Genomic DNA, 56,125 nt, shown 5'->3' with positions numbered 1-56,125 from the left:
AACATCCATATATCAATAATCCGAAGCATCCAACGCACCAATAAATTATACCATTGGGTTGGCGCTCCATCAAAACGAACCACTTTTATTTTCATGATCATTTTACCAATGGTTTGCCCACTAAACAGAACATGACAAAGCAAAGAATAAAACAAGGCAGGAAGCGTTAACAATCCAAGAAACCCACGACGGGTCCAGCTATCGGTATCAAATATTTCAGAAACTGCTACCAAGTTTTCCATAATGGTCATGTAAGCAATAAGAATCAAGCCGTCAATTAAAAAAGCGACAAAACGTTCGCCAACACCAATTAGTTTGTAATCTAAATTGACATTTTGGGCTGTGTTAATTGCTATATTGCTCATGGAAATGTATATTCGTTTAAATTTTAAATAGGCTATGCGCGAAGCATCATTCGTGAAGCAAAATAAGGAAAAATGGCTGGTATTTGAAAAAGCATTACACAATAATGTTAAAATAAACCCAGACGATTTAGCTTCATATTATATTCAACTTACTAACGACCTCTCCTATGCACAGACTTACTATGCTGATAGTAAGACGCTTTTGTATTTAAATTCGCTGGCATCTGAGGCGCATCAGAAAATTTATATCACCAAAAGAGAGTCAAAAAATAAGGTTGTTTCCTTTTGGAAATACGAATTTCCACTGTTCTTTATAGCCTATCATAAAACTTTACTGTATTCCTTTCTAATTTTTATGTCGGCTGTTTTAATTGGTGTCGTTTCTACTTTAAATGACGACAGTTTTGTACGTTTAATTTTAGGTGATGCTTATGTAAATATGACCATTGAAAACATTGAAAATGGCGAACCTATGGCGGTTTATAAAAGTGGAAGCCAAATGGGTACTTTTCTGGGAATTACTATAAACAATATCCGTGTGGCTATTTTTGCATTTGCTGCAGGTGTTGTTTTTAGTGTAGGCACCATTTATATTTTGTTTAGTAATGGTATCATGTTAGGCGCTTTTATTACGTTTTTCTATAATTATGGCATTTTAGAAAAAACATCGACCGTTTGGCTTCATGGTACCATTGAAATTTCGGTGATTGTAATTGCTGGTTGCGCGGGTTTGGTAATGGGAAATAGTTTTCTATTCCCCAAAACTTATTCTAGACGCGTTGCTTTTATGAAAGGCGCCAAAGACGGCTTAAAAATAGTAGTCAGCACGATTCCGTTTTTCTTTGTAGCTGGCTTTATTGAAGGGTTTATAACTCGTTTTGGAGAACAAATGCACCCTGCTTTAGCTTATGGGATTATTCTTGCTTCTTTAACCTTAATTATATTTTATTATATAATTTACCCGATTAAATTGAATAAAAAAATGGCCTTAAATCTATAAAACCTACCGTATGGAAAAACCGTATTTAGAACTTCGTACGCGAAATACCTTTGGCGATATTGTCAATAACTATTTTCAGTTTTTAAAACTCAACTTTAAACATTATACCAACCTATACTTGCGTTACAATGCCATTAGTATCATATTAACACTAATTGGATCTTATCTATTAGTAACTGGATTCATGGGTTTGGCGAGTCGTGATTTCAGGTTTGGTATGGAAACTAGCATGGATAACGATTGGTATTTAATAGTTGGCGGATTGCTTCTCGTTGTTATTCTATTTGTTACGGCCGTTTTAAATTACAGTTTTTCTAGCGCTTACATGACAGAATATGTAAAGCAGGAAGGCAACGTGCAATCGGCAAACATTTGGTCTGCCATTAAAAAGAATTTAGGAACCATCATCCTATTTATCCTTATTGGCATTGCCATGTACATCGGTTACTTTGTGGTTTCTCTGGTTTTAGCGTTTATTCCGTTATTAGGTATGTTAGCACAATATGCCATCAATTTTACGCTAAGCGCCCTTTTTGGTTTATCATTTATGTCTATTTTCAGTACTAATAAATCGGTTGGCGAAGCCTTATCAGAAGGTTGGTCTTTCACGTTTTCTAATTTTATTCGTGTGGTTTTCTTCGGATTGGTAATTGGAATTCTAAATCTAATGCTAACGTTTTTAATCCTATCCATCCCTGGATTCATTATTGGTTTTTACACCTATTTTTCTATTGAAAGTGAAGTGGATTTTTTAACAAGTAACTTTGCAACTATTGTTTTTACACTAGGTTTTACCATGTTTGTATTAGCATTTATTTTCTCGCAAGCTCTTTCGCAAGTAGCTTATGGTGTACTATTCTTTAATTTACATGAAGAACGATATAACACATATTTGCGCGAACGTATAGAACAAATAGGTGTTAATGAGTAAACCAAACAGACATATCACTTTAACGGTTTCAGGCTTGTTTTTTATAAAGCATGCGGTTGCCGTTGGACAAAATAAAATCCAAGAAGACTCGACAGATATCACGGTTACCTATTTTAAAGAAGGCATCCTGGATCGCTATTCCGGAAATGATTTCAATTACAATATCAACGATACAGGTGGTGTTAATTTATTACAACAATTGCTTCGGAAATTTTTTAACTGGTTAGGTAATCTTTTCGGGATTGACATAGATTTTGTGGATTATGAAACTTTGGAATACATTGTTTACGGCCTTTTAGCTGCTGGAGCTCTGTATTTATTTATTAAGTTTTTATTACAATCACCAATGAGCTCGGTATTTAAAACGGAAGAAAAAACCATTGATAATTTTGGTTATATTGAAGAAGACATCCAACAAGTTGATTTTGAAAACCTAATAAAAACAGCCTTAAAAGAAAGCAATTATCGTTTGGCAACGCGTTATTTATATCTAAAATCACTTAAAAATTTAACGAACAAAAACATCATCGATTGGCATTATGACAAAACCAATTCAGACTATCTCAATGAAATTTCAGATGATGGTATCAAACAATTATTCAAACGCATTTCTTACATCTATGATTACGTTTGGTATGGCGAATTTGCCATAGACGAACAAGCTTTCAATAGAAATCAAGACGATTTTTCAACCTTAAATAAACGCATTAATGGATAAACGCTCAAAAATAGCTTTATATAGCATTGGCGCCATTATCGTGTTGTTAATGATAGCTGAAGTCACCAAACCAAAACCATTGAATTGGCGAAACTCCTACTCCGCTGCCGATAAAATTCCTTTGGGTTGCTACGTGCTTTACAATGAATTGGAGCCATTTACGTCCAGTACAATAGAAACCTCTAATGAAAGTTTGTACGAACGTTTAAAAGATTTTCCTAACGCAACAAACACTACGCTCCTTCTTATTAACGATTATATTTCTGTAGAGGAAGAAGGCTCCAATGCGCTTTTGGAATTTGTTGAAAACGGGAACACCGTTTTTATAAGTACCAATTATGTTTACGGCGCATTTGCCGATTCGCTAAATATAGAAATAGATCGGGATTATGATGGATTTTTCAAGGATCCTTCCAAATCCATATTCACTAATAAAAACTTAAAAGCTAACGAACGCCTGTTTAGGGATGTTATTGAAAACAGCTTCTTCACCTCTATAGATACATCTAATACAACGGTTTTAGGTTATATGATTGATGAAAATAAAATAAGGAAGGAAGTTAATTTTACTAAAACGCCTTTTGGCGATAATGGTGGAGCCTTTTATGTTCATAGCAATCCGTTTGCCTTTACAAACTATCATTTATTAAATGACAAAGCAGATTATGCCGCAACCGTTTTATCATTTTTGCCAAAAAATAATAGCATCCTTTGGGATAACTATTATAAAAGCGGACGCAAAGTTATAAAAAGTCCATTGCGCTTCATATTAAGTAGTCCTGCACTAAAATGGACATTCTACATTAGTTTAATAGGTTTAATCATCTTTGTTATTTTTAAAGGAAAACGAACCCAGCGTATTATTCCAGTTGTAGAACCCTTAAAAAATTCAACCGTAGCGTTTACCCAAACTATTGGCGATTTATACTACCAACATGGTGATTATTCCAATATTATTCATAAAAAAATAACCTATTTTTTAGAATTCATACGAACCACATACTATTTAGAAACCAATGAATTTAGTGAACGTTTTATTCAGAAACTCGCTGTTAAATCATCAAATACGGTTCAAGACACCAAAGCATTAATCGATTTAATTACCTTTTTAAAATCGAAAAACAACCACACAGAAAAAGAGCTCATTGCCCTTAACAAACAAATAGAACATTTTACAAAAAACACTATATAATGGAAGATACGAACCAGCACGAAAGCGAAGATTTAAGCTTTACGAATAGAATTGACCTCAAACCTTTACAAGCGCATGTAGAAAGTATTAAAACGGAGATTGGTAAAATTATCGTTGGTCAAAATGAAATGATAGAATTGCTTATCATTTCCATTTTATCTAATGGCCACACACTTATTGAAGGTGTTCCAGGTGTTGCAAAAACAGTTACAGCCAAACTTTTAGCACGCACGTTAGATGTGGATTTTAGTCGCATTCAATTTACACCAGATTTAATGCCGAGTGATATTTTAGGAACCTCCATTTTTAATGTAAAAACGAGCGAGTTTGAATATAAAAAAGGCCCTATTTTTTCCAATATTATTTTAATTGATGAAATTAACAGAGCACCCGCAAAAACGCAAGCCGCTTTATTTGAGGTTATGGCAGAACGCCAAATAACTATTGATAATAATCAGTTTATTATGGAGCCACCTTTCTTGGTTTTTGCCACACAAAACCCAATTGAACAAGAAGGAACCTACCGTTTGCCAGAAGCACAATTAGACCGTTTTTTATTTAAAATTAATGTGGATTATCCATCATTGGAAGAAGAAATTCAGATTCTAGTGGACAACCACAAACGGGAAGATCAATTAGACTATAGTACAATAAACCCGGTTTTAAAAGCTGCTGATATTGTAAAATACCAAGGGTTAATTAAACAAATTTTAGTGGAAGACCACTTACTCCATTACATTGCTTCCATAGTTAACAGCACGCGTAATAACGCTAATTTGTATTTAGGAGCATCACCAAGAGCATCCATTGCCATTTTAAATGCAGCCAAAGCAAACGCAGCTATTCAAGGTCGCGATTTTGTAACACCAGATGACATAAAACGCTGTACCAAAGCCGTTTTAAAACACCGCTTAGTACTAACACCAGAACGTGAAATGGAAGCCTTTACAGTTGATAAAGTAGTGGACCAGATTCTTGAAACGATTGAAATACCAAGATAATTGAAACGTATTTTTAAACATATCTATTTAGAATTTCGGTTTTTTGCAGCCTTAATGGGATTCGCATTTCTATTTCTGATGGCGTATCAATTTCCGGGATTATTACCAATAAGTATCATGCTTTTTGGAGCTTTTTTACTACTTATTCTTATAGATAGCATATTGTTATTCAAACAAAATGGATTAGAAGCCAAACGATTACTTCCAGAAAAATTGAGTAATGGTGATGATAATCCGATTGAAATCACCTTGAAAAACACGTATAATTATAAAATTAAACTAAAACTCATAGACGAGATGCCGTTTCAATATCAGAAGCGCGATTTTGAAATTGATACCCAACTTGATAAACTTGCGGATAAAAAAATCACGTACATCTTGCGTCCTTTGGAACGTGGCGAATATCATTTTGGAAACTTGAACGTTTATGTAACGTCTCCAGTTGGATTATTAACCCGTCGTTTTCAATTTGGAAATAATGCTATGGTACCCAATTACCCATCATTTCTGCAGTTAAAGAAATATATGTTGTTGGCATTTTCGAATAAAATTTTCGAATTTGGATTAAAGAAAATCCGAAGAATTGGTCACACCATGGAATTTGAGCAAATTAAAGATTATGTTCAAGGTGATGATATTCGGAATATAAATTGGAAAGCAACAGCCAAACGGAGTCAATTGATGGTAAATCAATTCCAAGACGAACGCTCCCAACCTATTTATAGTGTTATTGATAAAGGTCGCGCTATGAAAATGCCGTTTAACGGATTAAGCCTTTTGGATTATGCTATTAATGCAACGTTGGTTATTAGTAATGTGGCTTTAAAAAAACAAGATAAAGCTGGTATGTTTGCCTTTTCTAGGAAAGTGGATAATAAAGTAGTTGCTGAACGCAGACCATCACAGATGAATCAGATTATGGAAACGCTTTATAATTTAGATACCGATTTCGCAGAATCCGATTTCTCTAGATTATATATTGATGTGAAGCGAAGTTTAAACCAACGAAGCTTATTACTACTCTATACCAATTTTGAAACCTTAGATGCTTTACATAGACAATTACCGTATTTACAAGCCATAGCCAAGCATCATGTATTGGTTGTTATCTTTTTTGAAAATACCGAATTGGATAAACTCACGCAGAAAGAATCACGTAATACCTTTGAAATATTCGAAAAAACCATTGCCGAAAAATTTGTTTATGAGAAGAAACTCATCATTAACGAATTGCAGAAACATGGCATTCAAAGTATTTTAACAGCTCCAGAAGAGTTAACCTTGAATACCATTAATAAGTATTTAGAAATTAAAGCTCGTGGGTTAATTTAATCTGTTTTAAAAAACCCATTTTACAATCCATCCTAAAAAAACAACAGTTCAGTGAGCTTACTTTTCAGAACATAGCGGTTTGATATATATTTACAATGTATTAATCTAAAAACCAACACTTATGAAAACGCTAGCAATTATTATCGCTTTTACCTTAACATCTTTTATTTCTCACGCACAAGATAGTTTGCAGACCCACACTGTTTCCGTTACAGTAGAAAATCCACTAAATGCCAAAGGGCATGTTTTAATAGGACTACATACTGCTGATACATTTATGAAAGCAGAAGCACTTCAAAACCGTAAAGTAAAAGTAACAGATGGTAAAGCTATTGCCACTTTTAATAATTTAAAACCAGGCAACTATGCTGTTATGGTTGTTCATGACGAAAATGATAATTCGCGAATGGATTTTGAAGCTAATGGCATGCCTAAAGAATCTTACGGTATGTCCAACAATCTGATACTCATGGGACCACCAAACTTTAATGACGCTAAATTTGAATTGAAAGCAGACACTGAAATCAGTATTCGTTTTTAAAAAAATATTCATAAAAAAAGCGACCTACACTACTAGTACAGGTCGCTTTAATTAATAATCAAAAATTAATTATTATACAGTTTCGTTTAACCAAGCTTTAAACATCCAAACTGTTTTTTCTTGTTCCGTAATAAAATCACTCATCATAGCGTTTGTCCCTTCATCACCAACTTCATCTGTTTTATTTAAAATCTGACGTTCAATTTTAAGTAATTCTGCAAGTGAATCAACAATTAAACGTACGGTTTTTTCATCTTCAGAAACATTTTTTCCTACCGGTACTTTTGCTGCTTTCGTATAATCATCAAAGGTGTGTAATGGTGTTTCGCCTAAAGTTAAAATACGCTCTGCTATTTCATCTACCTTTATATTGGCATCGGTATACAGCTCTTCAAATTTTACATGTAAATCAAAGAAACGCTTTCCTCTAATATTCCAGTGCACACCTCTTAAGTTCTGGTAATACACTTGAAAGTTTGCTAATAAAACGTTTAAATCTTTAGCTATATCTTTAGTTTTTGTTTCGCTTAATCCAATTGTGTTTAATTTCATAATCATCTCGTTTTTTAGGTTCAATTCAAATTTAAGACATAATTAGCATCTTTTAGCATAAGTTTTATTGATAGTTTTTATATTTTTATAGTCTAAATTGATACCTATGACTATTACGCAACTTTATTACGTATTGGCAGTTGCCGAGCAGCAAAATTTTACCAAAGCTGCTGAAACATGTTTTGTTACCCAACCTACATTGAGTATGCAAATTCAGAAGTTAGAAGAAGAGCTAGACGTTCTTATTTTTGATCGGAGTAAAAAACCGATTGAGTTAACAGAAGTTGGAAAAAAAATTGTGAGTCAAGCCAAAAATATTGTGAATGAATCCTACAGAATTCAGGATATTGTAGATCAGGAAAAAGGATTTATTGGTGGTGAATTTAGGTTGGGAATTATTCCCACCATCATGCCAACCTTATTGCCTATGTTTTTAAAAACGTTCATTAAAAAGTACCCCAAAATAAAGTTGAAAATTGAGGAGCTTACTACAGACGAAATCATATCGCGTATTAAGGAAGGTCATTTAGATGCTGCCATTGCCGCTACGCCTTTGGAAAACGAGTATATAAAAGAACGCGTATTATATTTTGAACCATTTGTAGGTTATATTCCAGAACACCATAGGTTACACAATAAACAAAAATTAAATACCACGGATTTAGAAATTGATGATATGCTTCTTCTTGAAGATGGCCATTGTTTTAGAGATGGTGTTATAAATTTATGTAAAGCATTCAAAACGCATAATGAGGACCAATTTCAATTAGAAAGTGGTAGTATTGAAACCTTAATTAAACTATCAAATGAAGGATTGGGCATGACGCTCCTTCCCTATTTACATACCTTGGATTTGAGTGATACCGCCAAACACAACTTACATTATTTTAATGAGCCCTCACCTGCTAGAGAAGTCAGTTTACTCTACCATAAAAGTGAATTAAAAATGCAAATTATTGATGCCATGCATAATGTTATTTCAGGAATCATTAAAGGCGCCATTGCATTCCAAAATGTGAACATAGTTAGTCCACTTCCTAAATAAAAAAAAGCGACCAATAACGGTCGCTTTTCTATTTTATGTTTTTAAGTATACTAAACACTGATCTAAATCTGGATTCTGCCTTACTAAAGATTCAATATAAATCTTAAGTTCTTCAATTTCATAAGGTAATAATCTTTGAAGGGCTTTTTGAACTTCTCTGCAAAATAATGTCGCATCAAAACTCACCTTATTGAGTACAGTTTTCGTGTACTCGAACATTGCTCTGGCCATTTCTTAAAAATTTTAGGTTAAAAAGTAGATTTTTTAATAGGCAATAATATCTTATTTGATTTCTATAAATATAGTAAAAAAAGACATCCCTTCTGAAACGTAAACAAAACTTTAACATCAAAGAAAACTGTAAATGCGTTAAAAAAATAGGTTAACTCTTATTATACATCACTTTACGACTTATTGGTAATTGTTTATAGCTTGTTGAAAAGATTAAAACCGGTTATCACCATCTAACAAATCACCTAAACCACCTAAAATACTACCTTCACCTTTATCTTTTCCGCCGCCTTGTGGAGCTGATGCCAAGACGCGGCCCGCTAACCTGCTAAACGGTAAAGACTGAATATAAACGGTTCCAGGACCTTGTAATTTAGCAAAGAATAAACCTTCGCCTCCAAAAATGGTGTTTTTAATGCCTCCAACAAATTCCACATCATAATCAACACCTTGCGTAAAACCAACAATACACCCTGTATCCACGCGCAAAATTTCCCCAGGCTGTAAAACACGCTTCGCCATAGTTCCTCCAGCATGCACAAATGCCATACCATCACCTTCTAACTTTTGCATAATGAAACCTTCGCCACCAAAAAGTCCACGACCTAAACGCTTGCTAAATTCAATACCAATAGTAACGCCTTTAGCTGCACATAAAAAGGCATCCTTCTGGCAAATAAATTTACCGCCAAACGCTGTTAAGTCAATGGGTAAAATTTTACCAGGATAAGGCGAGGCAAAACTGATACGCTTTTTACCCACCAAATCATTATAGAACGCGGTCATAAATAAACTTTCACCAGTAAGAATTCGCTTGCCAGCTCCTAAAATAGAACCCATAAACCCTTTGTTTTTAGCAGAACCATCTCCAAAAATAGTTTCCATTTTAATGCCATCATCCATCATCATAAAACTCCCAGCTTCGGCAACAACGCCTTCTTGAGGGTCTAGTTCTATTTCAACATATTGCATTTCTTCACCAAATATGGCATAGTCAATTTCGTGTGCATTCATAATTTTAAATTTTTAAGATTGATACAGTATAGGTAGTTGATTTTCAATAATTGTTACAGTTTTATAAAGTAAGTATGTTCCAAAATCCTGACATAACACCAGTTATATTGTTTTAAAATCTAACCTTTCACCTTTAAAGTCCATTCAAAATTAAATTGTGAAACTTCTATGTTATCGGAATTAGTTCCAACCACATGCATCCAAATGGTTTGTCCTTCTCCCGTTTCAATAGTTCGCTTTATGGCTTCATCTATCTTATGCCCTTCTTTGCAAATAAATGTAATGCGTCCTGTTGCTTTTTTTGAAAAACTAGCATTGTTTGATGCTACCAACATAGAAATGTTTTTCCCACTAGCTTTAATCTTTTGCATCACCAAAGCTCCTGTTGTTAATTCGGCAGCCATACCTTGAACCGCCCAAAACATAGATTTAAATGGATTTTGATTTATCCATTTATGCTTAACTGTTACCACGCATTGTTCAGAATCTAACGATTTTGTTCTGACGCCTGTAAAGTAAGCTGCTGGCAACTTGAACATTAGAAACATATTGAGTTTACTAGGAGAAATAGTCATTTAGTATATATTTTTTTATAAATATATCGAAAATAAACGAATCCTTATTTGTTAATTTTATGTTAATTTTTAGTACTTTGCATTGCATAATACCTTCCTTTAGATATATATTCGCATAAGAAACTATTATATACTTTTAAAAATGATCGATAATCACCAAAAAAATCTAGCCACATTTATTCATCTGTCCACTTTTACGAGGTTCTTGATTCCTTTTGGAAATTTTATTGGCCCATTAGTTTTATGGGTCATGAATAAAGACAAATCAGACTTTGTAGATGCGCATGGAAAGCAAGCTATTAATTTTCAGATAAGCATTTTATTGTATGCATTAATTATTGGCATGGTAACTATTCCTTTTTTCATTTTTAATTTGATTAGCGGTTTCGATTTTTTAGATATCAATACGTTTGATAGTATTCATATTAGTATAACCAAACCTTCACCGCTACTTTATATAACGGGTGGATTAGGATTTTTAGCTGTTATTGGGTTTATTTTAGAGCTAGTTTTTATAGTTAAGGCAGCATTATCTGCTAGAGACGGCCAAGCATTTCAATATCCATTAACCATTAAATTTTTAAAATAATCAGTATAATTTCATCAATAAATCAATCCTGCTTTACAGCAGATAAACAATCAAAAAATGGACAGTTTAAAAAAATTATTAGGAGAAACGCGCTTTAAGCGGTTTGCCTTAATTAAAATTAAAAGACACATATGAAAATAGAAAACACAAAAGCTCAAATGCGTAAAGGTGTTTTGGAGTATTGTATTCTTTCGGTATTAAAAGACGATGACGCTTATGTAGCCGAAATTTTAGAGACTTTAAAAGATGCCAAATTACTAGTTGTGGAAGGAACCATATATCCGTTGCTTACCAGACTTAAAAACGCAGGACTTCTTAATTATCGTTGGGAAGAATCTACATCTGGACCACCACGAAAATATTATGGTCTCACCGAAACCGGCAAGTTGTTTTTAAATGAATTAACCACAACTTGGAACGAATTACAACATGCAGTTAATATAGTAACCAGTCAAAAAAACACGAAATAATGAATAAAACAGTCAACATAAATTTAGCAGGTATTTTTTTCCACATTGATGAGGATGCATACCTAAAATTACAACGCTATCTTGAGGCTATAAAACGTTCATTTACCGACTCTCAAGGACGCTCTGAAATTATTTCAGATATTGAAGCGCGTATTGCCGAATTGTTTAGCGAGCGCATTAAACATGATAAGCAGGTTATTGGCAATAAAGAAGTAGAAGATATTATTACCATTATGGGACAACCAGAAGATTATTTGGTTGATGATGAAATCTTTGAAGACGAACCACAAAGCCCATATCAACGTAAATCAACTCCAAATAAAAAACTATTTAGAGATACTGAAAATTCCTATATTGGTGGAGTTTCAGCTGGGTTGGGACATTATTTTGGCATTGATACTATTTGGATTCGCTTATTATGGATTATCTTGATATTTGGTGCTGGAACGGGTGTATTCTTATATATTATATTATGGGTTTTAATTCCTGAAGCCAAAACAACCGCGGACAAGCTCACCATGACTGGTGAGCCTGTTAACATTAGTAATATTGAAAAAAAAATAAAAGATGGCTTTGATAACGTTTCTGATGTTGCTAAAAATGTAGGTGATTCTTTGTCAGGTACTGCTAAATCGGTTTCCGATTCGGTTTCTGGTGCCGCAAAAAACGTCAATTTTCAAAAGCATGGAAATAGTATTAAATCAAGCTCACAAAGTTTTTTTGATGCTATTGGGAATATCTTTATTTTCTTCTTTAAAGTGATAGCCAAGTTTATAGGTATTATTCTCATTATTATTGGAGCTGGTACCTTAATAAGCTTGCTTATTGGGTTACTAACAGTTGGTGTAACCGACATTATTCATATTCCAGGATTTGAATTATTAGATGCCGCCAATGCCGCTAACACTCCTATTTGGCTCGTATCTATGTTGTTCTTTTTTGCTATTGGAATTCCTTTCTTTTTCGTCTTTTATTTGGGACTTAAAATTTTAATTAACAACCTAAAATCTATTGGAAATATTGCAAAATTTTCCCTATTAGGAATTTGGTTGGTAGCCATAATTAGTTTGACTATTATTGGTATTAAGCAAGCCACACAGCACGCTTTTGATGCTAGCGTATCCCAAAAAGACACACTACCAATTACAGCTAATGATACATTGGTAGTGAAAATGGCAGAGAGTATTACCTATAACAAAAACTTTAATAGACATGGTAATTCTACGCGATTGGCTTATGATGACAATAATAAAAAAATTATTTACTCAACAGATATTCGTTTAATTGTAAAATCCACAAGAGATTCATTAGCCTATGTTACCATTGAAAAACAAGCCGATGGAAGCGATTTTCTTTTAGCTAAAAAACGTGCCGAAAATATAAATTATCAGTATGAATTAAAAGGTAACACGTTAATTTTAGATCCGTTTTTAACAACGGCAATTGACAATAAATTTAGCGACCAAGAAGTGGAAATAACCGTGTATTTACCGGAAGGAAGCACCTTATATGCAGATGACAACACGTATAATTTTCATAGAAACTCCAGCTATTACAATGACATTTTAGATAATGGTATGGAAGAGCATTATTTAAAAATAATAAATGACGGTGTTATTTGCGAAGATTGTCCGGAAGACGATTTTGACGTGAACATACATGTTAACGATGATAATTCTAGTGTTAGAATAGACGAAAATGGTGTGCAAATCAAATCAACCGACTCCAGTTTAGAAGTCAATGAGGACGGCATAAAAGCCAATAGTGAGGAGGTTAAAGTAAATATTGATAAAAACGGTATAGAAATAACAACGGATAATAATTAAAAACATGGTATCCTGCCTATCGGCATTCAATCAATCAAAAAATCAACCAATCATGACCACCTTATCAAAAATTATCATTTCTATTATTATAACACTTTATATGTTTCTTTTTTGAAAGAAACAAAGCACAAAAAAACCGAAGCAATTGCTTCGGTTTTTTTTATGTAAATCTTTATGTTATTTAGTTATATGTAGATGTGCTTACTTCAAAATCGGCATCTTGAGCAGCCAACCAACGTTCCGCATCTAAAGCCGCCATACAACCAGTTCCAGCAGCTGTAACCGCTTGTCTGTAAACATGATCTGCTGCATCACCAGATACAAAAACACCTTCAATATTTGTTTTAGATGTTCCAGGTACATTAATAATATAACCCGTTTCATCTAATTCTAGAAAGTCTTTAAAAATATCTGTGTTAGGTTTGTGTCCAATAGCTACAAAAAATCCTGTTGCAGGAATTTCAAATTTCTCATTGGTCTGATTGTTAAAAACGCGAACACCTGTAACCACTTGTCCATCTCCTAATACCTCATCCGTTTCGGTATTGAATAAAATCTCAATATTTTCGGTTTTCTTAACGCGTTCCGCCATGATTTTAGAAGCTCTAAACTCATCACGTCTAACCAACATCGTTACTTTCTTACAAAGTTTAGATAAGTAGTGCGCTTCTTCGCAAGCACTATCTCCTGCACCAACAATAACCACCTCGTGATTTCTGTAGAAAAAGCCATCGCAAACAGCACATGCCGAAACACCTCCACCTAATTTTAAGTATTTTTGTTCAGATTCTAATCCTAAATACTTCGCTGAAGCACCTGTAGAAATGATAACGGTTTCACAGTGAATTTCCTTGGTGTCATTGACCCATACTTTATGTATACCTCCAGAAAAATCAACTTTCGTTACCCAACCATCCCGTACGTCGGTTTCAAAACGTTCAGCTTGTTTCTGTAGCTCCATCATCATAGCTGGACCTGTAATACCTTCTGGATAACCGGGAAAATTCTCAACTTCATTTGTAGTAGTTAACTGACCACCCGGTTGCGTTCCTTGGTATAAAACAGGTTTCATATTTGCTCTGGCTGCATAAATAGCCGCTGTATAACCAGCAGGACCAGAACCTATTATTAAACATTTTACTTTTTCTATCGTTTCAGACATAATGTGCGTGTAAATTTATTAATACAAAAGTAGAATTTTTAGTAGAAACCTTACAGTAAACTTATTAAAAGTTATTATGTAACAATTAATTTTATTGATACAGCTTGCGTATAAACCGTTTAGCTCATTTTTTTAGCTTAACACGTCCTAAAGCCTTCCCTATTCGAGTTAAAATTTAATTTTATTACGTTATATTGCATAACATTTTACAAATAGATTTACACTAAAAATGAAAGAAGAAGATTCTATGGGAACCATTGCAACTAATAACCGAAAAGTGATACTATATTATAATTCAGAAACCTCAATAGGGCAACAAGCTTATGCTTATGTAAACAGCTCTAATCGTGGTATTTTAGTAATTGATATTTCTAAAACAAAAGTAACTGGAACTCAATGGGCTGAAATTGCTACCAATCTTAACACTTCTTTAGGCGGTTTAGTGAATCAAGAACATCCCGATTTTAAAAACAACTACAGTACAGATAAAGCATCTTTATCTGAAGATGATTGGATTAAAGTTCTTCAAAATCATCCAAGCAGTTTACGCTGTCCAATTTTAGTGGATGGTAAAAACTTCCATTTTATTGAAACACCTTCAGAAATTTCCAAGTATTTTGATAAAGAGGAGAAATCTGATGATGGCAGATCACCTATTGAATAACGGTATTTTAAATAACGTCATTAGAATGGTCATTCTCTGCCGGTATTTTTCTAAAAAAGCTATCTAAATCGGTATCGCTATCTATTCCATAGCTAGCAGTAACTAGTCCTTTTTTTCCATCTTCTGTTTCTATCACGTAAAGAATAGACATATCGGATGGGTTACTTACCCCTTCAAAACGTTGCGTTCTTTTTATAAAAATTTGCTCCGGTTGATAGCCCTTTTTACTTGTTAATTCAACTAAAAAACCATTTTCACATCTAAAACTACTTGTATAACCACGTTCCTGATATTTTTGTATATGCTTTAATTCTGTTCGCTCTTGTTTCATAATATATAGTTTAAATTACAATAAAGCAGATATTCACTAAACGCAAACACCTGCTTTAACTACTAACCAAAATACGACTTTTGGTAGTTTTAATAAAATATATGTACTATTATTTTAATCAATAGCATCTTCTACATCGTCTGCTACATCTTGAGCAGCATCTCCTACATCATCCGCAACATCTTCAATGCTATCATTTTTTTGTTCTCTACAACTTGGCAATACTAGCGACATACTGAATGCCACTAAAAAAACATAAAGGAATTTTCTCATAATAATTGGTTTTAATTGTTAATTAGAATATAATTTATACTTTTCTTCCACGAATAAGTGAAATAATAAAAAGTACAATAAAGATAAAGAATAATACTTTAGCAATTCCTGCAGCTCCTGCTGCTATTCCACCAAAACCAAAGATTCCAGCTATAATTGCTAATACTATAAAAATAATTGTCCAACGTAACATAATTTGTGTATTTAATGGTTAATTAGAAAACTGGCTATCAGCGTTCTACAATGTAAATATCGTGATTTAATATACTTAAGCCTTGCTCAATCAGAATAGCTTTTAACTCAAATAGGATTCAAAAAGAAAGGGCTCTTTAAAAAAAGACCCCTTCTTATTGCTAGATTAAAAGAAAATTAATAGAAGATTATTTTAAATCTTCTAATTTTTTAATCGTGTTTAATTCTTGCCAAATCGTATTTTTCTGATTTAAAACTAAATCTCTGGTTGATGTTGGCAAAGCTGTTTCTTTCAGCACATCTTCGTATTCTTCCACGGATGCTTTCTCTCCCCGAATGGCTTCTTCTAACATGGACTCTTCATTATCACTTGAAAAAACTGCTTTTACATCCATCCAGGCTCTATGTGCCGTACCAGTTGCACTTCCCCCTTTATCAGGTTCCTGACCATAATTTTTAATTTCAGCCTTTAATTGATGACCAAAATCATAACGTTCAGCGGCTTTACGGTTGAAAAAGTTTTTTAATGCAATGTGATCGGTGTTTTCAGCTGCTTTTTTGTAGCCTTTTTCAGCATCGTAATTTTTTTCTAATAAGGCGTTTAATTTGCTTCCTACTTCTTTTGTGTATGGGTTCATAATAATATGTTTTTAAATTTTTAGCAATTTATTTACAGATGCTTGCTTTTTCACATCTCACACCTTAAAACTTAAAGTGCTTACAATTATAAAGATACGTGTAGAAATAAGAATGCGTTAATCTAAAAAAAAATTAAATTAACGCAATAAAAGTAATGTGATAATTGGGCCTTATAAATTATTTTTCATGTGACTTTGGTATGAAGTGGCCAAAGATGTTTTTTGAGTATCACTAAAAACTTTTCCTGCTAATTGAAAAAAACTATGTTCCTCATCTTCTAAATGATGCTCCACTTTATGTTTTAAATCTTTTGCAATTTTTAGCCAGGATGACGCATCACGTTCGGTATCTTCCAACTGCTCTATAAGCTCATCTATTTCATGATGTTCTGCAATTCCATGTCTGGCATGTTCTTGCATCATATCGTTACTAATTAACGGCTTATAAAAATGACGTTCTTCAGCGTCTGCATGAACTTCTAATTGTTTTTTCACAGCTTTAAAAATTTCGTCTCTTGTTTTGGTATCGCCAGATGTTTTAACGAGTTTATCTAACAAATCTCGTTGTACATCGTGATCTTGTCTTATAGCTTCAAAAATTGTCATGATTTTTTTCTTTAGTTATTAATAAAAAAAGAAGATTAAAATATTGTAACAACATTTTTATCTTCTTGAAAATAGTTTTCTAAAAAGAACAAATACACCATATTTACTGGCTCCTTTTATTAAAGGCTCAATCCAGTTATACGGTCTGAAGTCGTCTTTGATTTCTGTTTTCAGTAATTTTAATTCTTCCCAAGCAATTTTACGTTCTAAATTTAATTGCTTTAGTTCGATTTCAATGTCTTGGAAGTTCGTGTATGGTGGTTTCATATCTAATTTCTTAATAGTACGTTCAAATTAATAATCTATATCATCTTCATAGAATTTAGCGCCTATTTTCATTATTACATATGCGCTAATAGATTTACGCGTCATATAAATAATGAGTCCGATAATAAAGAATATTGCTGCAACAGAAAGGTACCCTAAGGCCAAGTTTTCAAAAAGTTTGCCTAAATGAATAGCTCCAGCAAATGCACCAAAAATAAGTCCTAGAACCAATAAGGTTCCAACAGCCAAAAGTTTGGCCACCATGCTTACAGCATAGGTTAATTGTTGGAATACTTTTAGCTTGAAATATTGGTGAGATTTTTCTAAAAAGTTCTCACCAATATCTGCAGCTCTTCCTGTTTTTTCTCCTATGGATTCAAAAACGTTCATAATTAATTATGATTTTTGAAGTTTCTTATTCTGAGCTTTTAAATCTTTTAGCTTGGCTTCCAAAGTTGTAATAACATCTTCAGCTTTATAACTAGCATCTGTTACTAAAGACTCTACTCTATCTTCTAAATTATGTCTTTCCGTGCTTACAGTTGAGGCAACACGATCACGTAAATCTGATGCTGATGATGCTAAACGTTGCTTCTGTAATTCTGCTTCATCTGCTATGCGTTGTCTTGTAGCACTTCCTTTATCTGGTGCAAATAAAATTCCTAATACTGCTCCTATAGCTGCTCCAGCTAAAATTCCTAATCCTGTACTTCCGTTATTTGTCATGGTATATATTTTTTAAGTTAAACATGTGTTTCAATAATTCAAAGATCATGATATTAAGACGTTTACATTAACGCTAATCATTTAATTATTGCCGTAAAACAATTTCAGGTATCGCGTTAATTGTTTTATGGAATAGGTTAATTTCAACAACCGTTAAAAATTAACTTGTATATACTTAAAAAAAAACGAAATGTCTAATAAAACAATTAAAACAATAAACCCTTATAATGGGAATGCCTTGGAAAGTTATAAGCAGTTTTCGGACGATAAAGTGGAAAGCTACTTAAGTTTGGCCAACCAAACCTTCAAGGAATGGAGCACTACAGAAATTTCTCATCGTACAACCTTACTAAAACAATTAGCGGATACGCTTATTACTAATAAACAGCATTATAGCCAGCTCATGACACAAGAAATGGGAAAACCTATTTCTCAAAGCATGGCTGAAATAGAAAAATGCGCCTTGTTGGCCGATTTTTACATAACCAATGCTGACGATTTTTTAGCAGATGAACTCATAAATACCGATGCTTCTGAAAGCTTTATAAGTTATGACCCTTTGGGTTGTATTCTAGGCATTATGCCATGGAATTATCCCTTTTGGCAAGTTTTACGCTTTGCCATTCCAACTATTACAGCTGGAAATACCGTATTATTAAAACACGCGGCAAATGTTACAGGTTCGGCATTAGCAATTCAAGACTTATTTGAAGAAAGTGGTTATCCAGAAGGATGCTTTCAAACCTTAATAGTAGATCACGATCAAATAGAAACTATTATTGCGGATAACAGAATTCAAGCCGTGTCTTTAACAGGAAGCGAAAAGGCAGGCAAACATATTGCCCAATTGGCAGGAAAAAACCTTAAAAAAACCGTTTTAGAATTGGGTGGAAATAATGCCTGTATTGTTCTAGCCGATGCCGATTTAGATTCACATCTAGATACTATGGTAAATGCTAGAATGCAAAACACTGGACAAAGCTGTATTGCCGCCAAGCGTTTTATTGTTGAAGCTGCTATTTATGATGAATTTTTAGAAAAATTTAAAAATAAAGTAACCGCCATAAAAATTGGTGACCCTTTAAAAGAAGCAACTGAATTAAGTGTTCTTGCTCGTGAAGATTTAGCGAAAACCCTGAAAGATCAAGTGGATAAATCCGTAAAAAAAGGCGCTAAAATACTTATTGGAAATAAAAGCGACAAGGCCTTTTTTGAGCCCACAATAATTACCAATGTCACGCCAGGTATGCCCGTCTTCGATGAAGAAACCTTTGGTCCTGTTGCTGCCATTATAAAAGTAAAAGATGCAGAAGAAGCCTATAAACTAGCAGCCAATTCCAGACTTGGTTTAGGTAGTATGGTTTTTACACAAGATACTGAAACTGCCAAACACCAAATTAATCAGATTCCGGATGGTGCCTTTTTTATAAATGCCATGGTAAAATCAGATCCTCGATTGCCGTTTGGTGGCACCAAAGCTTCAGGTTTTGGTCGGGAATTATCAGTTGAAGGCATCCACGAATTTGTAAATAAGAAAACAATATATATTAACCTTTAAAAAATAAATATTATGCCAGTAGTTAAAGATAAAGATTCAGATAGAGAAGATTATTTATTACAAGATGATAAAAAAACAGTGTTTACTGCAACTTTTGTAATTGTTGCGTTAATAGTATTAGTTATAGCTGTAATTATTTCAGGATTATATTTTGAATGGTTTTAATCTTCTAAAGGAAAATTAACAAGTACTTAAAAATAAAAAAGCTCAACATTTCGTTGAGCTTTTTGTTTGTTATTAATTTTGTTTAAAACTATAATGCGTAAATCGTTTTAAGGGTTTGTCTTAAAATAGACGGTTTTAAAAATAATTATTACGCTGTCATAGATAAATCGCGCTGTGCAAATTTGTAATCTTTTGGGCTACAGTTATACTTTTCTTTAAAAATTTTAGAGAAGTAACTTCTACTTGTTAACCCAATGGTATAAACCACTTGAGAAATATTCATATCTGTATTTTTCAATAAACCCTCGGCCTTTTTAATACGGACTTCTCTAATATATTCCGTTACAGTATGACCATGCATTAACTTAAAACCTTCTTGTAATTTTGAAGGTGATAAACCAAATTTGCCATATAAATCTGTAATGGTAATTTGTGTTTCTGAATTCTCATTTACATAATCCGAAACCGTTTTAATAGTTTCCATTTCAGTAACGGTAAGCGATCCTGTTTTTTGGTGATTATTATTTAAATCATCTGAATGTTGTTGTATTTCCAATGCTAAAATAACATGAACCAATCCTTGAACTAATAAATTTCTTACCAAACCTACCTGCGAAATAGCCTGTAGCTGGTCTATTTTTTTAGAAATTTTTAGGTTATGAGATCCTATATATACAAAGTTTTCTTCATCGTGATTTTTAAAGAAGGTATCATTTAATTTTTGCTTTAACCCTTCAGAACCAGACTCATTATTTAAGTTCGTCGTTTGGACTGAAATAAGCGTTGATTTTAATTGCTCATCCTTTTTAAAATACAGCAAATTTTCTTCCGCTTTTCTACTGGTTAGAATTCCAGTTTGGAAACTTCCCAGCGTGCGCTTCTCGCCCGTTTCACCAAAACTATGCTCTAGTTGTCCTTTAGAGCAATATGTAAAATAGATTGGATTTTTATCTGGCGTATTAATAGCTAAAACAAAATCATGATTAAAAACCATGTCAAATTCCAAATAGGTAATTCCATCATTTAACGAAATTCCTGTAATAATTCCTTTTCCTAATTCACTATCAACCTTTAAAGAATGCTCTTTATGGTCAGTTGTAAAAGTGCCACCAAATGTTTGTTCTAATTGTTGGAAAGTAGCTTGTATTGTATTGGCTTCTAAATATGCAGTTTTCATAAGGTCGTATTTTTAAGTTAGTAAATTAATCTCTTTATTTTCTGAATCATTAAAATGGCATATCCATAATTAATGATACTGTAAAGATCGATTAAGTAAGACCCTTTGCTGTTACACAATTTCGGCATTGTGTTATACAATCTTTCGATTTAAGCCCAAAAACCCTGATTTTCAAGCAAATAAAAAAAATAAAATTAAAAAAGTGCTTTATTGCGTTAAAACAATGTGCTACTAGTTTATGTGAAGATTTAATGGTTGCGCTATTAAGCTGGTAAAAATATTATGAATTGAGCCCCTGCTCCTAACGTTCCTTTTGCGTAAATATAACCATTATGGTTTTCTACAATTTTTTTACAAATAGCTAAACCAATTCCGGTTCCGGTATATTCTGTTTTTTGATGTAAGCGCTGAAAAACTTCAAATATTTTTTCAGTATGCTTTTCATCAAAACCAATACCATTATCCGAAACTATAATTTTATAATACTCTTGGCTAGTGGTTCTAAAATCTGTTGGTAATTCAGCATTACTTACCTTACTAGATTGTATTTCTATTTTAGGAAGCGACGTTTTACTTCTATATTTTAAAGCGTTGGCCAAAAGGTTGGCAAATAATTGCTCCATTTGAAAGAAAACACCATGGATATCTGGTAACTTATCTAATACAATTTCGGCTTCTGTATCTTTAATGGTATTAGCTAAATCCTCTTGTACTTTAAGTAATACATCATTTAAATCAACGCGCTCTAAATCTGTTTTACTACTATCAATCCTAGAATAAGCCAATAAATTTTGAATAAGATTTTGCATGCGTTCCGCAGCGTTCTTAACTTTCACAAAGTAATTACTTCCCTTTTCTGAGAATGTTTCGCCTTCCATATCTTCAATTCTAGATATAAAGAGCTGTATTTTACGAAGTGGCTCCTGCAAATCATGACTGGCTACGCGGTTAAACGATTCTAATTCGGCATTACTCTGTTGTAGTTCCGCATTACTTTTTCGTAATTCTTCAGCAGCACGGATGGTTTGTGTTACATCCTGCACTACACCAATCATAACCGTTTGCCCATCTTTATCTAAAAATTGTCCATTAGTTTTTAGATATTTAATTTTTCCTTTATTCGTTATTATTCGATAGGTAAACTCATCGGATGTTAAGCCGCTTATTGATTCTTTCAACCTCATATCATAGATCGGTAAATCCTCCGGGTGAATGAAATCTCGATATTTTTTTGATGAGGATACAAATTCATTAGGGCTGAAGCCTAAAATGCGATAAAAATTGTCTGATAGTTCACTGGTATCTGAATCCTTATACCACAAGAAACTACCAATTTTGGATATACTTTCAGCATCGTTTAAAATGGAGTTTCTAATAACCAATTGTTCATTTAGCTGGAGTAGTTGATCAGATTTTTCCTTTTCATCCGTGGTTTCCCTAATGGTTACCGTTACACCATCTCCCAATTTTATAGCGGTGGCAGAAAACCAATGTGTTTTACCTTCCTTCTCATAAGGAACATCATACTTTACTGTTTTGTTATTATCAATAGCATTCACTAAATGCTCGAAAACGCCAGTTTTAAAAATTTCTGGAAAAACGTCTGACACGTTTCTGTTTTTAATTTCTTCGGGAATATCACCCGTTACAGGGTTAATTCGGTCATTTACAAATAACACTTGAAAATCAATTATTTCATTATTCGCATTCCTAATGGATTTAAAGTGCATAACAATGTGTGAAATGCTTTTAAATATATTAGCCAATAATGCCCGATTATCTAATAGTTTTAAATTTTGATTTTCTAATCGTTTTTTGAGTTTAAGTTGTGTGTTTTTGGCCCGCTCTTGAGCGGTAATGTTTCTAGAGGTAACCAAAATACCATTGGACAATGTTGTAACGAGCGATTCAAACCACATGTGTGAACCGTTCATGGTCATTTCAATTTCGAATTTTACTTTTTCCTGGGTATTATAACACTCTAAAAATTTACTAAATGCATCATGTCCTTCTAAAAACGGAAATACCTCTAAAACCGTTTTGCCTAACATATCATCTGGATCTAAACCAAAATAATCCCGATTGCAAGCGTTGGCATATACAATGATGAAATCTACTATATCGTTGTCCTCATTAAATATGGGTTCATAATAATTTACCACATTATCCGTAGTACCCAGAACATTTCTTAAAAAGTTTTCCGATTCTCTAATCCGTAATTTATTTCTATACATTCTTAAAAAAGAAAGGATAAAAACTAATAGTGCCAGAAATGCTAATAATAGTAGTAAAAGCGGTGCTAAAGATTTATCGGATTCATAGGTTTCTTGTCTAAGATGCATGAGCCGTTGCTCTTCACGCAATATGTCCCCTTTTAAACTTCTAATTTGATAGAGCGTAATGCTAATTACAGACTTTTGCGCATCTCTATATTGCAACAAAGTATCATCGGTTTCTAAATCGGTATTATCTAAATCTTGAAGCTGATTATATAAGTCACCTAAAAGACCTTTAACCGATTGTAAACGTTTTATTTGTGATGGGTCATCTTCTAGCAAATGCATTAAGCTATCCATAATAACACGTCCTTCTTCACGATAGGCTTTAAAAACGTTTTCGCTTTTATCAGATTTTAATAGTGCATCTCTAAATTCTTCTGAATCCGCTTCGGTATAATGAGCTGTTAGCAAACTAATACCATTATATACATGTAGCGAATGGGAAACCATTTCAGCAGATTTCTGCATGACCACAATTTGTTTATAAGCCATGGTAGAGGTAAAAACAAGCAATACAAGTGCTAAAAAAGATAGCACAAAGTAGGTTTTAGTAGAAGTATAAACGCGTTTAAAATTCATAGTTATTAGATACGGAAGAGAAAAGTATCTTTATTCAAATTGGAGGTATGATATTGCCAATTGAGTTGTAAGACCTTTTCGACTACTTCTCGCAATTTACTAAAGTTATTGGGCTTATTTACATAAATATTTGCTCCATTTAAAAAAGTATCTTCAATATCTTTTTCTGACGAGGATGTAGAATATATTGCCACACACAAATCTTTTAGTTTGGGATTATTCCGAATTTCAATTAAACATTGCTTACCATTTTTTATGGGCATATTTAAATCTAAAAATATCAGATTTGGCAAAACAACATTAGGTAAAACTAAATAGTCCATGAGCTCTTGTCCATGGTTAAATAATGATAATTTGGTGCGCATATCAATTTCTTCAATGGCTTCACTAAACAACATTCTGTCATCCTCATCATCATCCGCTAAAACAATATTTAATAGCATGTCATTCATTCCGTTCCTTTTATTAAGTAATACTTATTGTTTTCTGTTTTTCATAATCCGCTGAAAACCACTTGGTGTTAAACCCGTTGTTTTTTTAAACTGACCTGATAAATGGGCCACACTACTATAATCTAATTGGTAGGCTATTTCTGTTAAGGTTAAATTGGTATTACAAATACGCTCTTTAACTAAATCTACCTTTTTTAGAATCATATAATTTTCAATGGATGTATAGGTACTCTCGGAGAATACTGTAGACAAATGGGCATACGAATAATTTAAGGTATCTGATAAATAACTAGATACTTTTAAAGTTCGTAAATCATTATTCCTAAGCATGTCATCAATGGTGTGCTTTATACGTTCAACCAAAGTTTCCTTTTGATTTGATAAAATTTGAATACCATATCTTTTCAACGCGTCTTCTAAAGCTGACCGCTTTGCCGCATCCAAATCTTTTTGGATTTTAACTTCACCAATACTAGTGATAGTATGCGCAATATCCAACGCTTCTAATTGCTCTTTTATCACGGTTTTACAAACCAAGTCTAAATCGTATTTTATAAACAGTGTCATGATAAATCCAAGCCTAATCTTTTAATTTTTTCCTTATAAAGGTAGATGTATTTGCTGAAATAAATTCGCACAAAGAACAATTATTTATTAACATACTGATAATCAGTATTCAATTTTTACTGTATTCATCCTATGGACATATATTGAAACAAATTTCTTTAGGATCCAATTATTACAAAAAAAGAAAGAGGCAGTAAATGCCTCTGTCTATAAAATATTTCAATTTGTATTACGCAGAACGCGATGCGTTTACTAAATATTGTAGGTCTTCTCGCGACAAGGATTTACCATAAATAGCTTGATCTGGATCCATAATATTGGTATCGCTTAAACTTCCAACATATAAGGGCTCGAAACCAATATCCTGAATAAGTTGCCTTGCTAACACTTTGCTTTCTTCATCTTGAGCAGCAAAAGGAATGGCTATTTTATCCACATCATTAAAGGCAAAGTTTTGTAGATCTTCCGCTTTAATGGTATTAAATGCTTTAATAGTTTTAGCGGTATTAAACTTCATGGCTGTATATTCTGTAGCATTATAATTTGCATCTCGAACGTCTTGTGCTATTTCGCCATCACGATCAGGATAGGGGTTAGTAGCATCTATAATAACTTTATCTCCATACTCTCCAGCATAAACTTCAGCTAATTCATCTATAGCTTCAAAAGGTGTTGCTAATAAATATACATCAGCATCAGCCTCAAAAGCATCAGCAACGCTAACAGCTTTAGCATGCCCTTCACTTTCCTGAACTAAAGGTTGTAGGCTTTCTGGATGCCTAGAACTAAACAAAACTTCATGTCCTGCTTTAGCCCAATGCTTTCCTAAATTTCCTCCTATGTTTCCACTTCCTATAATTCCTATTTTCATGATATTTTAAATTTTTCTATTACTATTTATTTTCTTTCCACATGCCATTAAAAGCAAAACTTTCTTGCGGCTTTCTTCTACGTTTATCTATCTCTTGTTTTTGTAAATCCTCTGGTAATACATCTAAATCGCCTCCATAATATCCCAAAGCTATTGCCGTTGCAACATGGTACCCATTAGGAACATTAAATTTTTTATGTGCTTCTTGCCAGTTTACACCAGCCATATGATGCATACCAATACCTAAATATTGCGCCTGCATAGTCATATTCCCTAAACTCAATCCCAAATCGTGTAAGGCATGAAAATTTTCCTTTCCTTCTGTATTGGTTTCTTTGTATGCCGCCAACATTAAAAGTGGTGCGTTACTTGCCCAGGTTTTATTAAAATCGCTTAAACAATCAAAAATTTTCTGGTAAACTTCCGTTCCTTGTACGCCATATATAAATCGCCATGGTTGTAAGTTGTTTGAGCTTGCAGACCAACGGACGGCCTCAAATAATTGGCCTAGATGGCGGTTGTTTATTAATTCATTTTTAAAAACACGAGGACTATATCGTTGCTTTAATAAGGCAAATATTTCACAATCCGTTTCGGCTATATTTTCTAATTGTATTTGATTTGGTGACGTCATAGCTTCAAGATTTTTTAGGGTTCTTTTTACCGTTGCAAATTGTTTATTTATGTTCGAAATATTTGCCGTTATCCCCTAAAAAGTTGATGCAATAAAAATAAAAAAATAAATTTTATTGCGTTAACAAAAAACGTAATTGAGAAGAAAACAGGTAAAATTTCAAATATCTTTGCCTTTTTTAAAACTGATAAATGATTAAATATAGCCTCCTTACTTTAGCATTTTTAATACATATTGCAATATTTGCACAAGACACTAAAACGTATAAACATGAAATAGAAATTGTAACAGATAATGACTTTTTTGTTATATACAATACCTCGGATAGAAACTACACATACGGCATCAGTGGTAGGTATAGATGGAAAACCAATACCACTAATTATTTAGGAGCGCTATTTAAGAACAAACAAGGCCATTCCTTAATGGCAGGAATAAATATTGAGGCTTACACACCCAATTATCTTGATGATGGAACGAAAGACGACGAAATTATTGAAAGACCTTACGCGGGTTGGAGTTATGCCGAATTTCAAACCAATTATATTTTTATTAAAGCGTATTTCCGTTTTGGTTTAGAAATAGGAATTTTAGGGCAAACATCGCAAGCTGGTGCCTTACAAAACTATTTTCATGAACATATCTCAAAAGATGAACCCGTGGATTGGAGTGATCAAATTCCTAATCAATTTGGACTAAATTTTACCGGTACCTATGCTCATGACATTTATAGTATTGGCTTTATGGACACCTATGCTTCTATTGATGCGTCTTTAGGAAATATTCATACCTATATTTGGCCAAAATTAAATTTTAGAATAGGAAAACTGAATAGCATAAATGCATCTGTAGGCAGTAAAAACGGTCTATTTTCTGATAATGAACATGCGGAATGGTTTTTTGATTATGGCGTAGGTTATAAAGTATCTTTTTACAATGCCACAATACAAGGAAATATTTTCAATACCAATTTAGCCAAACCAGAAACACAAATAAATCATTATATTTTTACATCACATGCAGGTGTTCAATATTCCTATAAACGTTTTGCGGCAACATTTTCTATGCAATTTAATACAGGAGAATTTGACAGGACCAAAAACCACTCCTTTGGAAGTTTAAAGGTATTATACAGATTTTAGTGTGCATTTTCTTCTTGACTGGCATATTCTTTCTTATAAATGCGGATGATTACTAAAGCCAAACTGATTAATAAAGGACCAAAAATTAACCCTATAAAACCGAACAACGGAATCCCTATAATAACACCGATTAATGTGATTAATGGGTGAACATCGTCCAACTTCCGAAGCACAAACAAGCGAATTAAATTATCGGTAGATCCTACAATTACAATACCATAAATAAGGATTCCCCAAGCCTCAAAGGTGTTTCCACTTGCCATAGTAATGATAAAAACAGGGAGTGTTCCTAACATATTACCCACAAATGGTACCATGGAACCTATGGTTACAATTACGGCCCAGAAAAAAGGCGAATCTATCCCGAAAATTAAAAAACCTATTAGCGCCACAATACCTTGAGCTACTGCTACCAAAGGAATGCCCAACGCATTTGCTCTTACCATAGCATGCATTTCATTACCCACTATCTTTAAATTATCACGGTTTATTGGAATGTAATCCATTAAAGATTCTCGTAATTGCCGTCTATTTGTAAACATGTAATAGAGCATAAAATACATTATAGAAATAGCAATAACCGTATTAAATGTGCCGCCAGCAAAACTTTGTAAATTTTCAGATAACCAACCTGATATAGCAGAAGCATCAATTTGAGACGATAAATCATATCCAAAACGACTTTCAATTTCAGTCATTTGGCTTTTAACAATTTTTGTAACGCGTTCGGAGTCCTCAACGGCTTTGGTAATTTTATTACCTAACATAAACGCCGCACCAGCAATAGGTAATAATATAGTAAAAAATGACATTAACATCAGTGTTATAGCTGCCAGATTAGGATTCCAACCGCGCTTAACCAGTTTACTCATTGTTTTTCTTAATAGAACGTAAATGGTAATGGCTCCTAAAACGCCGGAGAAATAAGGAATAATTTCCCGAAAAATTAAAATACAAACAAGCAATATCAACATTAATAAGAATAGTTGACGGATAACTTTAGGTGGAATAGTATTCATATAGTATTAGTTTGCTTGTTAATAATTGCCAATAATAAATATAGGCTTTAATTGTTTCTTAAAGCATTTATTAATTCAGATTTATTCATTTTAGAACGTCCGTCAATTCCAACATTTTGTGCTTGATTATAGAGCTCTTGTTTTGTCCAATCTTCATAAGGTTTTGCTTGACCTCCCTTTTTCCCCGAATTAGGGGAATTGGCTATTCTTGCCGATTTTTCTTTACTATAACCTTTGTCGCGTAAAGCTTCATATTGTTCTTCGTTTTTTATACTTGGGATATCCATATTTAAAGTTTTATAAAAATTATTTAACATGATTTATAGATACCAAATATGTAGGATTACTTTTTAAATCTTTAACACTATCCAATAAATAATGAATGCCAATACGTGATAAAATAAATATTTATTACTGCCATTTTTTTATTAATTGAGTTCATAGTTGTTTCAAGTGGAAGCTATATTTACAAAACAATTAAAGGAATATTAACTTAAATTTTAAAAATCATGAATAAGGATCAATTAGAAGGAAAATGGAAACAAGTAAAAGGTGAGTTTAAACAAAAGTATGGTAAGCTTACAGATGATGATGTAACGTACTCGGAAGGTAAATTCGACGAAATGGTTGGAAAACTTCAAGAAAAAACGGGTAAAACTAAAGAAGAAATTGAAAAAGAAATTAAAGAGTGGTAATTACGAATTACGTATCTACCATTCATAAAAATATCCCTAAATATAAATTTAGGGATATTTTTTTTGTTTTTTATAGACGTATTATTCAACTTTTGAACTCGCCTTAATACCAAGGCCATAACGTTCCGCATAAACCCATGTAAATTGTGCTCCAAAAAATAAAATTAAACAGGAGTAAGACACCCAGAGTAATATAAGTACGATGGTTCCTGCGGCTCCATAAGTTGACCCAGGATTTGCCTGACCAAAATATAAGCCTAAAAGAAACTTTCCTAAAACAAATAGAACGGACGTTATTAAAGCGCCAATCCATACCGTTTTCCACTTAATTTTTGCATCCGGTAGAAATTTAAATATGAGAGCAAACAATAAGGTAATGACACCTATGGACACTAGAAAATCGAATATAAAAGCAATATAAACTACTAGGTCTGGAAACAACCCTTGGATATAATCATTTAACGCTGATATAATTGCTGTAATTAAAAAACTAATAAGCATTAAAAAACCAATGGCTAGAATAAACGCAAAACTACGGGCACGATCCAAGATCATTTTCCAAATTCCCATATTATTCTCTGAACTTATTTTCCAAATTTGATTAATAGATATTTGCAAATGATAAAATACACCAGTTGCACCAAAAATTAAAGTACCAATCCCTAAAATGGTTGCCAATGTACTTTTTTCATTATTTTGGGTTTCAACCATCATAGCTTGTATAGATTCAGCTGCATCACTACCTAAAGCTCTTGAAATTTCATTAGTTAATTGACCTTGTACAATTTCAACACCCCAAAAATATCCTACCAAATTTATGATAATAACTAAAAGCCCTGGCAAGGATAAAACGGCATAATAGGCTACAACCGCACTTAATCTAAACGGTTCATTAGCATCCCATGCTTTATAAGTATCCACTATAAGCGATGGCAAATGTTTAAATTTAAATTTTTCACTATTTATTTGGTTCATGTTTTTTGCAATTAAAAAGTTCGTACAAGCCCAACACCTAAATTTAGCGCTTTTAATTGATTGAAAAAAGGTTGACTTTAAAGCCAACCCTTTTTTAAAAATATATTTTATTTAATTACATTTTAAATTTGTGATAACTAAATTTCTGACCAACAACAGATATGTCTGCCATTAAACCTGCTTTAGGCATGGTTAACACAATTACTTCATCGCTATAACCGATGTTTTTAGAAACACCTTTATCCACTGCTACTGCAGACGTTTCAGCTCCAAATTCAAAATTTCCTTCTTTAAATTTTGATAAAGCCTCATCGGTTTCAAAGAAAACAACCTCAACAATAGCTTGACCACCAGCTTTTAAGCCAACGCTTAATTCTTTTAAATCAGCCATACCTACAGCCTTACCATTTTCATAAACAACACCATTACCACTAGCTCCACCTAATATTAAGCCACCTTTTCCAACATTTGGAAAAATTACATAACCTGAAGCACTTTTGAAGAATTTTTCAAAACCGGCATCTTTTTCCAAGATCATGGTTTTTGCATTTTCGGCATCTTTCATTATTTTAATGTCTTTGTCATTTTGTGCAGCGGCACCCACGGTTATAAAAAGGAGGCATGCTGCCATAATTGTTTTTAAAGTATTCATAGTTTTAAGTTTTAATTATTAATACCCAAACTTAATTATATACCTGCATTAATAATGACACAATACGTAAAATCCTTATCGTATATAGTTTAGAGTTATAATTTATATCATAAAAAAAATCCATATTGCGAATATGGATTTTTTTTATAGCAAATACGTTATTACTATTTTAGAAAACGTTTCATTATCATATACAAACCGTATTTTCCCGCTAGATTAAGTAGTGTACTCACCCAATTTGACGGTTTTAAATCTTCTTTAAATTCTGTTTTAAGAAGTTTCATTTCCTCTAAAGCTATTTTACGCTCTAAATTTAAGCGCTTCAAGTCAGACTCTATATCTGTAAAAGATTCGTAGTTTTTCATAATTTATGAATCAAAAAATTTAGTAGAAAGGCTTTTAATAATAACTTTATTAATGGCTGCTCTTTTTAAATAAATTATTCCTGATACAAGTAAAAAAACACCAGCAACTATTAAATAACCAAGTGCTAAATCTCCCAACCATTCGCCCATAGCTAAAGCTAATGCAAAAGCAAGAAATAGTAGTCCTATGGCAAGTAATCCTCCAATAACTAATGCTTTAGCAACCAAGCTTATGGATACTGTTAACTGTTGAAATATCTTGAGCTTAAAATACTCTTGCGATTTTTCAACATAAGTTTCTCCAGCATCGGTCATTTTGCCAGTCGTTTCACTTAAAGATTCGAAAATGTTCATTTAAATTATGATTTTTGGAACTTCTTATTTTTAGCTTTCAAGTCACTTAATTTCTTCTCCAAACTTGTGATAACGTCTTCCGTTTTATGACTCACATTACTTACTATAGATTCCAATTGCTGATCAAAATCTTCTTTCCTATGCGTGACTGTATGGGCTACTTTGTCTCGTAAATCATGCGCTGTTTCACTCATTTTATCACGAGCATGTCCTGCTTCATCTGCAATTCGCTGTCTCGTATTTGAACCTTTGTCTGGAGCAAAGAGAATTCCTAATGTTACGCCAATGGCTGTGCCTGCTAAAATCCCTAATAATGTACTACTTTCTTTTCCCATGATATTTGATGTTTATTTTAAATTATAATTCAGTATAAATCTTAATGAAAATATTAAAAATCTTACAACTCTAATTTAGTGAATTTTCAGCATATATGACGACATAGTCTATAAATTTATTATGTGGTAATATAGATTATCACAATAACGAAATTAATATGGAACATTTTACAGTTAAAATGCAAAAAGCTTGAGTGAACCTCAAGCTTTTTTATAATGGAATATTTAAAATATGTTTATTTGATAGCCACTAACTCTAATTCGAAAGTTAAATCTTGACCAGCTAATGGATGGTTTCCATCAACAATAATATGATCATCATTTACAGCAGCAACACGAAATTGGTGCTCTGTTCCATCAGGGTTTTTAGACGCAAGTCCCATTCCCACTTCTGGCTTAATGTCTTGAGGTAACTGATCTTTTTTCACTTCATGAAATAGTTCTTTCTGAACGTCTCCGTATGCTTCAGTTTTTTCAATTACGACTGTTTTTTTATCGTTTACTTTCATATCTAAAACTGCCTTTTCAAAACCAGGAATTAGCATACCTTGACCCAGTGTGAATTCTAACGGCTCTCTATCTGCAGAGCTATCAAAAACTTGACCACTACTTAATTTTCCTGTGTAATGAACTTGTACAGTATCATTTTCTTTTACATGACTCATAAAAATTGTATTTAATTTAAATTTAAATTCGTGCAAAACTAACAATTATTAGTCGGAATACCATAGCTGCTCAATGTCTTATCAAAATATTAACGTTTATTTTAACCGGAAAAAAGGAAAAACCATAATTACCTGATTTACCTATTAAAAAAAAATCTTAAATTGTTTCATTTAATTCAATTATCCATTGGCGTTCATTTTTTTCGCATGAAAAACTCAAAAAACATATTACTCACCTTATTGGCTGTTCTCATGTTTGCTTGTGTGTTTTCACAAACAAAAAAAAAGAGTACGCTTCGAGATTCATTAGACAACAAAATTGATTTCAGCGATTTTCTTTTAATCCGAAAGGTTTTATCCCTTTAATTCAACCCATAACCGAACCAGCTTTAGGCAAAATTGGCGGTGTTATTTCTCCCATTTTTATTAGTCCCAATAAAAATAAAATAGAAGGTGAATACACGCCTCCTAATATTACATCCGTTTTTGGTGGCTATACGGCCAATGATACCTGGATGGTAGGTGCTATCAGAATGGCTTCACTCCCTAAATATGGCTTGAAATATCAGGTCATGATGGCCTTTTCATCTGTAAATATGGATTTCTATAGAACCATTCCTATAATTGGTGAAAAACAATTTGCATTTAATTTTAAGGCACTACCTATATTTTTTTCCCTCTTAAAGGAAATTAATAATACCGGTCTATTTGTTGGAATAGAATACCTATACTTAAAAAATGAAGTAACACCTAAATTTGATTTTATAACCTTACCTGATTTTCTTGATGAAAAATCCCTGAAAACTAATTTGAGCAGTCCAGGGATTGTTTTAGAATTTGATAACCGTGATAATATTTTTACACCAGACAATGGCTTTTTAATTAACGCTACCTATCATTTTAATGCAGATTGGACAGGAAGTGATTATAACTTTGGTAATTTAGAACTGTCTGCGCAGTACTATCACCAATTTATTCCCGAATTGGTTAGTGGACTTCGTTGGGCGTCTGAATTTCAGTTTAACGAGTCGCCGTTTTATGTAGAGCCTTCCATAAATTTACGAGGGGTTCCTAAAATGCGTTATCAAGGTCGATCTACACATCTCATTGAAATCGAACAGCGCTTTGATTTCACCAAACGATGGAGTTTAGTTGGTTTCGGGGGATTAGCAAAAACAGTTAAAGAAAATGAATCCTTTGTGGACTCTGAATTAGTTTATAATTACGGTACTGGATTTCGATATTTAATTGCGCGTAAATTTAAAATTCGGATGGGAATAGATGTTGCATGGTCCAATAACGACTTTGGGTATTATATAATATTTGGAAGTTCTTGGAATAACAGAAAGTAATTATTGGGATGGAGATTCATGCCAGCAGTACTTTTTTTCAAATAAATAAGACTACAGACAGCACTGTCGTTCGTCTAAAAATAAAAATGAAAACATATAGTATCCATTAGCTCCGCTGATCCTGAAGTGGGTTCGTTGCTCAATTAAGCTCAAACTGCTGGCGCAGTTAACGACTTTTTTTATGCCATGACTTTCAATCCTCTAACAACGACGACGTAATGGCATAAAAAAACCTAAAATCCATTCAGATTTTAGGCTTTATTGGTCGGGGTGGCAGGATTCGAACCTGCGACCTCCGCGTCCCAAACGCGGCGCGATAACCGGGCTACGCTACACCCCGAATTGGCTATCTTTTTCAGTTTTAAAATAAACATTCTAAAACCGAGGTGCAAATATATAGCTTTTCTTTAGAATCATGCAACAAAAAAATTTTAAATTTATAGTTAAATTATATATATCATGAAATCACGTTTTTACATATTAGCATTAATTCTTTCTATGAGCATTTTGGCGTGTGCTCAAGATAAAAACCCAACAAATATCCATCATTCGCATGAAGTGGTTGTTCCTGATTTAAAAAACCCTTGGGGCTTTATGTTTCTGCCTGATAACGCCATGCTGATTACAGAAAAATCGGGAGCACTTATTCATTTCAAAAATGGTAAGAAAACGCGCATTACAGGACTTCCTGAAATCCATGTTTATGGACAAGGTGGTTTAATGGATATTGCACTTCATCCTGATTATAAGTCTAACGGATGGATATATTTCTCCTATGCTTCTTCAGATGGTAATGGTCAAGGAGGACATACCGCAATTGCGCGTGCAAAACTGAACAATAACGCATTAGTTAATTTTCAAGTGCTATACAAGGCAACCCCTAATACAAAAGCAGGTCAGCACTTCGGTTCACGAATTGTAATAGATAACAACAACTTTTTATTTTTCTCCATTGGCGATCGTGGGAATCGGGATGTCAATCCACAGGACTTAACTAAAGATGGCGGGAAAATCTATCGCTTACATGACGATGGCTCTACTCCTACAACCAACCCTTTTGTAACCACACCAAATGCCAAAAAAGCTATTTATTCATATGGTCATCGTAATCCGCAAGGCATGGCCATTCATCCTGAAACAAAATCTATTTGGATTCATGAACATGGTCCAAAAGGTGGCGATGAAATTAATATTGTACAAGCTGGCAATAATTATGGTTGGCCAAAAGTTACGTATGGCGTAAATTATTCTGGAACAGAAATTACAAATAAAACAACCTTACCAGGTATGACGGAACCTATCCATTATTGGGATCCTTCCATTGCACCAAGCGGCATGGCATTTATTACTAGTTCTATATATCCAGATTGGAAAGGGAATCTTGTGGTAGGTTCATTAAAGTTTCAATACCTAGATTTGTGCTATCTTGAAGGCAAAAAAGTTGTAAAAGAAGAACGCTTGTTAGATGGTTTAGGCCGGGTTAGATCCGTTGTACAAGGTCCAGATGGCTATATTTATGTTGGAATTGAAAATCTTGGAATTGTAAAAATTCTACCTAAAAAAGCGTAAATCAAACATCAATAGCGAAGTTTAAATAAATGAACCAATAAATTCCATCCTAAATAACTAAATTTGTAACCATAACTAAAAAAATAATTCATGCTTATTATTGGTATTGCTGGTGGTACTGGCTGTGGTAAAACAACCGTTGTAAATCAGATTCTTGATCAACTTCCAGAAGGTGAAGTTGGTGTAATTTCTCAAGATTCTTATTATAAAGACACGACACATTTATCCTATGACGAACGTGTAAAAATAAATTTTGATCATCCGCGCTCCATCGATTTTGAATTATTAGAATCGCATTTAAAAGAATTAAAGAAAGGAAATGATATTCATCAACCTGTTTATTCGTTCATAAAACACAATCGCACAGGTGATATAATTCTTACACACCCAAGAAAAGTTATGATTGTTGAAGGTATTTTAATACTTACAAATCCAGAATTACGAGATATGTTCGATATTAAAATATTTGTTCATGCCGATAGTGACGAACGCCTAATTCGCCGATTAAAACGTGACATTTCAGAACGTGGTCGCGATTTAGATGAAGTTTTAAGCCGTTATCAAAACACGCTTAAACCCATGCATCAACAATTTATTGAACCCATGAAGGAGTATGCTGATATTATTATTCCAAACAATAAATACAACACTGTTGCTGTGGATATTGTTAAAACTATTATCAATCAACGTTTAGTATAATGGCCAAGCTAAATAGCAAATATTTAAAACCTTTTAAAAATATTTTCATCGTAATAGTTGTGGTATTTGCTGTATGGATGATGTTCTTTGATGCCAATTCCTATTTAATTCACAGAGAATTAAATACGGAAATTGAAGAACTTGAAACTGAAAAAGAGTACTACAATAAAGAAATTGAAAAGGATAAAAAAGCCATTAAAGAATTGAGTAGCGAATTAGGTGTTGAAAAATTAGCGCGCGAAAAATACTATATGAAGAAAGCTAATGAAGAAATCTTTATAATTGAATATGAAGATAGTATTCCAAAAGAAAATAAAAATGACTAAACCTTTATTTAGCCTGTTTCCAGAAGTATCTTCCAAAGAGTGGAAACAAAAAATTCAATCGGATTTAAAAGGTGCCGATTATAACGAAACACTTATTTGGCAATCCAATGAAGGTATTAATGTGAAACCATTTTACCATCAAGATATGTTAGAAAATGTTTCAACCAAAGCCATTCCAAATACGCCCTGGAATATTTGTCAGACCATTTTTGTCCAACATATTGACGTAGCCAACGGTATTGCTATTTCTGCTTTAAATAATGGCGCTGAAAGCATTAAATTCATTATTCCCAATGATAGCGTTTCTGTAGATGATCTTCTAAAAGATATTGACTTAAAAAAAACGACAATCTATTTTGAGGTCCAATTTTTATCAAAATCTTTTGCTAAAAAAATCACCAATTTAGGTGGTAATAATCAAATCATCATCCAAACAGATATTATTGGAAATCTAGCACGAACAGGCAATTGGTTTTCTAATTTAAGTGCAGATCATGACGCTTTTACGAACATCGTAAAACTTTCAAACACGGCCACTATTGACACTAGTTTGTATCAAAATGCTGGTGCTAATATGGTCCAACAATTAGCCTATGCTTTGGCACATACCAATGAATATTTTAATTATTTAAATGAGCAGCTTTCAACATCAGAAAAACAAACATTTAAAACAGTTTTTCAAATAGCTATTGGCTCCAATTACTTTTTTGAAATAGCCAAAATTCGTGCCTTACGCGTTTTATATCAAGCATTGGCAGCAGATTATGGATTTAATACAACCTGTCATATTTTTGCGGTTCCAACGAAACGTAACAAAACCATTTACGATTATAATACCAATATGCTTCGTACAACCACGGAATGTATGAGTGCTATTTTAGGAGGTGCCAATACCATTTATAATATGCCTTATGATGCTATTTATCATAAGAGTAATGAATTTGGAGATCGGATTGCACGGAATCAACTTTTAATATTAAAGCATGAAAGTTATTTTGATCAAGTTAAAAATCCTGCCGAAGGTTCCTATTATATGGAGACGTTAACAGATCAGTTAGCTGAAAAAGGATTGGAACTTTTTAAAGATATTGAAACTAACGGTGGTTTTTTAAAACAGTTAAAAGACGGCATTATTCAACGTAAAATAAAAGAAAGTGCCAACAAAGAACAAGCGCAATTTGATGCTGGAAAAATAACCTTACTTGGAACAAATAAACATCCAAATAAAGCTGATAAAATGGCCGATGAATTGGAGTTGTTTCCTTTTGTTAAAACCCAAGCAAGAAAAACCCTTATTGCTCCTATAATTGAACGACGATTAGCCGAAAATATGGAACAAGACCGTTTGCAAACGGAACAATAACCCATTCCTATAAAAGGCAAATTTGTACAGTGATAACGCATCAGTTAAATAACCCATTATTATGAGTCGGAAAAACATTCAACATATTCAATTAAAATCAACAGAATCTCAAGCAAGAAATGAAGCGTTTGACACCTTTAATTCTGCTGAAGATATTGCTATAAAATCTGTTTATTCCAAAGCGGATGTAGCTAATTTAGAGCATCTCAATTTTGCTGCAGGTATTACACCAAATCTTCGAGGTCCTTATAGCACGATGTATGTTAGAAGGCCTTGGACTATAAGGCAATATGCAGGTTTTTCAACAGCGGAAGATAGTAATGCGTTTTACAGACGAAATCTAGCTGCCGGACAGAAAGGTTTATCGGTTGCATTCGATTTAGCAACACATCGTGGTTATGACTCGGATCATAATCGTGTGGTTGGCGATGTTGGTAAAGCTGGTGTAGCCATTGATTCCGTAGAGGATATGAAAATTCTTTTCGATGACATTCCATTAGATAAAATGAGTGTTTCCATGACCATGAATGGCGCTGTTTTACCAATAATGGCTTTTTATATTGTAGCGGCTGAAGAACAAGGTGTAAAACCCGAGCTTTTAGCAGGAACAATTCAAAATGATATTTTAAAGGAATTTATGGTGCGTAACACCTATATTTATCCGCCAACACCTTCCATGAAAATCATTTCAGATATTTTTGAATATACCAGTAAAAACATGCCGAAGTTTAACAGCATCAGTATTTCGGGTTATCATATGCAAGAGGCTGGTGCCACCTGCGATATTGAATTGGCTTACACCCTAGCCGACGGATTGGAATACGTTAAAAAAGGCATAGCCGCAGGGATGGATATTGATACGTTTGCGCCTCGTTTATCATTTTTCTGGGCCATTGGCATGAACCATTTTATGGAAATCGCAAAAATGCGTGCCGCTCGAATGCTTTGGGCGAAACTGATAAAACCATTCAATCCTAAAAATGAAAAATCACTTGCGTTACGAACCCATTGTCAGACTTCCGGTTGGAGTTTAACAGAACAAGATCCGTTTAATAATGTTGCGCGAACGACCATTGAAGCGGCAGCAGCTGCTTTTGGAGGCACACAAAGTTTACATACAAACGCTTTAGATGAAGCTATTGCCTTGCCAACTGATTTTTCCGCACGAATTGCCAGAAACACACAAATTTATTTACAAGAAGAAACACAAATAACGAAAACAGTTGACCCATGGGCTGGGAGTTATTATGTAGAAAAATTAACTCATGATATTGCCGAAAAAGCTTGGAAACTTATTGAAGAAGTTGAAGAATTAGGCGGTATGACCAAGGCCATTGAAGCTGGAATACCAAAACTTCGTATAGAAGAAGCTGCGGCTAGAAAACAGGCACGAATAGATTCCAACCAAGATATTATTGTAGGTGTTAATCAGTATAGGTTAGCTGAAGAGGCACCAATTACCACGCTGGAAGTAGACAATCAAACGGTTAGAACATCACAAATTGAACGTTTAAATAAAATTAAGGCAACCAGAGATGCTAGTAAAGTGAAACAAGCATTAGCCAATTTAACGACCGCGGCAAAATCAAATCAAGATAATTTATTAGCTTTAGCCGTTGAAGCGGCTCGTGAACGTGCTACACTAGGAGAAATTAGTGATGCATTAGAAGTTGCCTTCGGACGATATAAAGCACAAATTAAATCCTTTTCTGGCGTGTATAGTAAAGAAATTAAAGATGACGAATCTTTCAAAAAAGCCAAAGCATTGGCAGATGCCTTTGCTGAACAAGATGGCAGACGTCCGCGAATTATGATTGCCAAAATGGGTCAAGATGGTCATGATCGTGGCGCAAAAGTAGTTGCCACAGGTTATGCGGATGTTGGTTTTGACGTGGATATTGGCCCACTTTTTCAAACACCTCAAGAAGCAGCGAAACAGGCTGTTGAAAATGATGTACACGTATTAGGCGTGTCATCTTTAGCTGCTGGTCATAAAACTTTGGTGCCTCAAGTTATTGATGCACTTAAAGCCTACGGCCGCGAAGACATTATGGTTATTGTTGGTGGTGTCATTCCCAAACAAGATTATCAATATTTATTTGATGCTGGTGCGGTTGCCGTTTTTGGTCCCGGAACAAAAATTAGTGACGCAGCCATACAAATTTTGGACATTTTAATTGATTAATTAATGACTACAAACTTATACTGATATTCAATTTAGAAAATATAAATTTTAATTCGGATAAATTTGTCTGAATTAAAAATATGTTTTATATTTGTCCCATAAAATAAAACTATGTTTTCTAAAGCTTGTGAATACGGCATCAAAGCCTCCATATTTATTGCTTTAAACTCCCACCAAGAACAACGGGTAAGTTTAAAAGCGATTGCTAAAGAAATTGCTTCACCCGAAGCATTTACAGCAAAAATTTTACAAGATTTAGCTAGACATAACATCATTAACTCCGTAAAAGGTGCTCATGGTGGTTTTGAAATTGTAAAATCGCAAATTTCGAGTATTAAATTAGAAGAAATTGTACGTGCCATTGATGGCGATACTATATATAACGGTTGCGGTTTAGGCCTGCACACTTGCGATGAAAATCATCCCTGTCCTGTGCATGATAAATTTAAAGATATCCGAAATGATTTGAAAGTCATGCTAGAAACAACAAATTTGGAAGAATTAGCTTTAGGCGTCAAGTCTGGTGCTTCCTTTTTAAAAATTTAGACACCATAAATAAGTACGAGTAAAAAAAATTTAATTATAAATAGGACATATTTATCCGAAATAAAGTAAAGCATTATGGAAACATTACATAAAAACATGAGCAAACCAATTGGCGAATTTGTAGCCGATGATTTTAGAACAGCTGCCGTATTTAGTAACTACGGGATAGATTTTTGCTGCAAAGGACACAGAACTGTTGAGGAAGTTTGTAATAAAAATGGCGTAAATCCAGATGAACTTTTAAGTAAACTGGATGCTATTTTAGAATCCAAAGGTAATAACGCTATTGATTACAAATCCTGGCCTTTAGATTTACTTGCAGATTATATTGAAAAAACACATCATAGATATGTGGAAGAAAAAATTCCCGTATTGCGCCAGTTTTTAGATAAATTATGTAAAGTGCATGGTGGTAATCATCCGGAATTGTTTAAAATTAATGAACTCTTTACTGGTTGTGCTGGCGAACTAGCTGCACACATGAAAAAAGAAGAGTTAATACTTTTTCCATTCATTAAAAAAATGGTGAAAGCAACTTTAGACGGTCAAGCAATAGAAGCGCCGCACTTTGGAACTGTGGAAAATCCAATTGCTATGATGATGGAAGAACATGAAAACGAAGGTGAACGCTTTAGAAAAATTGCACTTATCACTAACAATTATACACCACCTGCAGATGCTTGTAATACCTATAAAGTTACCTATGCTATGCTGGACGAATTTGAGAAAGACTTACACCTACACATACATTTAGAAAATAACATTTTATTCCCTGAAGCCGCCAAATTAGAGCAGCGCTTTTTCCAAATGTAAATTAATAGTAATTGTTATTTTCAATAACTGGAAGTTAATATCTTTTTAACTTCCAGTTTACTAAAAAGTTTAGTAATTAATAGTTTGTTTACTGATACACTTCTCTTGTCTATTTTATAATTAAGTATTTTTTTAGAGGGAATATTTATTGTAAGTTATGGTTTCAACAAGAGAAGTGTTTTTTTTATTTATTCTAACGTCTTAATGCATGCCAAAAAATCTGGTTATCACCTGTCTATTTAATTTTTTAATAGCAGCACTTATGGGTTTGATGTTGCGTTATTTTTACGTGAATCCCATAGCAATCAATTATAGATTTCTTACGCATGCCCACTCTCATGTTGCCATGTTAGGTTGGGCTTATTTAGTGCTTTATTGCTTTTTCGTGCACTATTTTGTGCCAGAACAAAAATCCGTTTATTCTAAACTTTTTTGGTTAACCCAAATTGCGGTAATTGGTATGATGATCAGTTTTCCCATTCAAGGTTACGCTGCCATTTCTATAAGCTTTTCAACTCTACATATTTTTTGTAGCTATTACTTTGTGTATCGGATTTGGAACGATTTACAAATAAAAAATAGCCTAGTAAAACAATTAGTTAAGGCTTCCTTACTTTTTATGGTTATTTCAACCATTGGCGTTTGGTGTTTAGGTCCAGCTGTGGGTTTATTGGGGCAAGCATCAGCCTTTTATCAAATAGCTATTCAGTTCTTTTTAAACTTTCAATTTAATGGTTGGTTTCTATTAGCTGTTTTGGCTATTGCCTGTCATCAGTTAAAAATTCAACCATCAGAAAGCGCCAAAGTATTTTTTAAATACCTTGTTTTAGCTACCATTTTAACCTTTGCCTTACCTATACAATGGTTTGCCAGTCACCCACTACTCTACTGGGTTAATGGGTTAGGCATCCTTTTACAACTAGTTTCTCTCTACTATTTCATAAAAATTATAAAACATAAATTTCAAACGTTTAAGACCGAAACATCTATGCTAGTCATACGTATGTATCAGTTTTCTTTAGGTTGTTTTATCATTAAAACCAGCTTACAAACCCTGTCTATAATACCGCAGTTTTCTTCTGAATTATTTGAACATCACAATTTTATTATTGGCTTTATTCACCTAACCATGCTTGGTGTTATTAGCGGTTTTTTATTTGCATTTTTATTACAATCTAAAACTATCTTGCCAAGTCGTTTTATTTCCGTTGGCTTATCCTTATTTTTACTGGGCTTTATTTTAACGGAAGCTATTTTATTTATTCAAGGCGCTTTCTACTTTTTAGGAATTGGACTTTTGCCAAACTATTACAGCATTTTATTTGTAGTAAGTATCCTTTTACCTGTTAGTATTACGCTTATTCTAATTAGTTATCTTAAACAAAAATCTTATGGAACCCAAACCACTTAAACGTCATAAAGCATTACAACCATTAAGTCGTGAGCATCATCACGGTTTATTACTATCCTGGAAAATCAGGTCAGGTTTTAGCAAAAACGTGTCTGTAGAACGCATGAAAACATATGCGGATTGGTTTTTTGAAAATCATTTAATACCACATTTTGAATTAGAAGAAGCTGAAATTTTTTCCATTCTAGATTCTCAAAACGAGTTGGTAAAAAAAGCACTGGCAGATCATAGACGAATAAAACGATTATTTGCGGAAGATTCCAGTTTAGACAAATCGTTGAGTAAAATTGAAGAAGAATTAGAGCAACACATTCGTTTTGAAGAGCGTATCTTATTCCCTGAAATACAAAAGGTTGCAACCGAAGAACAACTGCAGCATATAGCAAAAATCCACCAGCCAGAATCTTTTGAAGATAACATATCTGATGAATTTTGGAAATAAACGAATAGGCAACAAAAACTAGTTTCCGAACATAGTGCTGCTATTCGTTACTCTTAAAACTTGTTTTAAATAAGCTAGGTTTTATGGTAATCATAGCCCAAGCCCAATTAGTTGTAGCATTGGCATTTCCGCCTTTTAAAACGGCCATGGTATCTGTTGCAAACATCTGCGAATATCCTGCTTGAAAACTCACATCTTTAGTCCATTTATAGGTTAATGCTAAATCTATTTCTGTTCCTAAATAAGCATCCATATCTTCGTTTAATGAATTGGTTACGGTTGCCGCAGACGAAAACATGTGCGGAATAACAGAAACGGAAAACTTGTTTTTAGTATAGGTTATATTGGCGTAAACATCAACCAATCCCACCGAATTGATGTGATTTCCTACGTAAAAATAATCCATCCATCCATTAAATTTATGATTTGTTCCATACCAGGGATTAAAGGAATTACTATCAGAATTTGTAGCATCCATATCGGTTCCTGAAAGATATTCTACACCTAACCCCGGTTTTAAACCGTTTTTAAAAGTATAAGATCCATTAAGAGATACGTTGTAAGCTTGAACCGGTTGGTCAGCAATTTTTCCCGTCTGAAAATATAGGGATGCCTCCGCGTTAAATGGACTTTTAGCTAGTTTAGCATACGCACCAAATGTTTGGTTATAATCTACTTCTTGCTTCCCATTTTTTATAAAAGCCAATCCATTATTAAGTGCTAAAAAACTTAAATTAACCGGTGATAACTGTGTATGATACCAAATATATTGCAAAGATTTGTAGTTGTTTAAAGCGTAAATGGTTTCAAAAAGACTTTCAGAACTAGCATTTAGTGCTAAACCCAATTCAAAATGATTATTGGTATTAGGTTTATAAATAGCTAATAAAGCATCGTGACTTCTTGCTTGTTGTGCCCAACCTACGGCTCCAAAAATCCGTTGATCGTCATAAGAAATTTCTTGACGCCCAAGTTTTAATGAAAATTCAGGCGTAAACAGTAATTCTGCCCAAGCTTCATGAATGCTTGTTCCATTAGCATCTGCCGTATTCAAGGTAGGAACATCGCCCCAAACACGAACATCTTGAATGCTTAAATACATATTAATTTTTTCACTTCCATATCCCAAATTTAATCGGGTACGTTGGGATACGAATGAAGCAGCATCTAATGAATCTACTGTCAACGTTTTATATCCATTACGATATTCTAAGCGTGGTCTCAATTCTGCCGAAATCTCAAAATTTTGGGCAAAAAGGGGCTGGCTCATAACTCCGAGGAGCATGATAATTAATAGTTTTCTCATAAGATTATTATTTTACTTTGCATGCCAGTTTGCATGCGTGAAGACCTTTATATTAGGATGTTAATTCTAAAATAGTTGCTATAGTTTCTTTATTGTCCACGCCTAAACCTTCTTGCTGATGCATTAATTCGCCTTGCGTATTAAATACCGAAATGATATTGGAGTGGGAAAAATCTATAGGTGAAATTTCTTTATACTTTACAGATAATACATTGGCAAATTCTCTTACACCACTTTCTGAACCTTGTAAAAATGTCCAATGTTCATCATCCATAGCATTTTCTATTGCAAAATCTTTTAAACGCTCTGGTGTATCTACTGTAGGGTCTATACTGACCAATATAAACTGAAGATCGTTTAAACTTTCTTTCGGGATTTGCGCTTCAATATTTCGCATATCTGCTACAAGTCTGGGACAAGCCGCTTTACAGGATGTGTAAATCATGACCATGACCAAGGTTTTTCCTTTTAAATCTTCAAGCTGAATTTCGGTACCTTCTTCCGTGTTCCATTTACTGGTCAGGTTAAAAATTGATTCATCAGAAATCTCTCCAAGAGCTTCCGTTTTTGAAACTTTTTCTTCAACTAATTGTAAGTCCATTTTACAAATAGGACAACCCACGTTTTTTTCATAAGTTTTATCTCCTTCACATTGCATCGGACATTGATAAACCCCAGAAAGTTGATCTGTATTTTTCTTATCAGAATTACAACTTTGAAATGCTACAACCGTTAGCAAAACAACAACTATATATTTTAGTGTTTTCATTTTATTTTAATTTTTCAACATCTTTTACACAACGAAAACCTAGGTTTTTCATGGAATTCTTTGCTTGTAAGCTTCCGCGAATAGCATAACGCATAAAAGCGGCATAATTCATTAAATCCGTTGCATTTATGGAAGCACTACCGCAAAACAAATTGCTATCGGTGTCCGTATCTTTTCTAGATTCTCCGGTAATTAATACCGAATTAAAATCTAGCGTCCACTCCCAAACCAAACCATGTAAATCATAAACGCCCCAAACATTTTTTGGACTTTCTCCAATAATATACTCCTTACGAGGTTCTTCATACCAAGCTAAAATCCGTGCATTATATTCGGGTTTAACTCGGGCGTCTTTGGTGGTTTCGTCTGCCATAGCAGCATATTCCCATTCATCTACAGTTGGTAATCGTTTGTCTTGACATTCGCAATAGGCTTTCGCGGCGAACCAGGATACATTGGTAATTGGGCTGTTGGGATTAACAAAATCATTCATTTTTAAATCAGACTCCCAATTAGACAAGTAGCTTTTATCTGCAAATAAGCCTTTTACTTGCGACTTTCGCCATTTTGGATTCTCTTTTAAAAACGTTTCATAGTCTTTAATACTAACAGGATACATGTCCATTTTAAAATCTTTGACAGCAACAACTGTTGAGTCACGACCATACAACGGTAAATAGCGGCTTCCTTCTATAAGAACCATATCTTTAGCTTGTCCAAACATAATAGATTGAAACACTAAACACATTAAAAACAAGCTAAAGACTCTGGTTTTCATATTTTAAATTATTTATTTTTTACTTTATTTACCATTTCTGTTGTAACAACTTGTTTGTTGTTCCCCCAGCTATTATAAACATAAGTTAAGACATTAGCAACCTCTTCTGAAGAAATCATCTGTCTCGTCATAACACTATTATAAGTGTTTCCGTTAACAATTATCTCTCCACTTAAGCCATTAACTACAGCACTAATTGCACGATTTACATCAGCATTTAAGTAATCTGATTTTGCCAATGGCGGAAAAGCATTAGGAATACCTTGACCTTCGCCTTGGTGACAAGCAAAACATGTTTGCATGTATACTTGTTTACCAAATTCCATTTGCTCCTCAAATGATTTTGCTGGAATTTCAGATTCTACAATTTCATCGGTTGTAGGCATACTTTGAATTCCAGGACCCTCTGGATGGTAAATACCTTCATATGTTTCGCCAGAATAGATTTTCTCATTTTCTTCACCTTCAACATTTAGAATTCCTAAAGCGCCTTTATTAAAAGCTCTAAAAATAGAGTGATCTACTAAAACAAGTGATCCCGGAACATCCACACGGAACTCAACAATAGCAGCTCCACCAGCGGGAATAAGCGTGGTTTGTATGTTTTCATTAATTAAATCGCCTCCTTCTACATATACTTTGTCAAATATCTCGCCAATAACATGGAAGGATGATACTAGGTTTGGTCCACCATTACCAACATAAAGTCTTACAGTTTCCCCTACTTGAGCTGTAATGGCATTATCGCCAGTTAAACCATCAACACTACCGTTAAACACAACATAATCGGCATTTTCATCAACCGCTTTTTGCATATCGAAAGGTTGCAATCCTCGTTCACCATTTTTACCTTTAGTATAGAAATCACCTTGCATGATATAATACTCTTTATCAACTGGTGGCAAACCGCCTTCAGGCTCAACCAAAATTAAACCATACATACCATTTGCAATGTGCATTCCAACGGGTGCTGTTGCACAATGATAAACAAACAGTCCTGGATTTAACGTTTTAAAAGAAAACGTTTTTTCAAATCCTGGTGCCACAAAAGAAGACTCTGCGCCTCCGCCTGGTCCAGTAACGGCATGTAAATCAATATTATGCGGTAATTTGTTGTCTGGGTGATTCGATAAGGTAAATTCCACTTCATCACCTACTCGTGTTCTAATAAAACTACCTGGCACAGAGCCTCCAAAAGTCCAATAGTTATATCTTACACCATCAGTCATTTCACCTTCTTGCTCAAGAATTTCCATATTCACTTTAAGCTTTTTCGCTTTTCTTCTCCCAATAGGTGTTGGAACGTGAGGTGGCGCCGTTAATTCTGCCATCATTTCTTGATTAACTGGAATATCTTCAGCATTTTCATAGCTTGCTTGTTTTTCTTCCATACAACCTGTAAAAAATACAGCCAAAGCAAACAATACCATCATTGGGTAAACGGGTTTCATAAATTTCTTTATTTTCATAATTTTAAATATTGATTAGTGTTTAAAAATTAATTCGGATGCTTTTATCCTAATTAAAGAACAAATGTAATCATCATATCAAGTTTGTTTTATGATATTTGTCAGTTTCCTTAATCTTAAGTTAAAAATATTAAAAAAACAAGCTAAACCAATTAAAACCAGTCCTATTAAAAAAAAGGTCACCTGTTTAAACGTTTGTTAACAACTTCCATTTTCTAAACCCACAAATAATTGTATTTTTACGCGTAATTAAACCAAATCAATTAATGGGTAAAATAATAGCTATAGCTAATCAAAAAGGTGGTGTTGGTAAAACAACAACCTCTATTAATTTAGCTGCTTCCCTAGGCGTACTTGAAAAAAAAGTTCTCCTTATAGATGCTGATCCACAAGCTAACGCAACGTCTGGATTGGGTATTGATGTTGAAACTGTCGAGACTGGAACCTACCAACTTCTTGAGCATTCTAATAGTGCTAGAGAAGCCATTGTCAAAACCGATACGCCAAACCTGGATATTATTCCAGCACATATAGATCTCGTTGCTATTGAAATTGAACTAGTAGATAAGGACGAACGTGAATATATGCTTAAAAAAGCATTAGGCGACATTGTTGATGACTACGACTTTATATTAATAGATTGCGCACCATCTTTAGGCCTTCTAACTTTAAATGCTTTAACAGCGGCGCACGCCGTAATTATTCCTATTCAATGTGAATATTTTGCCTTAGAAGGACTTGGTAAACTATTGAATACGATTAAAAGTGTGCAAAAAATTCATAATCCTGAATTGGATATTGAAGGTTTACTGTTAACAATGTATGACTCACGCCTGCGCTTATCAAACCAAGTGGTTGAAGAAGTTCAAAAACATTTTAATGACATGGTGTTCCAAACCATTATTCAACGAAATGTCCGTTTAAGTGAAGCACCAAGTTATGGTGAAAGCATTATAAACTATGATGCGGCAAGTAAAGGTGCCACAAATTACTTAAGTTTGGCAAAAGAAATTATTAATAAAAACTCCTAAAACATGGCGAAGGCAACGAAAAAACAGGCTTTAGGTAGAGGATTATCGGCATTGCTAAAAGATCCTTCAAACGATATAAAAACAAGTCAGGATAAAAATGCAGACCAAGTTATTGGCAATATTGTAGAATTAGATATTGACGCAATTGATATTAACCCATTTCAACCACGTACTAATTTTAACGAAGAAACCCTGCGTGAATTAGCCTCCTCTATTAAAGAGTTAGGCGTTATTCAACCTATTACGGTTAGAAAATTAGACTTTAATACCTTTCAATTGGTATCAGGTGAGCGTCGTTTTAGAGCTTCTAAATTAATAGGTTTGGAAACCATTCCAGCCTATATTAGAATTGCAAATGATCAAGAATCGCTTGAAATGGCTTTGGTTGAAAACATTCAACGTCAAGATTTAGATCCCATTGAAATTGCTTTATCCTACCAACGATTAATTGACGAAATTAATTTAACACAAGAGCAAATGAGTGATCGTGTTGGTAAAAAACGATCCACTATTGCTAACTATTTACGTCTATTAAAATTAGATCCTATTATCCAGACAGGTATGCGAGATGGTTTTATCTCCATGGGTCATGGTCGTGCCATTATTACCATTGAGGATCAAAGCCTCCAATTGGATATTTATGAGAAGATAATTACCAATAAATTATCTGTTCGAGATACGGAAACATTAGTCCGTGACTTTCAATCAGATAAAACGTTAAAAACACCAAAAGAACCGGAAGAACTTCCTAAATTTGTAAAAAAGGGTATTAAAGATTTTTCTGAATACTTTGGTCATAAAATCAACGTTAAAGTATCAAAAAATGGAAAAGGTAATATTTCAATTCCTTTTCATTCAGAAGAAGACTTTAATCGTATTTTAAAATTGGTAAAACGTGCTGAATAAATATGCCATAGTGCTTATTATTATCTTGGCTTTTTGTAGTAATACGTGGGCTCAAGAAGATAAAAACTCTGAAGACAAGGAAGAAGTCCAAACAGAAACACTAGAAGAACTACAAGTTGAAGCAAATAATATTGTTTCAGATCCTATTGATCCGTTAGCACCTGCGCGTGCCGCTTTTTATTCTGCTGTATTACCAGGATTAGGCCAAGCCTACAATAAAAAATATTGGAAAATCCCTATTGTTTATGCAGGATTAGGAATTGGTATGTATTTTTATTTAGACAATAATAAAGAATACCAACGCTATAGAGATGCCTATAAAAGACGATTGGCAGGTTTTACGGACGATGAATTTTACGGAACCATTAATGATGATGGCTTGCGTGAAGCACAAAAAACACTGAGCAGGAACCGAGAAATTTCGCTTTTGGTTACCATTGCTATTTACGCCTTAAATATTATTGATGCCAATGTGGATGCGCATCTACTGCAGTACAATGTGGATGATAATCTGTCCCTAGCACCTCATTATAAAATTAATGAGTTCGATAATACAGGAGATTTAGGTATTACTGTTAATTTTAAATTTTAAGCATGAAAATTGCACTTTTAGGATATGGTAAAATGGGTAAAACCATTGAAAAAATAGCAATTCAACGTGGCCATACTATTGTTATAAAAACAAACGATGAAGATGGCTACGATATCACCCAAGCAGATGTTGCTATCGATTTTAGTGTTCCCAATGCTGCTTTTTTTAATATCATAAAATGTTTTAAGCATGGTGTCCCAGTTATTTCTGGAACTACCGGTTGGTTGGACAATTTCAAGAAAGCCAAAGCACTTTGCGAAGAAGAAAATGGCGCTTTTATTTATGCATCAAATTTCAGTTTGGGTGTCAATATCTTTTTTGAACTAAATAAACAACTAGCCAAAATGATGTCGAAAATTGAGTCTTACAAAGTTTCTTTAGAAGAAATTCATCATACTCAAAAACTGGATGCGCCAAGTGGAACGGCTATTACATTAGCAGAATCTATTATTTCTGAACACGATTCGTATTCAGATTGGAGCCTGCTTTCAAAAAAAGAAAATACCATACCCATTTCAGCTAAACGCCTTGATGATGTTTCTGGAACCCATGCCGTTTCCTATACCAGCAATACAGATACCATTACTATTGAACATGAAGCGCATAGCCGCGAAGGGTTTGCACTAGGCGCTGTTATTGCCGCTGAATGGCTACAAGATAAAACAGGTGTTTACACCATGAAAGATGTGTTAAACATAGGTTAAAACAAACAATTCAGGTAACGAAATATGAAGGTTGCCTACCAATAACAACAAAAGTAAAAATATATGACACTCATTCAATTGTTCATAGTTATCCTAATTATTCAAATTATTCACGGATTAGGAACTTGGAAATTATATATAAAAGCTGGTAGACAAGCTTGGGAGGCTTTCGTTCCTGTGTACAATGCGGTTATTTTAATGAAGATAATTAACCGTCCATGGTATTGGACAATCCTGCTCTTTTTACCGATTGTAAATCTCATCATGTTTCCAGTTGTATGGGTTGAAACCGCTAGAAGTTTTGGGAAAAATTCCGCGACAGATACCGTTTTGGCGCTATTCACTTTAGGTTTTTATAATTACTATTTAAATTATGCTGTAGATGTGCAACATGTAAAAGATAGAAGTTTACATCCCCGAACGCCTCTTGGTGATTGGGTAAGTTCTATTCTGTTTGCAATTGTAGCTGCAACCGTAGTGCACACCTATATTATTCAACCGTATACCATTCCAACGTCTTCTTTAGAAAAATCATTACTGGTTGGCGATTTCCTTTTTGTTAGTAAATTTCATTACGGCGCGCGCGTTCCCATGTCTACTGTAGCTGCGCCAATGGTTCATGATACCATTCCGTTTATTAATAAAAAATCATATTTATATGATGACAATGTAGAAAACAGAAACACCTCATTCATAAACAAATTATCACTACCCTATTTAAGAATTCCAGGTTTTCAAAATATAAAACATAATGATATTGTTGTTTTCAACTGGCCAGTAGATACGTTGTACAATATGTATAAATCGGCTGATAGAAATTATTACAAACCAATTGATAAGAAAACGAATTACGTAAAACGTGCCGTTGGTATCCCTGGAGATTCTTTAGAAATTCGCAATGGTTATGTATATATTAATGGCAAACAAAATGCTTTGCCAGACAGAGCTAAATTGCAATTTTCTTATAAAGTAGAAACAAAAAATGGGCCTTTCAATAATTATATATTGTCTAGCCGCTATAATATAACCGATTTCCCGCAGTATAACCAAGACTACTCCGTGAGTTACTTCCCTGGAATTTCAGATGAAAATTTAGCGAAATTTAAAAACCATCCAAACGTGAAGAGTGTTGAACCTCTTAAGCGTGAGGAAGGTGAGCGTGAATTAAGTGTTTTCCCGCATGACGCTAATTACAATTGGAATAACGATTGGTTTGGACCGCTTTATATTCCTGAAGCTGGAGCAACAATTGACTTAAATTTAGAAGTTTTACCACTTTACAAACGTGCCATTACAGAATATGAAAATAACACCTTACAAGTAAAAGGCAATCAGATTTTTATTAATGGTGAAGTGGCCAATAGCTATACATTCCAAAAAGATTATTATTGGCTCATGGGAGACAACCGCCATAACTCGTTAGACGCACGTTCTTGGGGATTTGTGCCTTTCGATCATGTGGTTGGAAAACCGGTATTTATATGGATGAGTTATAATAGTAATGGTCAAGGCATTAAAGAAAAAATTCGTTGGGAGCGTTTATTTACAACCGTAAATGGTAGTGGCGAACCAGTTTCATATTTCATTCCGTTTTTAGTCCTATTAGCCGCATGGTTTGGGTTTAGTAAATGGCGTAAACATAAGAATGCTAATAGTTAGTTGTAAAACGTAAAGTTGTGCAACGCATTATGTAATCAACTTTGCAACAAGCATCTAAACCCATGAATATTCTTATACATCCAACGTATTTTCCAAGCATCGCGCATTTTGTCGCTATAAGTCAGGCGGAAACCGTCACCTTTGAAATGGCTGATAATTTCCAAAAACAGACCTATAGAAATAGAGCTTATATTTATGGTGCTAATGGTAAATTATTGTTGAATATTCCAGTAATACACAGTCAAAAAGACCGGCAGCAGTATGTGGATGTCCAGACTTTTAATGACGAAAATTGGCAACGCAACCATTGGAAATCTTTAGAATCTGCTTATAAAACATCGCCTTTTTTCGAATTTTATGAAGATGAATTAAAGCCCTTATTTGAAGAACCCGTTTCTAATTTGCTGGAATTTAACCGACGTTGTTTTCAAACCATTTGCGATTGCTTACAATTAGAAATTGAAACCCTACAAACAACCACATTTGAAAAGGAACCCGCTCAATTTACCGATTTACGGTATCTAGTAAAAGCCAAAGGCGAAAAAGCACCAAATTTTGAATCCTATACCCAAGTTTTTGATGATAAACATGGCTTCATTAACAACTTAAGTATCTTAGATTTAATATGTAATGAAGGACCGAATGCTTTAAATTACCTAGAATCTCAAAAACCATTCTGGTAATGCTACAAAATCTCGTTCACTACAATCTGCACTTTTTACTGCCTTTACTAGTTGCATTCGTCTTTTACAGAACCTATTGGTTAAAGGCATATCTTATTATGGTAACAACTATGATTATTGATTTAGATCACCTATTAGCAACGCCTATTTTTGATCCCAATAGATGTAGTATTAATTTTCATTCATTGCATACCTATTGGGCAATTGGCCTGTATGTGCTTTTGTTAATTCCGAAAAAAACCAGATTAGTTGGTATTGGATTGGTAATTCATATTATAGCAGATTCAGCAGACTGCGCCTTAATGTAATTTCAAGGTGGCCATTATAGAATAATGGTCTGAATATTTGTTATCTATGGTTTTAAAATCCGTGATTTCAAAAGAAGGATCACTGAAAATAAAATCGATGCGGATGGGAAAAAATTTGAAGTCGTATGTTCTACCAAAACCATTTCCTGCTTGCTTAAACGTATCGTTTAAATCGCCTTTCAACTCCTTATAAACGTATGAAAACGCGGTATTATTAAAATCGCCAGAAATAATAACCTTATAAGGACACGACGCTTTATGCTCTAAAAACAATTCGGTTTGGAGTTGTTGCATTTCAAACGTTTGTTCTATTCGTTTTAATAAGCGTTCAGAATCTTCCTGTTTCAGCTTATCCATATTAGCATCAATTTTTAAGGATTGTAAATGGACATTATAAATACGAATGGTATCATCGGCCTTTACTATATCCGCAAAAATGGCGTTGTTTGATGTCTCGGGAAATTCCACAGATCCTGAATTAATAATGGGGTATTGTGATAAAATAACCTGACCATATTTAGTTTTATTCCCTGATAATTTCTCGAATTTATATTTAAAAGTTGATAAATCAATATCAGGATGTGGATGATATTCTTGAATCGTCAGTACATCCGGTGCTTTCTGTTTGATTAAATCGACCATTTTCACAGCTATGCCTTTTTCAGGAATCCAATCGTACAAGTTAAATAAGCGCACGTTATAATTCATGACTTTAAGTTGGTGGTCATGAATTTTATCATCTTCGGAAGAAAACTTATATAAAGACCCAAAACTAAAATAGCCAATCACTAACACAACAGCAGATAATATTAACTGTTTTTTGAGTTTAATTAACCAATATAAAAAGAACACCACGTTTATAAGAATCAAGAAAGGCACGCCTAAACTCAATACAGAAAGTAATGCAAACGTTTTAGGTGGTACAAACGGCAATAAATACGATAACAGCAAAACAAAGGCTAAAAGACCATTTAAGAGGTATATAAATTTATCTATTAACGTTAAGTTTTTCATATAATTTGAATGAAAACGGCAAGCCGAAATCCAATAACAATACTACAAGCTGCTATAACTTATATTTACTACAAATAGTATATTATTTTCCAGCTTTAAACAAAAACTCTTTTTCGGCTTTTGTTAAACTATCATAACCACTTTTACTAATTTTATCTAGAATGACATCTATTTTCTTCTGTTTATTAAACTGATCGAATTCCTCCTTTGAAAAACCCGCAACTTTACCAGACTTCTTTTTATAAACGGTTTTTAAGGGTGATTTTTTCGATTTTGAAAATAGGCTCATAAACTGATCCATATATTTCTCGAACCCCTTCCCAATATCTTGACCTTTAACTAATTGTTTCGCATAAAAATAACCTAAAATAGCGCCACCTAAATGTGCTAAATTACCACCAGCATTGCCAGAAACAGGATCATTTATGCCGGCAATGATGCCCAAAACATCAAAAGCAACAATGGCTGCACCAATATACCACAGCTTTAAATTAAAGGTGAAAAAACGCACCTCCATACTGGGCATATAAGCACATAAAAAAATCAATAATGCACGAACAGCTGCCGATGCGCCCACCAATCTAGTTGGCGATTGAAACAAACTCGGGAACAGGTTATAACCTAATAAAAATAAAAGTCCTCCTGAAATAGCACCTAAAAAATACACATTTAGTCCCATTTTTTTTGAGAACATATTATTAAACATGCCACCAATAAAATAAAGCCAAATCATATTAAAAAAGAAATGCCAAAAATCATAATGCACAAACGCATAAGTAATAACGCTCCAAGGTTGAATTATAAACTCGCTAAATACACTCGGTAATTCAAACCACTGTAAATCGAATTTGAAAAGTAGCGTTACTAATAATCCGATTATAAAAACAGCAAAATTACCAACTATCAGCTTTTCAAAAACATTGAGATGCTGCAATTTTGTGCGGATATCTTGATTTAAGTTTGTCATACTAATCCCAACGGTTTTTGTTGAATTGTGTTTTTTTCCAATACCACATAATTAAAAACCCAGTTAAAGCGCCTCCAAGGTGGGCAACATAGGCCGTATTACTAGGACTAAAAAAGGATTGTCCCGTTATAGCCGAAATTAAATCTAATGCAATAATTCCCGGAATAAAATACTTGGCTTTAATAGGGACTGGCAGGAAAATCAACATTAATTTAGATTCTGGATACAACATCCCAAAGGCCACTAAAACCCCCATGATTGCACCAGAAGCACCTACCATGGTACTATTAAAAACACCTACAAATTGTTGCATATCTGCTGCACCCATTATTTGTTGCCAACCTGTATTATACATACCAGAATTTAATGTTTCAAGTATTTGAGTTTCGCCAACACCGGCTTCGGTTAATGTGCTGAGTCCTGAATAAAAGGTAATATAATAGTAACCAATCATACAGAGGGCCGCGCCTAAACCCGCTGACAAGTAGAAAAATATAAATTTTTTAGC

Annotated in this window: 68 protein-coding genes and 1 tRNA gene (2 of these 69 only partly in view); 33 read left to right on the top strand and 36 right to left on the bottom strand. The window is 33.7% G+C overall.

Annotation, left to right across the window (positions count from 1 at the left end; all coding sequences use genetic code 11):
* Positions 1–365: the 5' portion of an RDD family protein gene (locus ACFPH8_RS09735; protein ID WP_248400553.1), read on the bottom strand. 361 nt of this gene lie to the left of the window's left edge; the window shows 365 of its 726 coding nt (coding positions 1–365); the start codon lies at positions 363–365; the stop codon falls past the left edge of the window.
* A 34-nt stretch (positions 366–399) separates the two neighbouring features.
* On the opposite strand from ACFPH8_RS09735, the gene ACFPH8_RS09730 reads away from it, so the two are divergent.
* The 7 genes from ACFPH8_RS09730 to ACFPH8_RS09700 all read left to right on the top strand — a co-directional run bounded on the left by ACFPH8_RS09730 (position 400) and on the right by ACFPH8_RS09700 (position 7,080).
* Positions 400–1,365, top strand: a complete 966-nt coding sequence (locus ACFPH8_RS09730; RefSeq protein ID WP_376860514.1) for a stage II sporulation protein M — start codon at positions 400–402, stop codon at positions 1,363–1,365.
* Between the two features lie 10 nt (positions 1,366–1,375).
* Positions 1,376–2,296, top strand: a complete 921-nt coding sequence (locus ACFPH8_RS09725; protein WP_376860512.1) for a hypothetical protein — start codon at positions 1,376–1,378, stop codon at positions 2,294–2,296.
* On the top strand, positions 2,289–3,014 hold the full coding sequence (locus ACFPH8_RS09720) for a hypothetical protein (RefSeq protein WP_376860510.1): 726 nt from the start codon (positions 2,289–2,291) through the stop codon (positions 3,012–3,014). Before ACFPH8_RS09725 ends, ACFPH8_RS09720 begins: the two co-directional genes overlap by 8 nt.
* Positions 3,007–4,206: a DUF4350 domain-containing protein gene (locus tag ACFPH8_RS09715; RefSeq protein WP_376860508.1), complete on the top strand. Its 1,200-nt coding sequence runs from the start codon at positions 3,007–3,009 to the stop codon at positions 4,204–4,206. The genes ACFPH8_RS09720 and ACFPH8_RS09715 overlap by 8 nt, the downstream gene beginning before the upstream one ends.
* Positions 4,206–5,207 (top strand): AAA family ATPase, encoded by a 1,002-nt coding sequence (locus tag ACFPH8_RS09710; RefSeq protein ID WP_376860506.1) that lies wholly within the window; start codon positions 4,206–4,208, stop codon positions 5,205–5,207. Before ACFPH8_RS09715 ends, ACFPH8_RS09710 begins: the two co-directional genes overlap by 1 nt.
* Positions 5,208–6,539 (top strand): DUF58 domain-containing protein, encoded by a 1,332-nt coding sequence (locus ACFPH8_RS09705; protein ID WP_376860504.1) that lies wholly within the window; start codon positions 5,208–5,210, stop codon positions 6,537–6,539.
* Positions 6,540–6,660: 121 nt separating this feature from the next.
* Positions 6,661–7,080 carry a DUF2141 domain-containing protein gene (locus ACFPH8_RS09700; RefSeq protein ID WP_376860502.1) on the top strand — a complete coding sequence of 140 codons (420 nt, stop codon included), beginning with the start codon at positions 6,661–6,663 and terminating at the stop codon, positions 7,078–7,080.
* Positions 7,081–7,152: 72 nt separating this feature from the next.
* Here ACFPH8_RS09700 and ACFPH8_RS09695 read toward each other — a convergent pair whose 3' ends face one another.
* Positions 7,153–7,632, bottom strand: a complete 480-nt coding sequence (locus tag ACFPH8_RS09695; protein ID WP_248400561.1) for a Dps family protein — start codon at positions 7,630–7,632, stop codon at positions 7,153–7,155.
* 106 nt (positions 7,633–7,738) lie between these two features.
* Between ACFPH8_RS09695 and ACFPH8_RS09690 the strand changes: the two genes are divergently transcribed.
* Positions 7,739–8,677 carry a hydrogen peroxide-inducible genes activator gene (locus ACFPH8_RS09690; protein ID WP_376860500.1) on the top strand — a complete coding sequence of 313 codons (939 nt, stop codon included), beginning with the start codon at positions 7,739–7,741 and terminating at the stop codon, positions 8,675–8,677.
* 33 nt (positions 8,678–8,710) lie between these two features.
* On the opposite strand, the gene ACFPH8_RS09685 is transcribed toward ACFPH8_RS09690, so the two are convergent.
* From ACFPH8_RS09685 to ACFPH8_RS09675, 3 genes are all read right to left on the bottom strand, one after another.
* Positions 8,711–8,908 (bottom strand): hypothetical protein, encoded by a 198-nt coding sequence (locus ACFPH8_RS09685; RefSeq protein WP_066251981.1) that lies wholly within the window; start codon positions 8,906–8,908, stop codon positions 8,711–8,713.
* A 213-nt stretch (positions 8,909–9,121) separates the two neighbouring features.
* The gene (locus ACFPH8_RS09680) at positions 9,122–9,922 is read right to left on the bottom strand and encodes a TIGR00266 family protein (protein WP_248400563.1); all 801 of its coding nucleotides are present in this window, start codon (positions 9,920–9,922) and stop codon (positions 9,122–9,124) included.
* A 119-nt stretch (positions 9,923–10,041) separates the two neighbouring features.
* Positions 10,042–10,497 (bottom strand): DUF4442 domain-containing protein, encoded by a 456-nt coding sequence (locus ACFPH8_RS09675; protein ID WP_248400564.1) that lies wholly within the window; start codon positions 10,495–10,497, stop codon positions 10,042–10,044.
* A gap of 142 nt (positions 10,498–10,639) precedes the next feature.
* Here ACFPH8_RS09675 and ACFPH8_RS09670 point away from each other — a divergent pair, with 142 nt between their 5' ends.
* From ACFPH8_RS09670 to ACFPH8_RS09660, 3 genes are all read left to right on the top strand, one after another.
* Complete coding sequence (locus ACFPH8_RS09670; RefSeq protein WP_248400565.1) at positions 10,640–11,086, top strand: DUF4870 domain-containing protein; 447 nt, start codon at positions 10,640–10,642, stop codon at positions 11,084–11,086.
* 131 nt (positions 11,087–11,217) lie between these two features.
* Positions 11,218–11,556, top strand: coding sequence for a PadR family transcriptional regulator (locus ACFPH8_RS09665; protein ID WP_248400566.1), 339 nt, complete (start codon positions 11,218–11,220; stop codon positions 11,554–11,556).
* A complete protein-coding gene (locus ACFPH8_RS09660) occupies positions 11,556–13,382 on the top strand; it encodes a PspC domain-containing protein (RefSeq protein WP_376860496.1) in 1,827 nt (608 codons plus the stop codon). Before ACFPH8_RS09665 ends, ACFPH8_RS09660 begins: the two co-directional genes overlap by 1 nt.
* A gap of 181 nt (positions 13,383–13,563) precedes the next feature.
* Here the strand turns inward: ACFPH8_RS09660 and trxB are convergent, their stop codons facing one another.
* Positions 13,564–14,544: a thioredoxin-disulfide reductase gene (gene trxB, locus ACFPH8_RS09655; protein ID WP_248400568.1), complete on the bottom strand. Its 981-nt coding sequence runs from the start codon at positions 14,542–14,544 to the stop codon at positions 13,564–13,566.
* Between the two features lie 229 nt (positions 14,545–14,773).
* Between trxB and ACFPH8_RS09650 the strand changes: the two genes are divergently transcribed.
* Positions 14,774–15,208, top strand: a complete 435-nt coding sequence (locus tag ACFPH8_RS09650) for an arsenate reductase family protein (protein ID WP_376860494.1) — start codon at positions 14,774–14,776, stop codon at positions 15,206–15,208.
* 7 nt (positions 15,209–15,215) lie between these two features.
* On the opposite strand, the gene ACFPH8_RS09645 is transcribed toward ACFPH8_RS09650, so the two are convergent.
* The 8 genes from ACFPH8_RS09645 to ACFPH8_RS09610 all read right to left on the bottom strand — a co-directional run bounded on the left by ACFPH8_RS09645 (position 15,216) and on the right by ACFPH8_RS09610 (position 18,241).
* Positions 15,216–15,539, bottom strand: coding sequence for a hypothetical protein (locus ACFPH8_RS09645; RefSeq protein WP_248400570.1), 324 nt, complete (start codon positions 15,537–15,539; stop codon positions 15,216–15,218).
* A gap of 114 nt (positions 15,540–15,653) precedes the next feature.
* Positions 15,654–15,812: a hypothetical protein gene (locus ACFPH8_RS09640; protein WP_248400571.1), complete on the bottom strand. Its 159-nt coding sequence runs from the start codon at positions 15,810–15,812 to the stop codon at positions 15,654–15,656.
* A 34-nt stretch (positions 15,813–15,846) separates the two neighbouring features.
* Entirely contained in the window at positions 15,847–16,005 is a 159-nt protein-coding gene (locus ACFPH8_RS09635; protein WP_008635694.1) for a DUF1328 family protein, read from the bottom strand.
* Positions 16,006–16,192: 187 nt separating this feature from the next.
* Positions 16,193–16,642: a ferritin-like domain-containing protein gene (locus ACFPH8_RS09630; protein ID WP_376860491.1), complete on the bottom strand. Its 450-nt coding sequence runs from the start codon at positions 16,640–16,642 to the stop codon at positions 16,193–16,195.
* Between the two features lie 171 nt (positions 16,643–16,813).
* Entirely contained in the window at positions 16,814–17,248 is a 435-nt protein-coding gene (locus tag ACFPH8_RS09625; protein WP_248400573.1) for a hemerythrin domain-containing protein, read from the bottom strand.
* Between the two features lie 57 nt (positions 17,249–17,305).
* Positions 17,306–17,515 (bottom strand): hypothetical protein, encoded by a 210-nt coding sequence (locus tag ACFPH8_RS09620; protein ID WP_248400574.1) that lies wholly within the window; start codon positions 17,513–17,515, stop codon positions 17,306–17,308.
* A gap of 27 nt (positions 17,516–17,542) precedes the next feature.
* The gene (locus tag ACFPH8_RS09615; protein ID WP_376860489.1) at positions 17,543–17,905 is read right to left on the bottom strand and encodes a hypothetical protein; all 363 of its coding nucleotides are present in this window, start codon (positions 17,903–17,905) and stop codon (positions 17,543–17,545) included.
* Positions 17,906–17,911: 6 nt separating this feature from the next.
* Positions 17,912–18,241 (bottom strand): YtxH domain-containing protein, encoded by a 330-nt coding sequence (locus ACFPH8_RS09610; RefSeq protein ID WP_248400576.1) that lies wholly within the window; start codon positions 18,239–18,241, stop codon positions 17,912–17,914.
* A gap of 190 nt (positions 18,242–18,431) precedes the next feature.
* Here ACFPH8_RS09610 and ACFPH8_RS09605 point away from each other — a divergent pair, with 190 nt between their 5' ends.
* A complete protein-coding gene (locus ACFPH8_RS09605) occupies positions 18,432–19,799 on the top strand; it encodes an NAD-dependent succinate-semialdehyde dehydrogenase (protein ID WP_376860487.1) in 1,368 nt (455 codons plus the stop codon).
* Positions 19,800–19,811: 12 nt separating this feature from the next.
* Entirely contained in the window at positions 19,812–19,964 is a 153-nt protein-coding gene (locus ACFPH8_RS09600; RefSeq protein ID WP_248400578.1) for a hypothetical protein, read from the top strand.
* Positions 19,965–20,112: 148 nt separating this feature from the next.
* On the opposite strand, the gene ACFPH8_RS09595 is transcribed toward ACFPH8_RS09600, so the two are convergent.
* The 6 genes from ACFPH8_RS09595 to ACFPH8_RS09570 all read right to left on the bottom strand — a co-directional run bounded on the left by ACFPH8_RS09595 (position 20,113) and on the right by ACFPH8_RS09570 (position 26,523).
* Positions 20,113–21,141 (bottom strand): helix-turn-helix transcriptional regulator, encoded by a 1,029-nt coding sequence (locus tag ACFPH8_RS09595; protein WP_248400579.1) that lies wholly within the window; start codon positions 21,139–21,141, stop codon positions 20,113–20,115.
* Positions 21,142–21,404: 263 nt separating this feature from the next.
* Positions 21,405–23,999, bottom strand: a complete 2,595-nt coding sequence (locus ACFPH8_RS09590) for an ATP-binding protein (RefSeq protein ID WP_376860484.1) — start codon at positions 23,997–23,999, stop codon at positions 21,405–21,407.
* Between the two features lie 5 nt (positions 24,000–24,004).
* Positions 24,005–24,451, bottom strand: a complete 447-nt coding sequence (locus tag ACFPH8_RS09585) for a response regulator (RefSeq protein WP_248400581.1) — start codon at positions 24,449–24,451, stop codon at positions 24,005–24,007.
* A 24-nt stretch (positions 24,452–24,475) separates the two neighbouring features.
* Positions 24,476–25,018, bottom strand: a complete 543-nt coding sequence (locus tag ACFPH8_RS09580; protein ID WP_376860481.1) for a helix-turn-helix domain-containing protein — start codon at positions 25,016–25,018, stop codon at positions 24,476–24,478.
* Positions 25,019–25,247: 229 nt separating this feature from the next.
* Positions 25,248–25,889: an NADPH-dependent F420 reductase gene (locus ACFPH8_RS09575; RefSeq protein WP_248400583.1), complete on the bottom strand. Its 642-nt coding sequence runs from the start codon at positions 25,887–25,889 to the stop codon at positions 25,248–25,250.
* Positions 25,890–25,911: 22 nt separating this feature from the next.
* Complete coding sequence (locus ACFPH8_RS09570; RefSeq protein ID WP_376860479.1) at positions 25,912–26,523, bottom strand: nitroreductase family protein; 612 nt, start codon at positions 26,521–26,523, stop codon at positions 25,912–25,914.
* A gap of 191 nt (positions 26,524–26,714) precedes the next feature.
* Between ACFPH8_RS09570 and ACFPH8_RS09565 the strand changes: the two genes are divergently transcribed.
* Entirely contained in the window at positions 26,715–27,665 is a 951-nt protein-coding gene (locus ACFPH8_RS09565; RefSeq protein ID WP_376860477.1) for a lipid A-modifier LpxR family protein, read from the top strand.
* Here the strand turns inward: ACFPH8_RS09565 and ACFPH8_RS09560 are convergent.
* On the bottom strand, positions 27,662–28,684 hold the full coding sequence (locus ACFPH8_RS09560; protein WP_376860475.1) for an AI-2E family transporter: 1,023 nt from the start codon (positions 28,682–28,684) through the stop codon (positions 27,662–27,664). The two genes, ACFPH8_RS09565 and ACFPH8_RS09560, sit on opposite strands and share 4 nt — an antisense overlap.
* Before the next feature lie 47 nt (positions 28,685–28,731).
* Positions 28,732–28,971 (bottom strand): DUF7218 family protein, encoded by a 240-nt coding sequence (locus tag ACFPH8_RS09555; protein ID WP_248400630.1) that lies wholly within the window; start codon positions 28,969–28,971, stop codon positions 28,732–28,734.
* Positions 28,972–29,193: 222 nt separating this feature from the next.
* Between ACFPH8_RS09555 and ACFPH8_RS09550 the strand changes: the two genes are divergently transcribed.
* Positions 29,194–29,379, top strand: coding sequence for a CsbD family protein (locus ACFPH8_RS09550; RefSeq protein ID WP_248400587.1), 186 nt, complete (start codon positions 29,194–29,196; stop codon positions 29,377–29,379).
* Positions 29,380–29,460: 81 nt separating this feature from the next.
* On the opposite strand, the gene ACFPH8_RS09545 is transcribed toward ACFPH8_RS09550, so the two are convergent.
* From ACFPH8_RS09545 to ACFPH8_RS09520, 6 genes are all read right to left on the bottom strand, one after another.
* Positions 29,461–30,354, bottom strand: coding sequence for a YihY/virulence factor BrkB family protein (locus tag ACFPH8_RS09545; RefSeq protein WP_376860473.1), 894 nt, complete (start codon positions 30,352–30,354; stop codon positions 29,461–29,463).
* 115 nt (positions 30,355–30,469) lie between these two features.
* Complete coding sequence (locus ACFPH8_RS09540; RefSeq protein WP_376860471.1) at positions 30,470–31,006, bottom strand: lipid-binding SYLF domain-containing protein; 537 nt, start codon at positions 31,004–31,006, stop codon at positions 30,470–30,472.
* A 164-nt stretch (positions 31,007–31,170) separates the two neighbouring features.
* Complete coding sequence (locus ACFPH8_RS09535) at positions 31,171–31,371, bottom strand: DUF6327 family protein (protein WP_248400590.1); 201 nt, start codon at positions 31,369–31,371, stop codon at positions 31,171–31,173.
* Positions 31,372–31,374: 3 nt separating this feature from the next.
* Entirely contained in the window at positions 31,375–31,725 is a 351-nt protein-coding gene (locus tag ACFPH8_RS09530; RefSeq protein WP_376860468.1) for a phage holin family protein, read from the bottom strand.
* A gap of 5 nt (positions 31,726–31,730) precedes the next feature.
* Complete coding sequence (locus ACFPH8_RS09525; RefSeq protein WP_248400592.1) at positions 31,731–32,060, bottom strand: YtxH domain-containing protein; 330 nt, start codon at positions 32,058–32,060, stop codon at positions 31,731–31,733.
* A 236-nt stretch (positions 32,061–32,296) separates the two neighbouring features.
* Positions 32,297–32,725, bottom strand: a complete 429-nt coding sequence (locus ACFPH8_RS09520; RefSeq protein WP_248400593.1) for an FKBP-type peptidyl-prolyl cis-trans isomerase — start codon at positions 32,723–32,725, stop codon at positions 32,297–32,299.
* A gap of 533 nt (positions 32,726–33,258) precedes the next feature.
* Between ACFPH8_RS09520 and ACFPH8_RS09515 the strand changes: the two genes are divergently transcribed.
* Positions 33,259–34,077, top strand: coding sequence for a BamA/TamA family outer membrane protein (locus tag ACFPH8_RS09515; RefSeq protein WP_376860465.1), 819 nt, complete (start codon positions 33,259–33,261; stop codon positions 34,075–34,077).
* Positions 34,078–34,339: 262 nt separating this feature from the next.
* Here the strand turns inward: ACFPH8_RS09515 and ACFPH8_RS09510 are convergent.
* A tRNA-Pro gene (locus ACFPH8_RS09510) sits at positions 34,340–34,417 on the bottom strand.
* 119 nt (positions 34,418–34,536) lie between these two features.
* Here ACFPH8_RS09510 and ACFPH8_RS09505 point away from each other — a divergent pair.
* The 9 genes from ACFPH8_RS09505 (at position 34,537) to ACFPH8_RS09465 (ending at position 43,431) form a co-directional block, all read left to right on the top strand.
* Positions 34,537–35,646: a PQQ-dependent sugar dehydrogenase gene (locus ACFPH8_RS09505; RefSeq protein ID WP_376860463.1), complete on the top strand. Its 1,110-nt coding sequence runs from the start codon at positions 34,537–34,539 to the stop codon at positions 35,644–35,646.
* Between the two features lie 90 nt (positions 35,647–35,736).
* On the top strand, positions 35,737–36,345 hold the full coding sequence (gene udk / locus ACFPH8_RS09500) for a uridine kinase (protein WP_248395011.1): 609 nt from the start codon (positions 35,737–35,739) through the stop codon (positions 36,343–36,345).
* Entirely contained in the window at positions 36,345–36,671 is a 327-nt protein-coding gene (locus ACFPH8_RS09495) for an FtsB family cell division protein (protein ID WP_248395012.1), read from the top strand. The genes udk and ACFPH8_RS09495 overlap by 1 nt, the downstream gene beginning before the upstream one ends.
* Positions 36,664–38,034 (top strand): methylmalonyl-CoA mutase subunit beta, encoded by a 1,371-nt coding sequence (locus ACFPH8_RS09490; RefSeq protein WP_376860460.1) that lies wholly within the window; start codon positions 36,664–36,666, stop codon positions 38,032–38,034. Before ACFPH8_RS09495 ends, ACFPH8_RS09490 begins: the two co-directional genes overlap by 8 nt.
* 61 nt (positions 38,035–38,095) lie before the next feature.
* Positions 38,096–40,219: a methylmalonyl-CoA mutase gene (scpA, locus tag ACFPH8_RS09485; protein WP_376860458.1), complete on the top strand. Its 2,124-nt coding sequence runs from the start codon at positions 38,096–38,098 to the stop codon at positions 40,217–40,219.
* A gap of 111 nt (positions 40,220–40,330) precedes the next feature.
* Positions 40,331–40,765 (top strand): RrF2 family transcriptional regulator, encoded by a 435-nt coding sequence (locus ACFPH8_RS09480; RefSeq protein WP_376860456.1) that lies wholly within the window; start codon positions 40,331–40,333, stop codon positions 40,763–40,765.
* 75 nt (positions 40,766–40,840) lie between these two features.
* The gene (gene ric, locus ACFPH8_RS09475; protein ID WP_376860454.1) at positions 40,841–41,578 is read left to right on the top strand and encodes an iron-sulfur cluster repair di-iron protein; all 738 of its coding nucleotides are present in this window, start codon (positions 40,841–40,843) and stop codon (positions 41,576–41,578) included.
* 208 nt (positions 41,579–41,786) lie between these two features.
* Positions 41,787–42,989 (top strand): hypothetical protein, encoded by a 1,203-nt coding sequence (locus tag ACFPH8_RS09470; protein WP_376860452.1) that lies wholly within the window; start codon positions 41,787–41,789, stop codon positions 42,987–42,989.
* Positions 42,970–43,431 (top strand): hemerythrin domain-containing protein, encoded by a 462-nt coding sequence (locus ACFPH8_RS09465; RefSeq protein WP_376860450.1) that lies wholly within the window; start codon positions 42,970–42,972, stop codon positions 43,429–43,431. Before ACFPH8_RS09470 ends, ACFPH8_RS09465 begins: the two co-directional genes overlap by 20 nt.
* 40 nt (positions 43,432–43,471) lie before the next feature.
* Here ACFPH8_RS09465 and ACFPH8_RS09460 read toward each other — a convergent pair whose 3' ends face one another.
* The 4 genes from ACFPH8_RS09460 to nirK are packed head-to-tail and all read right to left on the bottom strand — an operon-like array spanning position 43,472 to position 47,675.
* Entirely contained in the window at positions 43,472–44,737 is a 1,266-nt protein-coding gene (locus ACFPH8_RS09460; protein ID WP_376860448.1) for an alginate export family protein, read from the bottom strand.
* A 52-nt stretch (positions 44,738–44,789) separates the two neighbouring features.
* A complete protein-coding gene (locus tag ACFPH8_RS09455; RefSeq protein WP_376860446.1) occupies positions 44,790–45,506 on the bottom strand; it encodes an SCO family protein in 717 nt (238 codons plus the stop codon).
* Between the two features lies 1 nt (position 45,507).
* Complete coding sequence (locus ACFPH8_RS09450; protein WP_248395021.1) at positions 45,508–46,284, bottom strand: formylglycine-generating enzyme family protein; 777 nt, start codon at positions 46,282–46,284, stop codon at positions 45,508–45,510.
* An 8-nt stretch (positions 46,285–46,292) separates the two neighbouring features.
* Positions 46,293–47,675 (bottom strand): copper-containing nitrite reductase, encoded by a 1,383-nt coding sequence (gene nirK, locus ACFPH8_RS09445; RefSeq protein ID WP_376860793.1) that lies wholly within the window; start codon positions 47,673–47,675, stop codon positions 46,293–46,295.
* A gap of 344 nt (positions 47,676–48,019) precedes the next feature.
* Between nirK and ACFPH8_RS09440 the strand changes: the two genes are divergently transcribed.
* The 7 genes from ACFPH8_RS09440 (at position 48,020) to ACFPH8_RS09410 (ending at position 53,636) form a co-directional block, all read left to right on the top strand.
* Positions 48,020–48,784 carry a ParA family protein gene (locus ACFPH8_RS09440; protein ID WP_248395023.1) on the top strand — a complete coding sequence of 255 codons (765 nt, stop codon included), beginning with the start codon at positions 48,020–48,022 and terminating at the stop codon, positions 48,782–48,784.
* A 3-nt stretch (positions 48,785–48,787) separates the two neighbouring features.
* On the top strand, positions 48,788–49,690 hold the full coding sequence (locus ACFPH8_RS09435) for a ParB/RepB/Spo0J family partition protein (protein WP_248395024.1): 903 nt from the start codon (positions 48,788–48,790) through the stop codon (positions 49,688–49,690).
* Positions 49,680–50,282, top strand: a complete 603-nt coding sequence (locus tag ACFPH8_RS09430; RefSeq protein ID WP_248395025.1) for a DUF5683 domain-containing protein — start codon at positions 49,680–49,682, stop codon at positions 50,280–50,282. The genes ACFPH8_RS09435 and ACFPH8_RS09430 overlap by 11 nt, the downstream gene beginning before the upstream one ends.
* Before the next feature lie 2 nt (positions 50,283–50,284).
* Positions 50,285–50,986, top strand: coding sequence for a 4-hydroxy-tetrahydrodipicolinate reductase (gene dapB, locus ACFPH8_RS09425; protein ID WP_376860442.1), 702 nt, complete (start codon positions 50,285–50,287; stop codon positions 50,984–50,986).
* Between the two features lie 63 nt (positions 50,987–51,049).
* Positions 51,050–52,645: a signal peptidase I gene (gene lepB / locus ACFPH8_RS09420; RefSeq protein ID WP_376860440.1), complete on the top strand. Its 1,596-nt coding sequence runs from the start codon at positions 51,050–51,052 to the stop codon at positions 52,643–52,645.
* 62 nt (positions 52,646–52,707) lie between these two features.
* A complete protein-coding gene (locus ACFPH8_RS09415; RefSeq protein WP_376860438.1) occupies positions 52,708–53,328 on the top strand; it encodes a WbqC family protein in 621 nt (206 codons plus the stop codon).
* Entirely contained in the window at positions 53,328–53,636 is a 309-nt protein-coding gene (locus ACFPH8_RS09410) for a DUF6122 family protein (protein WP_376860436.1), read from the top strand. Before ACFPH8_RS09415 ends, ACFPH8_RS09410 begins: the two co-directional genes overlap by 1 nt.
* Here ACFPH8_RS09410 and ACFPH8_RS09405 read toward each other — a convergent pair.
* From ACFPH8_RS09405 to ACFPH8_RS09395, 3 genes are all read right to left on the bottom strand, one after another.
* Positions 53,628–54,650, bottom strand: a complete 1,023-nt coding sequence (locus ACFPH8_RS09405; protein ID WP_376860434.1) for an endonuclease/exonuclease/phosphatase family protein — start codon at positions 54,648–54,650, stop codon at positions 53,628–53,630. The two genes, ACFPH8_RS09410 and ACFPH8_RS09405, sit on opposite strands and share 9 nt — an antisense overlap.
* Before the next feature lie 82 nt (positions 54,651–54,732).
* Positions 54,733–55,617, bottom strand: a complete 885-nt coding sequence (locus tag ACFPH8_RS09400) for a rhomboid family protein (protein WP_248395031.1) — start codon at positions 55,615–55,617, stop codon at positions 54,733–54,735.
* Between the two features lies 1 nt (position 55,618).
* Positions 55,619–56,125: the 3' portion of a rhomboid family intramembrane serine protease gene (locus ACFPH8_RS09395; protein ID WP_376860791.1), read on the bottom strand. It continues 261 nt past the right edge of the window; the window shows 507 of its 768 coding nt (coding positions 262–768); the start codon falls outside the window, past its right edge; it ends in the stop codon at positions 55,619–55,621.

This window comes from Bizionia hallyeonensis, assembly GCF_042657385.1.
In the GTDB taxonomy this organism is placed as follows: domain Bacteria; phylum Bacteroidota; class Bacteroidia; order Flavobacteriales; family Flavobacteriaceae; genus Algorimicrobium; species Algorimicrobium hallyeonense.
This window is presented reverse-complemented; position numbering and strand designations above follow the sequence as displayed.

Coding starts and splice junctions, on each gene's coding strand:
- ACFPH8_RS09730 (WP_376860514.1), top strand. CDS start 400: ATGCGCGAAGCATCATTCGTGAAGCAAAATAAGGAAAAATGGCTGGTA.
- ACFPH8_RS09635 (WP_008635694.1), bottom strand. CDS start 16,005: ATGTTACGTTGGACAATTATTTTTATAGTATTAGCAATTATAGCTGGA.
- ACFPH8_RS09535 (WP_248400590.1), bottom strand. CDS start 31,371: ATGAAAAACTACGAATCTTTTACAGATATAGAGTCTGACTTGAAGCGC.
- scpA (WP_376860458.1), top strand. CDS start 38,096: ATGAGTCGGAAAAACATTCAACATATTCAATTAAAATCAACAGAATCT.
- ACFPH8_RS09610 (WP_248400576.1), bottom strand. CDS start 18,241: ATGACAAATAACGGAAGTACAGGATTAGGAATTTTAGCTGGAGCAGCT.
- ACFPH8_RS09525 (WP_248400592.1), bottom strand. CDS start 32,060: ATGGGAAAAGAAAGTAGTACATTATTAGGGATTTTAGCAGGCACAGCC.
- ACFPH8_RS09515 (WP_376860465.1), top strand. CDS start 33,259: ATGGCTTCACTCCCTAAATATGGCTTGAAATATCAGGTCATGATGGCC.
- dapB (WP_376860442.1), top strand. CDS start 50,285: ATGAAAATTGCACTTTTAGGATATGGTAAAATGGGTAAAACCATTGAA.
- ACFPH8_RS09520 (WP_248400593.1), bottom strand. CDS start 32,725: ATGAGTCATGTAAAAGAAAATGATACTGTACAAGTTCATTACACAGGA.
- ACFPH8_RS09550 (WP_248400587.1), top strand. CDS start 29,194: ATGAATAAGGATCAATTAGAAGGAAAATGGAAACAAGTAAAAGGTGAG.
- ACFPH8_RS09630 (WP_376860491.1), bottom strand. CDS start 16,642: ATGAACCCATACACAAAAGAAGTAGGAAGCAAATTAAACGCCTTATTA.
- ACFPH8_RS09460 (WP_376860448.1), bottom strand. CDS start 44,737: ATGAGAAAACTATTAATTATCATGCTCCTCGGAGTTATGAGCCAGCCC.
- ACFPH8_RS09565 (WP_376860477.1), top strand. CDS start 26,715: ATGATTAAATATAGCCTCCTTACTTTAGCATTTTTAATACATATTGCA.
- ACFPH8_RS09480 (WP_376860456.1), top strand. CDS start 40,331: ATGTTTTCTAAAGCTTGTGAATACGGCATCAAAGCCTCCATATTTATT.
- ACFPH8_RS09590 (WP_376860484.1), bottom strand. CDS start 23,999: ATGAATTTTAAACGCGTTTATACTTCTACTAAAACCTACTTTGTGCTA.
- ACFPH8_RS09455 (WP_376860446.1), bottom strand. CDS start 45,506: ATGAAAACACTAAAATATATAGTTGTTGTTTTGCTAACGGTTGTAGCA.
- ACFPH8_RS09695 (WP_248400561.1), bottom strand. CDS start 7,632: ATGAAATTAAACACAATTGGATTAAGCGAAACAAAAACTAAAGATATA.
- ACFPH8_RS09650 (WP_376860494.1), top strand. CDS start 14,774: ATGAAAGAAGAAGATTCTATGGGAACCATTGCAACTAATAACCGAAAA.
- ACFPH8_RS09555 (WP_248400630.1), bottom strand. CDS start 28,971: ATGGATATCCCAAGTATAAAAAACGAAGAACAATATGAAGCTTTACGC.
- ACFPH8_RS09645 (WP_248400570.1), bottom strand. CDS start 15,539: ATGAAACAAGAGCGAACAGAATTAAAGCATATACAAAAATATCAGGAA.
- ACFPH8_RS09620 (WP_248400574.1), bottom strand. CDS start 17,515: ATGAAACCACCATACACGAACTTCCAAGACATTGAAATCGAACTAAAG.
- ACFPH8_RS09415 (WP_376860438.1), top strand. CDS start 52,708: ATGAATATTCTTATACATCCAACGTATTTTCCAAGCATCGCGCATTTT.
- ACFPH8_RS09665 (WP_248400566.1), top strand. CDS start 11,218: ATGAAAATAGAAAACACAAAAGCTCAAATGCGTAAAGGTGTTTTGGAG.
- ACFPH8_RS09540 (WP_376860471.1), bottom strand. CDS start 31,006: ATGAATACTTTAAAAACAATTATGGCAGCATGCCTCCTTTTTATAACC.
- ACFPH8_RS09575 (WP_248400583.1), bottom strand. CDS start 25,889: ATGAAAATAGGAATTATAGGAAGTGGAAACATAGGAGGAAATTTAGGA.
- ACFPH8_RS09720 (WP_376860510.1), top strand. CDS start 2,289: ATGAGTAAACCAAACAGACATATCACTTTAACGGTTTCAGGCTTGTTT.
- ACFPH8_RS09545 (WP_376860473.1), bottom strand. CDS start 30,354: ATGAACCAAATAAATAGTGAAAAATTTAAATTTAAACATTTGCCATCG.
- ACFPH8_RS09700 (WP_376860502.1), top strand. CDS start 6,661: ATGAAAACGCTAGCAATTATTATCGCTTTTACCTTAACATCTTTTATT.
- nirK (WP_376860793.1), bottom strand. CDS start 47,675: ATGGAAGAAAAACAAGCAAGCTATGAAAATGCTGAAGATATTCCAGTT.
- ACFPH8_RS09570 (WP_376860479.1), bottom strand. CDS start 26,523: ATGACGTCACCAAATCAAATACAATTAGAAAATATAGCCGAAACGGAT.
- ACFPH8_RS09615 (WP_376860489.1), bottom strand. CDS start 17,905: ATGAACGTTTTTGAATCCATAGGAGAAAAAACAGGAAGAGCTGCAGAT.
- ACFPH8_RS09715 (WP_376860508.1), top strand. CDS start 3,007: ATGGATAAACGCTCAAAAATAGCTTTATATAGCATTGGCGCCATTATC.
- ACFPH8_RS09595 (WP_248400579.1), bottom strand. CDS start 21,141: ATGAAAACTGCATATTTAGAAGCCAATACAATACAAGCTACTTTCCAA.
- ACFPH8_RS09660 (WP_376860496.1), top strand. CDS start 11,556: ATGAATAAAACAGTCAACATAAATTTAGCAGGTATTTTTTTCCACATT.
- ACFPH8_RS09600 (WP_248400578.1), top strand. CDS start 19,812: ATGCCAGTAGTTAAAGATAAAGATTCAGATAGAGAAGATTATTTATTA.
- ACFPH8_RS09410 (WP_376860436.1), top strand. CDS start 53,328: ATGCTACAAAATCTCGTTCACTACAATCTGCACTTTTTACTGCCTTTA.
- ACFPH8_RS09640 (WP_248400571.1), bottom strand. CDS start 15,812: ATGAGAAAATTCCTTTATGTTTTTTTAGTGGCATTCAGTATGTCGCTA.
- ACFPH8_RS09605 (WP_376860487.1), top strand. CDS start 18,432: ATGTCTAATAAAACAATTAAAACAATAAACCCTTATAATGGGAATGCC.
- ACFPH8_RS09560 (WP_376860475.1), bottom strand. CDS start 28,684: ATGAATACTATTCCACCTAAAGTTATCCGTCAACTATTCTTATTAATG.
- ACFPH8_RS09710 (WP_376860506.1), top strand. CDS start 4,206: ATGGAAGATACGAACCAGCACGAAAGCGAAGATTTAAGCTTTACGAAT.
- ACFPH8_RS09675 (WP_248400564.1), bottom strand. CDS start 10,497: ATGACTATTTCTCCTAGTAAACTCAATATGTTTCTAATGTTCAAGTTG.
- ACFPH8_RS09405 (WP_376860434.1), bottom strand. CDS start 54,650: ATGAAAAACTTAACGTTAATAGATAAATTTATATACCTCTTAAATGGT.
- ACFPH8_RS09435 (WP_248395024.1), top strand. CDS start 48,788: ATGGCGAAGGCAACGAAAAAACAGGCTTTAGGTAGAGGATTATCGGCA.
- ACFPH8_RS09670 (WP_248400565.1), top strand. CDS start 10,640: ATGATCGATAATCACCAAAAAAATCTAGCCACATTTATTCATCTGTCC.
- ACFPH8_RS09450 (WP_248395021.1), bottom strand. CDS start 46,284: ATGAAAACCAGAGTCTTTAGCTTGTTTTTAATGTGTTTAGTGTTTCAA.
- ACFPH8_RS09490 (WP_376860460.1), top strand. CDS start 36,664: ATGACTAAACCTTTATTTAGCCTGTTTCCAGAAGTATCTTCCAAAGAG.
- ACFPH8_RS09680 (WP_248400563.1), bottom strand. CDS start 9,922: ATGAATGCACACGAAATTGACTATGCCATATTTGGTGAAGAAATGCAA.
- ACFPH8_RS09465 (WP_376860450.1), top strand. CDS start 42,970: ATGGAACCCAAACCACTTAAACGTCATAAAGCATTACAACCATTAAGT.
- ACFPH8_RS09685 (WP_066251981.1), bottom strand. CDS start 8,908: ATGGCCAGAGCAATGTTCGAGTACACGAAAACTGTACTCAATAAGGTG.
- lepB (WP_376860440.1), top strand. CDS start 51,050: ATGACACTCATTCAATTGTTCATAGTTATCCTAATTATTCAAATTATT.
- ACFPH8_RS09530 (WP_376860468.1), bottom strand. CDS start 31,725: ATGAACATTTTCGAATCTTTAAGTGAAACGACTGGCAAAATGACCGAT.
- ACFPH8_RS09470 (WP_376860452.1), top strand. CDS start 41,787: ATGCCAAAAAATCTGGTTATCACCTGTCTATTTAATTTTTTAATAGCA.
- ACFPH8_RS09725 (WP_376860512.1), top strand. CDS start 1,376: ATGGAAAAACCGTATTTAGAACTTCGTACGCGAAATACCTTTGGCGAT.
- ACFPH8_RS09585 (WP_248400581.1), bottom strand. CDS start 24,451: ATGAATGACATGCTATTAAATATTGTTTTAGCGGATGATGATGAGGAT.
- ACFPH8_RS09580 (WP_376860481.1), bottom strand. CDS start 25,018: ATGACACTGTTTATAAAATACGATTTAGACTTGGTTTGTAAAACCGTG.
- trxB (WP_248400568.1), bottom strand. CDS start 14,544: ATGTCTGAAACGATAGAAAAAGTAAAATGTTTAATAATAGGTTCTGGT.
- ACFPH8_RS09495 (WP_248395012.1), top strand. CDS start 36,345: ATGGCCAAGCTAAATAGCAAATATTTAAAACCTTTTAAAAATATTTTC.
- ric (WP_376860454.1), top strand. CDS start 40,841: ATGGAAACATTACATAAAAACATGAGCAAACCAATTGGCGAATTTGTA.
- ACFPH8_RS09505 (WP_376860463.1), top strand. CDS start 34,537: ATGAAATCACGTTTTTACATATTAGCATTAATTCTTTCTATGAGCATT.
- ACFPH8_RS09625 (WP_248400573.1), bottom strand. CDS start 17,248: ATGACAATTTTTGAAGCTATAAGACAAGATCACGATGTACAACGAGAT.
- ACFPH8_RS09400 (WP_248395031.1), bottom strand. CDS start 55,617: ATGACAAACTTAAATCAAGATATCCGCACAAAATTGCAGCATCTCAAT.
- udk (WP_248395011.1), top strand. CDS start 35,737: ATGCTTATTATTGGTATTGCTGGTGGTACTGGCTGTGGTAAAACAACC.
- ACFPH8_RS09690 (WP_376860500.1), top strand. CDS start 7,739: ATGACTATTACGCAACTTTATTACGTATTGGCAGTTGCCGAGCAGCAA.
- ACFPH8_RS09440 (WP_248395023.1), top strand. CDS start 48,020: ATGGGTAAAATAATAGCTATAGCTAATCAAAAAGGTGGTGTTGGTAAA.